The organism is Bacillus cereus group sp. Bce041 (assembly GCF_052646455.1).
On record NZ_JBQXON010000020.1, the window covers coordinates 1 to 54,796 of the forward strand.

Below are 54,796 nucleotides of genomic sequence, written 5' to 3' on the forward strand. Positions count from 1 at the left end.
ACTATAATAATGAACGGATTCAGAGGAAATTAGATAATATGTCACCTATAGCTTATAGGAAACATGTTATCTAGGTGTTTTTTCTTTGTCTCACCAAATGGGGCCAGACCACTGTATATTTCTACAAAAAGGATAGCGTTTTTTGATTATATGATTACATATTATCCATTATTAGCTGAAGCCTCTCCTGTATTCCCATCATTACTTGGTGACGGTGGCGTTCCATGGTCATCCTCATTGTTTGGTGGTATTGTATTCCCTTGGTCACTACCACTTTTTGGTGGCGCTGTATTTCCTTGGCCATTACCATTGTTTGGTGGTGTTGTATTCCCTTGGTCACTGCCACTTTTTGGCGGTGTTGTATTTCCTTGGCCATTACCATTGTTTGATGGTGTTGTATTCCCTTGGTCACTGCCACTTTTTGGCGGCGTTTTATTTCCTTGGCCATTACCATTGTTTGGTGGTGTTGTATTTCCTTGGTCACTACCACTTTTTGGTTCACTTTGCTTTTTCTCTTCTAGTTTCTTTAATTCTTCTTGTTTCTTTTGCTTTTCTTTTTGCTTATTTTCACTCGGCTGTTCAGTCGTATTTTCTATTTTCGTATTTGGAGAAGAATCACGCTTCTCACCTTTAATACGTAATTCGCTACCTTCTTGAACTACACTGTTCGGCATTTTAAATTGTGACTTATCTGTAGCAAACTTACTCATCATTTCTTTAAAAATCAATTGAGCTATTTTCGTATTTTTACTACTAATGTAATCATCTTTACTATCCTTTGTATATCCGGTCCATACTGCCATCGTATATTGTGGTGTATAACCAGCAAACCAACTATCACGAGTTGCACTTTCTGGTAGATTATATTGTGCTATTTGTTCTAAAGAATAGTTTGTTGTACCTGTTTTACCCGCTATATCTAAAGAACCTATATTAGCTGTTGTACCTAATCCAGATGAAACAAAAGTACGAAGCATATCAGTAATCATATATGCTGTAGAATCCTTCATAACTCTTTTTGGCTTTTGCTCAAAACTTTTTAATTTACCATCTGAATAAATGACTTTCTTAACAAAATGTGGCCTCGTATACTTACCATTATTACCAAATGCCGCATAAGCACCTGCAATTTCATTCGGTGACGCTTCATTTGTACCAATCGCCGTTGATTCGGTCGGTGCTACATTAAATGTAATACCTAGCTTTTCAGAGAAACCTTTTGATCTATTAATTCCTACTTCTTTTGCAGTTTTTATTGCCGGGATATTTCGGGACGTCTTCAATGCATCACGCATTGTAATTGGTCCTAAATGCTTTCTATCTGCATTTCTAACTTCTTGTCCCGTTGAGTACTTAAATGGAGAGTCATCAATTTGATGGTAAGTAGCCCATTTTAAATATTCAATTGCAGGAGCGTAATCAAAAATTGGTTTCATCGTTGAACCTGCTGAGCGATTTAATTCAATTGCAATATTATGTCCTTTAAAAACAGCTTTATTTTCACCACGTCCACTACCAATTGCACGTACTTCTCCTGTTTTCGTATCCATAAATGTGAAAGCCCCTTGGAATTTCTCATTTGGATAATTAATAATATCTTTATTTAAAAGCTTGTCCGCAAAATCCTGTGCCTTTGGATCTAATGTTGTATAAATTTCTAAACCGTCAGATCCGATATTAACATCTGGCAACTCTTTTTCAACTTCTTTCACAACCGCATCCATAAAAGCTGGATAGGGCATTTCTTTTTGTTCAGTTGCTTTCTTAAGTCCTTCTGTTACTGGAACTTTTGATGCTTCTTCCATTTCTTTTTTTGTAATATAACCATGTCGATTCATTAATTTAAGTACAACATTTCTTCTTTCTGTTGCTTTTTTGATATTTTGTTCTTTCGTTGGATCATAGTTATTAGGAGCTTTCATTAAACCAGCAAGCATTGCAACTTCTGGTAGTGTTAAATCTTTTAATTCCTTACCATAGTAATTTTGGACTGCTGTTGCGATTCCGTATGAACGGTTACCTAAGTAAACTTTATTTAAATACATTTCTAAAATTTCATGTTTTGAATACTGTTGTTCTAGCTTATATGCTAAATATATTTCTTGCGCCTTTCTCTTTGATGTTTTTTCCATCGATAAGAAGTAATTTTTAATAACTTGCTGTGTAATCGTACTTCCACCTTGAGAGCCGTAATCCCCTTTTAGGCTGACTAGGGCTGCACGTGCAGTACCTTTATAGTCTACGCCACTGTGCTCGTAAAAACGAGCATCTTCTGTTGCTAAAAACGCATTTTCTACTAACTTAGGAATCTGATCATACATAATATTCGTTCGTTTTTCTTTTCCATATTCATATATCAATTTCCCATCTTTATCATAAATTTTTGAGGATAACGGATTAACAAGTTTTGCTTTCTCAAGTTTTGGAGCATCTTTGATCATAACGAAAAAGGTAGCAACTCCTGCGATTAACCCCACAATACCAAGTAATAAACAACTAACTAAAAACTTACGAAAAAACGATGTTTTACCTTTTGCTTTTTGTTTCTTAGCAGCAGGCTGTTTTTTCTTTTTAACTTGTCGTCGCTCCTCTCGAGAACGATAATTTTCTGACATGCTACTTTCTCCTGCCTTTCAATTCTCCTGTTGATTTACTTAAAATTATTGAAGCCACTTTAAGAAATATATTCATATTTAAAAAGTGTACTAAATAGACAATTTAAGTAATAAATTTGTTCCACTTTAAGATGAGAAAGAAATTTGAGCTTATCTGATAATGAAACAGAAACGATAATAGTGGCATAACTAAAAAAATGGAATTTCATAGAAAATCAATTTTTAGCTTGATGGGCATTTGGCTGTACCCCTTGTATAAGAGTTTGTTTTTAAACAAACTCTGTCTCAATAGTATCCTGATATTACAAAAAAGAACTAAGATGTTTCATCCTAGCTCTTTTTTAGCAATATCAACTTATTATATACATTCCTCAATCATTATTTTACTTCATTAGCAACAAAGAAATGCTCACATACACTTGAAATACGTTTTAAATCCACATTGCCACCTGAAATAACCGCTACTACTTTTTTACCCTGTACATATTTATCAACTTTTCCTGCAAGAAGAGCGGCTGTGGCTAATGCTCCCGCTCCTTCTACAACAGCCTTTCCGCGTTGCAATAAGTCTTTCATCGCTACTTCTAATTCTTCTTCTGATACAGTTACAATGTCATCTACTAGGTTTTTTACAATTTCAAAGGTTAAATTTCCAGGTATTTTAACTGCACAACCATCCGCTATTGTTGGGGCTTTATAATGTGATACAATTTCTCCAGCATCATAAGAAGCTTTCATACCGTGTACGTTTTCAGCTTGAACCCCAATAATATTAATGGAAGGATTAAATGATTTCAGTGCTACAGCAATCCCTGAAATAATTCCTCCTCCACCAATAGGTACAATAACAGTATCAACATCCCACATATCATCCAGAATATCTAACCCAATTGTCCCTTGGCCAGCCATTACTTCTACATCATCATATGGATGTAGGTATGTTTCGCCTGTTTCTTTTATAATTTCTTCACATTTCGCTTTTGCATCATCAAATGTATCACCGTATAAAATAACTTCAGAACCATATCCTCTCGTCGCATCCACTTTAGCTTGCGGTGCAGAGGTTGGCATCACAATTTTGCTTTTAATTTTAAGTAAATGAGAAGATAATGCAACACCCTGTGCATGATTTCCAGCTGAACAAGCGATTACACCACGTTCTTTTTCTTCATTTGTTAGTTGGGAAATTTTATTAAATGCACCACGAAACTTAAATGAACCCGTTAACTGCATGTTTTCCAACTTTAAATAAATTTCTCCACCGGTTTTACTGGTTAAATAGAAAGATTTAACCAAAGGCGTTTTTCTAGCATTTCCATCTAAAATTTTTTGTGCATTTTTTATATTCCCAATGTTGAGTGGTAAAATTTCATTACTCATATTAACACTTCTTTCAATGGCTTATAATCTAACTCTAGTGTTGCGCCTAAATTCTCATAAGTTATCGTACCCTTGTAAATATTTATCCCCGTTGCTAAAGCCGGTTTATTTTGGATTGCATTCTCTAATCCATTTTTAGCTATTTCTAGTAAATACTCAATATTTCCATTTGCTAAGGCCATAGTAGAAGTACGTGGAGTAGCACCAGGCATATTTGGTACTGCATAATGGATTACATCATGTTTAATAAATACAGGATTATCATGAGTTGTATAATGATCGACTGTCTCTACCGTACCACCTTGATCTATTGCAATATCCACAATGACACTTCCTGGCTTCATAGATTGAACCATATACTCTTTAACAATTTTAGGAGGGCGAGATCCTGGTATTAAAATTGTTGAAATAAATAAATCTGCTTCTTTAATCGTTCGCTCTAGATTTTCAGTATTAGATTCAATTATATTTACTTCTTCTGTTGCGTATTGCTTTCTTAAATATGCAATTCTTTCTTGATTAACCTCTAGGATTGTAACACTACATCCAATTCCAATTGCCATATCACAGGCATTAGTTGCAGCATTTCCTCCACCTAAAATAACTACATTTCCGGCAGGGATTCCCTCAATACCTGATAATAAGATCCCTTCTCCTTGATGTTGTTTTTCTAAATAATATGCTCCCATAAATACAGCACGACGCCCAGCAATTGCACTCATTGGCTTTAATAATGTCAAAACACCATCTTCGCTAATTGTTTCTCCTGCAATTGCAGTAGTACCAGCATTTCTCATTGCTTCTACGCATTCTTTCGACGCAGCCAAATGTAAAAAACCCCAGATTATAAGATCTTTTTTAAAGTAACGATATTCTTCAGGTAATGGTTCTTTTACTTTAACTACCATATCAACTTCCCAAGCTTCTCCTTGTGCTACTAAATTTGCACCTGCGCCTGTATATTCATCATTTGTATATCCTGATCCAATACCTGCATCTTTTTCTACTAAGATTTGATGCCCTTCTTCAACTAACTTCCGAACATTTTCAGGGGTCATTCCTACACGTGCTTCTCCCTTTTTTATCTCTTTAACTACTCCAATTCTCACTTCTAACACATCCTTTTATAAGCAATATAATACCTAGGATTAAAAAATTAATACGTGAATTTACCAAACTTATTATGTCCATTCATGTTATTTTTATCGCCTAACTAGCTTTTAAGGTAGAAAACATTCAATATCAATTATTGTTATAAGGATTTGTAAACATTTTTCGAAATTCCAGGTAATATTCCTCCTACCAAAAGTATGTGGAATTGATTCGGTGACTAAAGAGACGATGCGCCGAAAGTAACTATGTTCCTGGAAAGTTAACAAACGCTACTTAAGAACGCCTAATCAAGCGATTCTATCAAATAAAAGATACTGGTTAATATTAATTATCATATGTTATTGATGAGAGGCGAATCGTTAATAAATAAATTCCGAAAAATACTTCTATTATTACTAAAGCTTTTTAACCATTTAGTGTTATAGAGATACCACTAAGGAATGTATATACTGAAATTGTTGCGATATCAGCATTGCTACTTGTATTAATAACCGAAACTGTATTAGAATTCACATTGGCAAAATAATATATGAACTAATTCAGTCAATGATGACCTCATAAACGTAGATGTAAATTAAGAAACCGCTTTAGAGAAAAAATCCCTGATTAGGGATTTTTACTGTGCTTTTACAGCAAGGCTATTCAAGAATTTACTAATTGAAGAAGCTTGAAAAATACGTAGGTTAAAAGAGCTGATATTATAATACTTTTCAGTAATTATAAGTATTGATGGAAAGAATTTAGATTCTTTTGGCTGCCAAGATTCGTTATGCCATTCCTGACTATGGAAGTATAATTCATACCTATTTATTTTATCTTGCATAACTTTTTTGCTGTAAACTGACCTCTGGACTTCAATGAAGAATGGAGATCTACGCCAAATTGTAAATGCATCAGGTTCCATGAATTCTTTACCGTACTTTGGCTCCACTTTAAACAGTTTAGGTTTTTCATAATAGAGAAGCTGTTTATACACATCTACTATGCCAAGAAAGTGGGGAATCTTTTGACTAGTTTTGCGAAGTGTGCTGGATTGAGGGAAGTAAATGTATGGCTGTTGCGAGATATTGGCATCCACATGACCATCTCTTCTTAATCGCTTCATCACTGTATTACAGCATGTCACCGCGTTCTTTAATCCTTGAAAATGCAAATCAATAATGTCATCACGAGACATGCATCTAAAACGTTTCAAATTGTTTAGTATGGCTTTGTCTCTATTCCTCATAATCTAACACCCCGAATAATTGATTTTCTTCTTGTGGTGGGTTTTGCAACTTTATATTCTCTTTCGGAACACGATAAGGTTCAACTATCTTCTTGGCTTTACTTAATTCTAAAAAAGGAGATTGTACTTTCTTTAATCCATTTAACTTTAATATCATTTGGCCAGATTGCTCCAAGCGTTCTGAACCAGGAGTACCCATAATATTACTGTTAATTGTACTATCACATTTAAAGCCCATTCTAACCGTCATATTGAGCTTTAACTTACCATCCAACACTTTTGCATCAGGGCGTTGCATACTTAGCATTAAAAAAACTCCAAGTGCCCTTCCGACTGCCGATATTTTTTCAACTATAGACATACATTCTTTTTCATCTTGCAACATGACCACTTCGTCGATAGCAAGTAAGATATATGGTTTCTGATTATCAGGATTTAATTTGTTGCATTCGTCAATATGATCTACTTCATACTCTTCCATCAATTTTCTACGTTCGCGTATTTCCTTCCACACTTTCTGCAGCATAATCTTCATTTCGATTTCTTCCATGCAAACCTCTTTTACGTGTTTCACCCTTCGCAAGAAATGAAATTCGGAATTCTTCAAATCGCCCAGGTACAAATGTAATTTATCAGGAGACATATATTGAATGAGTGTAGACAGTACAACGCGTACCATACTACTTTTTCCGCTCCCTGTCTCTCCTGCGATTAGAAGATGCGGCGTGTTTGAAGCAATCATGTCATACGTAATCATATTTCCAAATTGGTCACGCCCTACAATTACGGGAAGATGATGTTGTATAAGTAATGGCTGCCACTTCTTATAACTGTAATTGTATGCTTGTAGCCCAGCATCCGAATGAAACACATTAAGTACAAACCTTTTAATATCACCTTCAATTGCTACATTACGCCCTAATATTTGTTGAAAGCAAAACCACTTCTTTTCAATGGTTTTCGGATCTAATCCGTTTGGAATGGTAAATATGTATCGAACCTTTTCTTTCGAGGAAGAAATGTCATGTATCTTCGGGTAAATGGGTACTTTCCCACCTCGTGTTTGATGATCTACATATAAACCTGCCTTTACAAACACCTCTATAAGTCGATTCTTCAAAGTTTGTTTATGAAGCCAATCCTTTAAAATCCCCATGTAATTTCCTCCTTAAAACATCACCACAATTTGAATGAATACATAACCAATGAAACAAACTCCACCTATCCTTATTCCATGATATATTCCATCGCTTACAAGTTTCGCTGCTGCAACATAATCGTTTTTTACAAGATGCTTTTCTAACAGCGCCCCTCCAATTGTCGTTACTCCTAAAGCTCCTAAAGAGATAAATGTAGTTAACATATAAATTTCCCCTTTATAAACAGAATTTTGAATGTAAATGATACATGGGCTTACAAACTTAGAAGTTTGGTAGAGGTATCTTGATAGCTACTTTGGTAGCAACCTTGATACATCTTATTGTGAATAGCTTGTACAATATGCAAATTTTTCTGTGCAATTGCGTATAGTTTTTTGCATTTTGGACAAGGATGATTAAAAAAGATTATGGAGGAGATTAACGTGTGGGGTAGAGGTATTGGGAGACATAGAACAAAGCTAGCTAAATTTTTAGCTAGCTACAATTACTCAATTCAGGATTTTTCTAAAGCTAGTAAGGTAAACAGAAATACATTAGGCCAACTGTGTAATGACAAGGATTATGTGCCATCACCAAATACAATGCAGAAAATAATGAAGATAGTTAGAAAACATGATTCTCGAAAACAAGTAACTGACTTTTGGCATATATAAAGAGAATAATCTCTTTATATATTATTCTTTATGCAAGCTTGATATCGATTTTTATAGGGATACTGTAGCGATTCCTTATAGGCATTTCCTTACTGCCCTCTCGTTCTCCAATGAATCTTAATTTATTTTTGGTAGTGGAAGATTGTTTTCTTTTATTAAATCATAAATAAATTTTTCTAGTACACTTTCAGCTGCTTCTCGCATTTGATTTGATGTTGAATCATTAAACACCTTTTCTATCTCTCTAAGTAGTTGTTTTAAAGAATGATTGTCCTTGCTATTTTCCAGGAATTCCTCACCTAACCCTTGAACAAATGTACTAATAACAATTACCTTTTCCAATTTAGTTAGTTCCATCTCTATGCCTCCTAATCAGATTATCATTCTCATCTAACATGATATCTCCCCTAATTAATAAAGAATTACCAAAAGTCTTGGTGTTATGACAAGATATGCATAGATATTTTCGAATCTCATGATTTAAGGGTTATATATTTCCTGTGGCCTAATCTTAACGATATGCCCAGGAACTTCACTAAATCGTATAATTTTCATAATAGACAAGTAAAAGTCTCTAAAAGGATTCTTTTAAATTCAAATCACACGTTTGTTAGGATCTATAAATCCACATTTGAGGTAAATAGTGGATGTATAGATCCGTATTTTTGGACAAATTTACCGGCTGAATTAACAGAAACTTTGTGTTACTCTGAACTTGTTGAATATCCCAATACATTCAACAATGCTCAAAATTGCATATTTACTATGCAACCATCCACCCAGATACCTTAGTTAATACTTCTCCCTAATTGTCGTTATTGCTAAGGTATCTTTTTAGATGCCCTGTGTGCAGGGCTTTTTTCTCTCAGTGATAAAGCTATTTACCACTTGATATAATCAATTTTTTTAGTACACTTTCTTAACAAAATTCAGATTTGGTATTTTTACTACCATTTACTTTATATACAGATTTTAAGTTTTGAAGTTTTCCCCTTACAATTTTGAAATCTTCTGCTAAAATCTAAACATATTTTTGCGACCACTAAACTAATATATAAAAATTAAGTACAAGACTTTTATTTCATTTTAAATGGTTGCCATAAAGATAAGGCAAATATCCAAGTAGGATCTCCATTTCCTTGATAGCTTTGAACCGCTTCATAAAATTTCCCTTGATACTCTACTTTATCGCCCTTTGTATATGCCTTCTTTGGATCCCATTTTTCATAAGATACATTTTGATCTTTTGTTTTAATTGGAAGAATATCACTTTGAATCGATGTATTTCCAGCTGCATCTACAGCCCTCACTGCATATTTATATTCCTTATTAGCTGTTAAGTTTTGATCAGTAAACGTCGTTCCTTGTACCGTTTGAATCAATTGTCCATCACGTAACACTTGATATTCTTTTACACCCACATTGTCTGTAGAAGGATTCCATTTTAACTCTACACTGTTTGTTGTAACATCACTTGCATATAATCCTAATGGCTGTGTAGGAGCTTCTGTGTCCGGTTTAGGAATAACAATTTGATTGATTTTCTTCAGACCATCCTTTGTAACTTCATATATTACTTTTTTATCAAAGCTTTCTCGTTTATTATTATCTAAATTTGTTAATATTGCTCTCTCTGCACCTTCTAGGTGTGTAAGTTCAATAAAATTGCCCACTTTTACTGGGACTGTTTTTGATTCAGCATTTTGTTGGGTATTCCCATAAACCTCTTTGTTATATACCACTTTACCTGATGTATCTTGTACTTTAATACTTGCATACGTACTATCAAAATAATTGTGTGGTGTACCTGCTATTAAACTAACTTGCAATTCTTCTGTTGATTTATTTAAATCAAGTTTTGCAAATTCAAAATCTCCTATACCCTTCATCGACCATGCAAACCGATCCCCTTCTAAAATGTTTGGAGATTCATTTTTGATTTTCACCTTTTTTTCCACAGTTTGATCAAATATATCTGTTAATACAATTTTTGCATAAGTATTTGTTGGTAATGATATAGATTGACTGATTCCATTTTGATAAGATTTAATATCATTAATTACGTTAATCGGTTGGCCCGTCATATTTTCATTATTATAAATTTCAATTTTCCCCTTAAATTGAGGTGTACTACTATCTTTTAGTTGCCAAGATATATTTAATTTTTCATTTTCATAATACATAGACTTTACATCATAATCTAATTTTCCTATTTCAGGTTGGCTAGGTTGATTTAACGTAAATGTTTTTCCTGTTCCAATAGTTGATCGAGAGTCTCCCCCAGCCTTAAACCAAAGATATTCTGAAGTAGCTCCCCCATCCCAATTATTATTCAATGGCTCTTGCCCCTCTATCGATTGAGTATTCCAAGATATCCATTTTTTATCTGAGATATTTCTTCCATATCCATTTTTCACACGTGCCTCTCTTACATCTTGTCCATTACCAGCCCAATCTTCTTGAAACAGCGTTTGTCCGTAGTTAAATGTAACGTTAGGAACTGGAAAGTCCATAATCCCAATAAGCTTCCATTGGTTTTTTGAAACATCTTTTAACCACTGTCCAAATTTTGTATGTCCATTCTCTTGCCAAGAACGCATTGTCATGCGATACCAATTATAATTCTTCCAATCATATGTCGTCTGAATTTTAAGACCTGTTCCTTCTCCACCAAAATTACTTGCAACTGATGTAGGGGATACATATTCTGCTTTTATTGCTTCCTTAGAGGAAATAGGATCCCAAACTGCAAAGTGTAAAGTACGCTTTCCATTTTCATCAAAACCGCTTTGTTGTTGGAATCCAGCATACCCACCAGCTTCTCCCCCCTGGTTCCAGTTATGTACAGCCCAATATGTATAAGGAGCTGTTTGAACAGGAGACCAGTCTATACTAATAATGTCTGAAGAAACACTATTTTTAGGTGTAACATAAACTCCTGGAGCAGACGCCGCCTCTATGATAGAAATTGATGAGCCAAACATCGAAAACATCGTACTAGCTGCTGTAATTGCTAGGATTTTTTTGACGCCATTTCTTGTTCTTTGATTGAACATAATTTTCCCTCTCCTTCTTCGTTATTAATAACTATTTAAAATAATATCTCTCTATATACAATTGAACAAATTTCCTATGAATGTAGTACTATCTTAATAAAATGGATATATTTAATTTTACTTTCACTGTTATTTAATAGGAAATTGTAGTATTTTGTTGTAAATTTAAATTACATATCGCCAAATTCATCCTATTAAAAATATAAAAAATTCACAAAAATAAAAACATTCCAGTTATTTTTTAACATTTTTAAAGTACCCTCAGAAACGAAAATCATTTTTATAAAATAATATCGCTATATACTAGTATCAGCTAAAAAACCTCTTGCTTTTGCAAGAGGGTCTCACTTTACATTATTTTATTTCGGTATAAAGATAAATAAAAAACTGTCATTTGAATAAAGAAAACACTAAATACAATGTATAAGGGATATCCTGGAATATATATATTGAAAATAGGAGAAAGCACTAAAAATCCAACTGCGAAGATTAACACATACCAGAGTGAAACAAATGCTGTACGACAAGCTCTTTCAGTAATTAACTTTTCACGTTCGTCTTCTAGGGGAAACAATAGTGGATACATCAGATATGAAAGGGCGTTATATTTCTTCTTCTGTATTTTATAAAAAATTGTTATTACAATACCTATAACTAATAAAAATAAGACTGGTGTAATATTTAATGATACTTCAAAGGTTACTTTCTTAGCGTCAATAATATTGGCAAGTTCTATAATGCCGTAATAAAGTTCAATGAATACCCAACATGCTAATGCCATAATAAGTACATTAATCACATAAGAAATCATCAATCTATTCATCCTCTTCTTCCTCCTTATTTAATACAAACACTTCTTCCATCTTCAAATCAAACACATCACAAATTGACAATGCTAGTAATAATGAAGGGACGTAATCCCCTTTTTCAATTGCTGCGATCGTTTGCCTCGTCACTCCAACTTTTTCAGCTAATACACTTTGTGTGAAATTAAAGCGAGCTCTAATTTCCTTTACTTTGTTAAAAATAGTCAAGTTCACCACCTCTTAGCTTAAATGTATACCATAATTAACAAAATGTAAATCAGACTTAACATTTATTCCACTAAAAATCCAATTTTATAATAAGCGGTACCACCACACATTCATTGATTTAAAAATTGTATAGTGGTCCTAAAACAAAACGCAGATTGCGTGCTCTAAGGCTGAATTATCTGATATAGCAGTAAACTTCAAATACTCCCCACCTTCCAATAGAATCAATTAATAACGTGGAAAAATCGAGTGAACTCTTGCTGTTCGAGTCGTTTAGGTAACCGAAGCTCACAAGAAAAAGAAGGAACCATATTTAAATCTTAGGAAAGAGATAAACATTAGAAAAACTGTCATTAAAAATTCAAGTAAACTCTCTAAAAAGTTTTACAATCAAAGCAGAGAGACTTTGAAGCAGGAGGCACCAATTTATGAATCGAGTTGAACGTGAAGAGAAAACAATTAGCATTATGATTGATATGTATTGTAAAAACGAACATAAACAAAACACTATATGTGAAGAATGTCAAAAATTAAAAGATTATGCTTATTTTCGTTTATCAAAATGTCCATTTCAAGAAAAGAAACCAGCATGTCAAAATTGCAAAATTCATTGTTATAAACCAGATATGAAAGATTTAATTAAGGAAGTTATGAAAAAGAGCGGACCGAAAATGATTTTAAGACATCCATATTTCACGCTCATGCATGCTGTTGACACAATGAAGAAGTTTCCTGACTTACCAAAAAGAAAAAAGTGTAAATTGAGAAAAAAATCAAGAAATTATATTTATATTTTGGTTTTAAGCTATTGTTTCACATCAATTTAATGCAATTGTGTCTAAACGTACAATTTTCTTTTTTTGATATGGTGAATCCATTAAGCGGATTAATTAGGTATAAAATTAAATGTAGACTATTACTTTGGTATTTTTTTGTCTTTATTAAATATTTCGGTATGTGAAATTTTATGTTTCCTTGTTAAAAAAGCCCATATAGATCTTACACCTATGAGAGCTACCTAAGGGTATTTTGACTTTCGACTCCATTCTATTGTAACAGGCTTTCACCATACATGAGAAACATAATGAACCAAAAACAGACCATCATAATAAGAAATTCTTTAAACCCTTGCTGAAAACAAAATACAACCTTCTTCCATTCTACATACCCCTTTTCTCTACAACTTTTTATATGTTAAAACATAGATGAAAGAAACCTGCCCATTTCTTTTCCTGATGATCACTCATGACTTTGCACTTTGTTTTCTTTTGCCAATCAATACCTTTTATTTTACATACTTATGCTTGTTTCCCAGCATCACAAAACATAAACTCTTTAATTCTCTTGACCTTGCTTTATTAAAAATAGAAGATTGTTCATCACTTTATTGATTTTTCGATCCATTCTCTGTTCCCCCTCTTAACAATTTTATAACTAATAATCCATTTTATAAAGGAGCTTGTAAAATAGCCGTTTATAAAAGAACAAGTAAAATATAGTAAGGATTTTCAATATCATTCTTATATTTATACAATTTTATCGTCATTGTATACACCACATACTTTTAATTAAACTAAAAGTAATTAGATATTATTATATATACTATTTCATCTATAAATTTGTTGTAAAACTTTAAAAAATAAACAAGAGTTTTTTCTCTTCAGGGATACCTAGTCTTGTACGTCAAAGTTACAGCATTAAACAGGTATCTAATTCTGCTATCAACTATTGATTTAATAGGCTTTATAGACTTTTTCTTATTGTTAGGCCGGAATACTATTTGATATCTAACAAACCTTTGAATAAAAAACCTTACATAATTAAATGTTAGGACAGAATAGCATTTAATATTGGTTATACACTTAAAACTGAGGTATTCTAAATATACAGCAAATATAACAAAATATGACTGAATTCAATTTTAAGTTTTTATTAATTTTTAATTTCTTAAACATGATTTATTAAATCTAGTATGTTGTCTCTTTTTGTTGATTTTTAGGGAGACTTAGTATAACTACTAGAAGATTCCCTAATTTTTTACTTAATTAGATAAACTGTACTTCTATTTGTTGAATAGATACAATTAAATTTTATTTTTTTATTCCTTGAACCACTGCTACTACATAGTCTATATTTTGCTTCAATATATTATCTATTGCTTTAAGCATTTATTGGAAATCTTTCATGTTAACAATTATTTGATAGGCTAAGATTAAAGGGATGGAAATTCATAGTATTACATTTTTTACTTTTTTGAAGCAGGATTTGTATATTATTGTACCCATAATATATAAACTTTCATTGTCTATCCTTAAGGAAATCCGTCATTCTAACAGTTAATATGCAAAATTGTATAGTTGCATTGTATTGTATTCCTTTAAATCTAACAAAATAATATTAAATTCTTTCTTCCATTTATTTTTTCTTTTAATATATTTTAGTTTAAAGTATGATCGTCACACTAATAAATGCCTAAATCAATTGCCCCTTCCCTCCTATGTACATTTCATATCAAATTATAGATGTATATTATTCAAAAATCTGGCCCATACTAATACACATGAAACCTAAAACTGAGTTTTTAAAGCTATGTCTATTTAATATTTAAACAACACATTTAATCTCCGAATAACCCTCATTATTTCTCACATATAAAAACAACCTCATTTGAGATTCACAACCTAACAAATAATATCAGCACCTTTTAAAAATTCAAATACTACCTATACAAGCTTTTATACAAAAATAAAACGCTACTTTAACGCACAGCGTTCACATATAAATAAAGCTTTTCATTTGCTTTTAAGCATATGTAATATAAAAACCGTACTTAATTACTAATTCTATTAATGAAAGCTTTGATTCTATTGCAAATATCTAGTAAAATTCTTATATCAGCAACAAACTTCTAATATTAATAGTTAGTTTTAAAATAATCTCCTACGCACATTAATGTTGTATAAATACTTGTTCACTTCCAAGAATGAACGCTATTAGAACGAATAGCGTTTATTCTTGAAAAAACATTAACGCTAGATGTATAGACTGACTTAATATATAAGTATGTATACAAACAAACCGATATGAGTACAAATGATTAGATGGCTGCTTATAAAAATTTCTACTCTTAAAGGAAAGATCTTTTCAAGAACGAATCAATATCTAATACACAAATAATGGAGGTGTGAAGTTTGGAATATGGATATTTTGCACAAGAAGTAGCAAAACAACTAGATATAAACACCAATACACTTCGCAGATGGTCAATTGAACTAGAAAAAATGGAATATATATTTGAAAGAAATGAGCGTAATCAACGAATTTACTATGAGAATGATATAGATATCTTAAAGCAAATGAAAGAATACTTAAATCAAAACTGGAAACTAGAAGAAGCTGCAACAAGAAGCATGGAAAACACTGAAGAGAACGCTCAGAAAACGGATAGCGTTCATGAGGAAAATGAAGTTCAAGTAACGCTCAGAAAACGTTCAGAAAGTGATATTTTGATGATTCAAGAAAAATTTTCTCACATGCTTGAGCAACAAGATAAAATTGTACAACAAAACCAAGATATCATTAAATTGTTATTACAGGAACGCTCAGAAAAAGAAGACAAAGATCTACAGATTCAGTTATTACAAGAAAAACTGGATAAAGCAATTGAACTATTAAATGAAGATCGCCAAGAACAGCAAGATAACACCAAAAAAACGTTCATTCAACGTTTATTTAATTTAAATTAAATCAGATATACGTTTTTTATCAAATATATCTAATTGAGCAAAAAAAAAAGCGGTAGCTACCGCTTTTTTTTTTGCTCATCCTTACAACACGAATACGTAGTTTTGTAAAAAAATTCCTATGATATGTTTTTTCTCGTTTAATTTTGAAGAGTGTAGTTTTTTACAACTTGTGTTACTAATCCTAACTAGAATAAACAGCCTGTGATACATGATGCTATTATAAAGATTGATTAATTACATAAACTTTCTACTAAAATCACCAAAAAGCATCATGTCATTGGTAAAGAATACTTATAATTCAGTGGTATGCTCAAAAATAGAAAGCTTGTAAAAACGATTTGTGGCATGTCTTGGTCACAATTTCAAACAATTAGTTGTAATATCTAAAACATTTGCTTCTAGTCAATTATGTTCCAATTGCAACTATAAAAACATAGATGCTAAAAATCTAAACATTCGTGAGTAGGATTATCCTTATTGTGGCCCACATCATAATAGAGATCGTAACACAGCGCTCAATCTTAGAAATGAAGCCAACCGTAGGAACTATCGGGATAGCCTACTGAATTAGAAACCGTTTGGCTTCTGTACTTAGGTATCCATTACCTCAAGGATACTAAGTACTCAGTTGTCAAATATATTTTGCTTAACATATCTTATTGGACCTTTCTTATGGATTACAAAAACTCTCTATATCGCTAATAGAAACATGTTAATCCTTTTTCCTAAAATTAGTTAAGTGTTTACTTTGTCAATTTTTAGAGAAGATTGACAAATCCTCTAATTTCTTAACCACATAATAAACCTGTATAGGAAACTCCATGCTTTTTCTAGTCTTCTTTAATTCATTTTGCCAGACTAAATTTTTTCATATAAATGTCATCAATCACAGCATTCATTATTATTAAATCCTATGCGTTATAAACGCTATTATTAAAGGCCATATCTTTACTTCTAAAGTTACATTATGTCCTTAAAGGAAAACTACTATATTTATGCACTGAATCTCTAATGAACGCATAGCGTTCATTATTTACAAAACGTTAAATTAACGTTTTGTAAGCGCTCATATCATTTTTTTATTGTTTTAAAATACTTGCCATCTAATATCCTTACAGATCGTTTCAAGTTCAAAACACTAAACACAGAAAATTTTCCATTCTTTAATTTGTTAGGCCGCTATCACATAACTCCTAGGCCTTTTAGACGATTCGTATCGCTCTTATAATTTAAAGCTTTGCTAATAAGATATGTACCACAGGAAGAACACACCAATTAATGTCTATATTTCCGTAATCATACTTCGAACATAGTCAACTAACATCAACTATTTTTAATCTAGCAACTACTTTATTTCATACCACTTGCTTAAAATACTTTATGACATATATAGCATAGTCAGGGTCGTTATTATAACGTTCATTAATTAGTACAACATAGAAACATACAGCTTTATTATGGACTATTAATTGATACACCCTATCAGATTATATATTGCTTTAGTATAAATTGTATCCTTTAAACAACTCAGGATATTGATATTAAATAGGTAAACGCCAAAAAACGGGTAGTGTTCACATAAAAAAAACACTCAATAACACTTAAGTTAAAGAAGATTTTAGCATAATCACAACTACTTATCTCTTTGTCCTGCCTTATGGATTCCAAAGATACTTCATATATCTCCAGCCTACTTTAATAAATTTATCAGATTGTATTTGTTATATTAAGCTTAACATTAACTTAGGATAAATCTTAAGATTTGTAATAATAAAAAAGCACCATACCATCGCAGCGTTCATTATTACTAATTTATACGCGTTATCAACACTGTTAAATAAGACATATCTATCCTAAAGCAATATGATACGTTTAGATATAAATATATCTAAACGTATCATATTAATGAACCGGATTCCTTGTGAACGCTATGCGTTCACGTTTTACGAATCGTTAAATTAACGTTTCGTAAGCGTTCATTTTTTTATTCCTACAGTATTAAACATTTTGCGTCTCCAAACAACCTGTAAGGATGTTTGGAGACGCAAGATTACTAAATAAAAAGACACTCCATTTCTTATTTGTTAGGTGGCTATTCTCGTAATTCATATACTTTATAAATAAAATACTTCGTTCTTATGATTTAAACTTGTGTTAATACCTTTATCCATAATGTGTGTTATAAAAATGAAACTCTCATGAACATCTATAACACGGCTAAAATTAGGGGATTTCTTGAAATACGCCCTTGGAAGATTATGCTTTGCTTCTTGCAAGTTGATCCCTGTTTAAAGAATTTAATACGATATATTTTTACTTCATTTAGTTGAAATTGTTTTTATAACATTTAGTACTAGTTATAAAAACAATATATTATAATAATTAAATAATATATAGAATACTAATTTATATATATAAATATATATTATTTTTATCATTCAAATGGAACAAAACATCATATGAATACTTATTTTATTTATTCATACATCTGTTAGTTATAACGCTCTTTAAATAACTCCTAACGTTGTAGTTAAGGGATTAGTCGGTAAAATAACGGATAGCGTTCACGTGAAAATAAACACTAAAATAACACTTTGATAACGTTTAGATTCTCCAAGAATCCCGATACCTTAAAATATTCACTTAACCTTTATAGATTATAGTTAGGATTAATAATTTAAATTTATAACGTCTTCGATTTGGTAACATCATTTAAAAGCATAATTGCTTAAAAGTAGCATTCTCAAAATTATTGCATAAATTTTATCAATCTCTGACAAAGAACTATTTCCTCAAAAATGTGAACGTGGTAGGTGTATGCCAATTGACGTAAGCCCAAAATGCTTGGCTTGTTATCATATAATTGTAGATATTGCTTTTTATGAATTCTTAAGATAGGATGTTGGTTGCAGAAAACTAATTGCAATTGTAAACTATCGTCCTATGCTTGACGAAATTATGAAAAACAGGATAAAACAGTAATCTCATATATTAAATAGATCGCAATATTGTTAAGAGGTCACAGTTTCACATAAATAGTATTCTCATATTAAATACATCCTATACAAAAAAATGTTAGTAGTGTTAAAAATATTTTCTGAGGGTTTCATGACCGTTTTTATAACGTTCATGAAACCCTCAGTGTGTGATAGTAACTTTCTTTACACTCATAAATCCCATTATAAAATTTTTCTATTTTTTTATAATTATATTGTAAAGCTAGAAATGAATTGATTTATTTTTTTAGTTAATCCTTGATTAATATATCTATTATGGAATATGCCATAATAATGAACAATTCATTCGTAAAACCTCTAAAATAAGTGCCTAAAGCATGCGATTAAATACAACTATAACTTTCTCCTCATTACATTTTGCCTTCGACTCCAACGTTATTGAAATTATATCTAAGATACATCAAAAAATTATTGCCTTCTTTAGACTACATATGCCAGTTCAAAGTATCATTCGTTCTTCTGAAAAGAATACGTTTTGTTTTTATTAGCTAGTTTCTACTGTTGGAACAAATTTAGCTTTTTTATAAATAAAAAGACTTCTTTAATTCCTAATCCCACATCATTCTCAACAGAAGTACCAATTTTCATTAATTCTTTTATGTATCATCTAACAGTCGCACTAATTCATAGGCTTTGCAAACAGCGTTCCACTATAGATTATAGATATTTTTGTTTGATCACCTATTATAACCATACTTCCGTTCGTTTGTTTCTTTTGTAGAATTTTATTTTGTTTGGACTAGAGTAATTCATTTCAAAAAACATATGCTTATATCCATCGTACTTCTCTCCGGACTAAGATTTCTATCTTGAATCTCTTTATATAAAAAAGAAGATTCTTTTAAATTACACTCATATTATCTCTTTACCAAAGCTTCTGCTCTATCCATCAAAAACATCCAATTAATTAATATGCAACTAAAAATTGATTCAAGTAGGCCCCATTACAAAATAACAACGCCTAATTAACACTTCTAAAACATTCATATAATAAAACTATTGTATTTAATGTAACTTAAGAAACTTAAATATATAATTTTGGTTAAAAAATTTGATGTCTTACCATAAAAATTTAGAGTTAATTTCAAAAATAAAACAAGAGCAATAAAGGTTATTCATTATCTATTTAAATATCTTACTTTTAAACTTTAAGCCAGCATTCCTGCGATTCTCCGTGAACGCTATGCGTTCACGGAGAATCAATTACTACATTCCTACTATAAACAGTAAAAGTATACCAACCAATCAGTAGCCTAGATATATAACCAACCCTAAATCATATTATATTAGTTGCTTCAGAAAGAAGTTTTATTTTTTAAAGTATGTTACCAATGGATCTCCTAAAAAAACACCTTTTCAACATAGCTTTATATTGCCACTATGATCTAAGTATGTATGTAGAGACTACTTTGATATCTATGTGATTTTTTATATAGAAATACTTCAATTGAAATTCTTTACAGCCTATACAGACTTCTTTTTTTATTATTGAGCTCGAAAAATAAATTTATAGGTTTTATCATTACGTAAACCATTTTCTCTTTAAAACCACCTTTAAATGTTGCTATTACAATGTTTAACGCTTTAAAAACGCCTTGTGTTCATCTGCTAAGTTCGCCAGATAAACACCATAATAACGTTTGTTTAGCAAATATATATGAATCTGTAATTAATCCTGTTCAATTTTTATATTCAAATCAAATTTCATAGATTCTCTATTCTTTTAAAGGAGTGCTGCAGATACAAATAGAAAATATACAACAAAAATACATATTGTAACTTGATATGTAGAGAATTAATTTGCATACTACTTTTTTAGTCTTTTAGTTATAGTTATCATCAAAATACTCAAAAACAAACTTATATAATAGAGATTTCAGTTTAAAACCGTCTTTCAATGCGTTACTACACCAAAAAACATCTAATCTTCCAATCTCATTTCTTTTATCAGCTATTTGTTTATAAAAAACATTGAAATCGTTGATTTAAAGGGGTTTAACGCATTAATAACGCCTAGCGTTCACATAATATCAAACACCGAAATAACACCTTTATAACGTTTATTCGGCTAACCATTTTAACTATTCAAGTATGTATAAGTCATATTCGTAATTAATCTTATTTGCATTCTAATTTTCTTCCTCCTGATTAAAATGTATACCTCATTCCACTAGATATCCCTTGGATTCCCAAAATATATCATCAATAGTCTATCCGTAAACCATAGAAACAACATGATATTTTAAAAGGCATCTTCGACAAACGTATTCCTCCCACCAATAACGATTTTTATATTTCATGGATATTTAAAGGATATCTAATATATATCTAAAAATACAAAGGACCAGAAATATCCTGAAATAACCCAACCCATCTCGATTTATTATCTAGTTTATATTTATTTTATATCTATTTTATATTTTAATTATATTTTTTATTCATAAACCTTATAAAACCCTTGTTGTTAAAGGTTTTATAGATTATAATATATTTATTAGATATAAATTAGAAATAAATTTCATAGAGGTGATGTATAATGGCAAGTTTAAAAGGCAAAACTCTTCATATAGACATAGAAGGTGATATTGGGAACGATTCATTTAAAGGTTACATCAATGGTGAATACATAAAAATGAAAAATGTATATCAAAGTGTTTACTCAATGCCTAATGTTACAGAGACAAACATCCAAAAAAACGTAGTTAATTTAGTAGATAATATGTTCGTGAATATTGCTAGTAAATCAATTCGAAGATCCGGGATGTATTTCATTGGAAATCGTGCGATGTTAACAGGTAAAAACCCTAAAAACATGAACATTAAAGTCGGTCAAAAATACAATGATGATTTACCACTAATTAATATGCTAGGATTAATCGCAAACAAATCAGTTCAACTTGAATGGGAACGAACAGAACAACTGCCACAATCAATCAATGTGACTGTTGACCTTATTTCAGCTATCCCAGCAAGCCAATGGACACCCGTAAACGCTAAACATTTAGAACAACGTTTTACTAATTCAAATCATGTTGTAGTGGTTTATGTAGGAGAAGAGCAGGTAACGGTGAGCTTAACATTTAATAGTGCAAACATTACACAAGAGGGTGTTCCTCCGTTATTTGCAATTCTTGAAGGGGAAGAGGAGATGTTTACTGATTTCACTAAACTATATGCAAAAAAACTTGAAATCAAAAAAATTGACGGCTCCTTCTTTAAAAACAAAAAGATTTTACATTCTGATATTGGGGATGGAACAACTGAGTATATCTATACAGTTGGCGTGAATCCTGTAATTGATGCTTGTAGCGGTGAAAGACGTGGTGTCGGTCATGCTACAGAAGAAGCTGTAAAATTATTAAATCAAGAACGTGGCACAAACATTAAACGCCAACAATTCTCTCAGATTCTTCAAGATATAGATCATAAATACCATGAAGAGGCAACAACCCACTTTAATATTACAAAAGTGGAACAAGCTGAACTAATCCTAGAAGATACAGATGAAAAATATGTAAACAATACAGCCAGTGAAGCTGAAGTTTTATGTGTGTATGGTGGGGGAAGTATTACTTTTAAAGATGAATTATATAATCAATTATTAGAGTATTGTGAGCGAGTTGGAATGTACTTATTGTGGATTCCAGAGAAATACGCTGTAGATATGAATGCTAAGGGGATGCAAATTATCAAGAAAATTCTTTCTCGAAAAAAGGTGAAATAGTATGTCCGACAAAAAAAGAGAATCCTTCTTCTGGAACCTCAAGAAGATTGAGAATGAAGAATTCTTTAAATGGTTCGAGTCACAAAGCAATATAGCCGATTCTTTGTATAAACTTGTTTGCTATTTTATTGATAAACACGGATTACAAGACGTGGCTGATTATAAGATACAGCAACAAATGCAAAAAGAAATTTTACTTCAAGATAAAGACTTTTTAAATGATGTTAAGCGTATACTTTTAAATAATTCAAACCTTACTATTCAAAAAGAAAGCCAAGCAAATGAAGAAGAGGTAGCCGATTCAAATAGAATAATCTCATCTAATGAAAAAAATTCTACTTCTAAAGATACACATATAGAAAATGAATCAACAGCTGAAAAAGCGGTACTTAAAGATGAATATGAAGACCTGGATACAGCCAATTTATTTGGTAACTAACGTTATAAATCCATGATAAAAAAGAGTCCCTATTTTAGGGACTCTTTTTTATCATGGATTTAAGTTTTTCTACATCTTATCAATAATAATTTGTCTTTTATACCACTGATTTAATTTATCTTTAGCCGTGCCTGAAAGGCGTTTTGTTTTCTTATTATAAAACCTAGAAAGGGTAGGTTGTGATATACCTATTTCTTTTGAAAGTTCTCGCATTGTAATATTTTTATTCATATGGAAGAATGATATTTTTTCTCTAATTGAATTTTCATAATCATCCACATCTAAAGTGTTATTTTCTATTTTCACTGGAGACTCTTCTTGTATGATCTCTACTGTTTTTTTCTTCGCTATTTTTTCTATTGAATTCATTAATTCTTTCGGCGGTAAAATTATTATACCTAACTGAGCATAATAGTTCTTAAACCAATTCTTCTTTGTTAACATTTCCTCTTTTAAATCTTCACTGTACTCCCAATGTGATATTACCTTTTCCTTCTCTAAATCAATAAGAACATTTTCTAACTGTTCACGAATACGATTTGGCTTTTGATTTTGATTTATACCCATGACAGCCAGTAATCCCTTATCTCCTCCTATAGAGTAAGGCCTTTTTAAACTAGAGAACATTTGACGAATTCTCCATTGCCAAGTTAAATAACGAATCAATCTCTTATGATATTTATGTCTATAACTATTATATTCTAACGCTTTTTTTGATAATAGTGCCGTTGTACTACTAGAACCATATAAATAACTTGATAAGAAGCTCCCTGGCTTAATCCTGCAAGATTCTATCCCCATATATTCGTTAGTGTTAGTATCTCTCCAGAGTACCACAGAATCTAATACAAAAAGCCTCTTTATAACTTCTCGCTTTACTTCATAATGTTTACCTGCTTCAGCTCGATCATTTAATACAACTACCTCATTATCATCATTTAAATAGATAAAAATACTTGCTAAGGCAGCAATACGTTTGGCAACCTTTATTTTATCTTCTGCTCGATAATATTCTGTGTTATTAGCCTTTGCTTTAGGTATGCTACACATTTCTAATACCTGATTATATGAAAAATCTATGAATTCATCAGGAGACTTTGCCTCTTTTAACCACTGAATAGTAATTGCATCTAAACAGTCAGCAGTTAAATCATCCATATTACTCATTACACCATCAACCAATGTATTCCAACGAGCAGCTTCTTCAATATTTATTAATCTTAAATCTTCATCTTTATGTGAAGATAGTTGTGCAACTCCACTACTATCTTTCGTTTCAATTGGATAAGATTTCAACTTTGTATTTTCATCTTCTTCAAATTGATTCTTTGCTATGCCATCTCTTAATTTATAATAAACCGCAGAATTATTCACTTCATAGTAATTCTCGTGCTCTAAACTTGTATTAGATTCCTTTGGTTCCTGCACGGTTTCATTGTTAGCTCTTGAAAACTCTTGCTCCACAAATAATCCTATCGCCACATCAATTTCAATTTGGTAAGCTTCTATGTTGGTGAATATTTCCAAAGAGGAGATTCCCTTTTTTTGTTGCTGTTCAAGCCACTGTACAAGCATTGAAAATGATGGGGAAAAATAGTCCGAAGTTACGATCCTACTAGTATCTTCTTTAACTTCTAAGTAATAAGCATTCCATTTATACCACAATTGTTCATTATGTTTATAGATAGGTGCTGATATTACTAATGCATCTTTAAACAATTGTAGAACATTATCCATATACATCCTTCTCCTTATTTAATTTACAATTGAGAATGATTTAAACTTAAATCTATATAGCCTTATGATGTTCCTATTCATGAAAATAAAAAAGAATACAGTAAGTTCTATCCAACCATCCTTTAGTGATAATCTAGCACGTATGCTTATAACCACTTCTTTTACTGATTATACAAGACTGTATCCATTTGGAAAAGGTAAGACGTTATAAGAAACCTAATATTTTTCAAGGAATTAGCTGAAACATGAAATTCTTTTGCGATATCATGTCCCTTTTGATTAAACATGAAAAAGCTAGGTTATTCATGTTTAAAAATTGCCCTTGTATATATGGTAATACTCATTAAAGTTTGCATACAAATTGAAAATTTATAGCGGTATCATGTCCCTTTTGACTAAAACATGAAAAAATCCAGTCTTAAATGTTTCATGAAATTAAACTATATATTTTTTTCATAATCTTTTTTACCCTTGATACAAAAGGGTTTCTTCTATATTCAAGGTATGAAACAAGAAAATTTATAGCGGTATCATGTCCCTTTCTTGTTTCATAAATCCTCCTAAACCCCTTATATACCATACATTTATACAACATCTTCTCAAATTTCAGGGAATTATAAAACATGAAAATTTATAGCGGTATCATGTCCCTTTCTATCTAAAGAGATGAATCACTCCTAGCGGTATCACGTTCCTTTTATAAATACCAAATTTCATATAAATCCCTTTAATATCAATGTTTATTGATGATTTTCATATGAATTATAATAAATAGAAATATGAAAATCCACAGCCCTATGATGTCCCTTATATTTTTTGAAAATAAGCTTCCAACCCCATTAGAACAACGTTTATTAGGATTTTACAACTCATTTTCTTATTTATTCGGAACATGAAAATCCATAGTGATATCATGTCCATAAAAAAAATAGGACAAAACCCGAAACCCCTTGATATGAAAGGGATTAACGTATATTTCATTTTTTCATGTTGGCTCTTAAAGGGGCCCATTTCATCAAATTTTGATTTGCTATAATTAAAATCGGTATATTTTATATTGTGCGGATATGTATATTTTAATTTGTATAGGAGGTGAAAAAGATGAGCAAATCATTTGTTATTCGTAATCAACGTAGTCTAGATGGACAATCTACTAATGCGGTTATAGTTACATTAAAATCTTGGCAAGCACTTGTTGATGCATTGGAAGGAAAATACTATAGCTATAAAGATACATACCTTGAAGATATTATTAATCAAATGTCGTATGAAGAACGTATTGCGGATATCGATGGATTTGTTGCACAAGCAAAGCCATCTTTTTCACGTCATACTATTTCAAAGACAATGGGAAGAAAACATAAATTGTACGGTATTACAAATGCAGATCTTGAAGTATTTCTTTACCTACATAAAAAATGCTATACGAATGGTATTATTCCAAACGTAACAGTACATATGCTTTGGGAAGACTATAAGCAATACAAAGAAGAATTGGCATGTATACAGCATTCTCAATTCTATATTGCATTAAAAAAATTAAGCCTACATAACATTATTACGATTGAAAATGAATTAGATAGTCGATACACCATTAAAATAACTCATTTTATGAATGAAGAAACAGAAAAAGCAAATCCTTATGTTTACATTAGTCCTGTAGTCTTTACAAAAGCTTTCTTTGAACTTTCAGTAGCATCTAAGAAGCTATTCTTAGATATTGCTATGCAACAGCATAGAGAAACTACATTAAAACGTTCTTTAGACAAACAGGATGAAAGAGGTAATAAGACTCACTTTGGTGGGATGTACCGCTTTCTACATAAGAAGTATCCACATCAAATTCGTGCAGTTATGAAAGAACTAACTACTGTATTCCCTTGTACAGGAACTCCACTATTCAAAATCTGTAAACTACAAAAAGGGATTCAAAACAAGAAAAAATACACGACTTTATTTTTATCTATTCATTCAGACTTCTTATGTGGAAAAGAATCAGGCGAACTACAGTATCGTGATCCTTTTACTCCAAAGGTTACGTATGCCCGTAAAGCCCGATTTATTGAATCTACACTACAAGAAATGCATATTGGGGAATTTACACGAGACATGAATAAATTTATTCATGTACTTAAAAATACCTGTCATCGACAAATTCGTAGTGTAATACATAGTTTGCGTGACATGATTGATCGCACTGAAAAATATCCAAGTAAGTTAGTATATACACTGAAAAAATTACTGAATCAAACATCACAGTATCATATTCTTGATACCGCAGCTAAAGAAGGCATTTATCCTCTTATTACACAGCACGTACCAGCAAAACAAAAAGAGCAAGCTATATTTGATTTCGGATTGCATTTCTCTATGTACTCTCGCCGAAGCATCAAAAAGCTGTTCCGTAAAACATTTGAGTTATTAAAGAACAAATTTGCCGTACCTGTTACAGAGGAATCTTACCATCGTAATTATCTAAGATATCAAGAAGAAACATTATTTAGAAAATACGCTTATGAACAAGGTGCAAATCTAAATGCTTATATGGCTTTAGAAATAGAAATGCGTGAACTTCTAAAAATAAAAGGACATAAAGAACGCTTTATTCCTAGTGATGTACGTGAATTGTTCATTGAAAAGATAGATAAATTACCAAAAGAAAAGCTAAGGGTAATTGAAGTACCTGATAGCATAAATTTAATTACCTTTATACGTGCCTTGGAACAGCTGATACGTGCTGGAATTCAAGTAAAATCAACTGAACAGGTATTAAAAGTAATGGAAGAAATGTAATCATTTTCAGCTCTCTATATTTGAAAAAAATCAAAGTAGAGGGCTATTCGTGTTGGCTCTATCATTCAAAGTCTTTCTATTAGATCCATTTATATACTTTTCTAAAAGATTCTATTGAAAATAGAATCTTTTTTTATGCACTTCTATACAATAAAAGTTATTCATCATTGTTAATTTCCACAATAGTAACTTGAAAAGGCATCCAATACCTATATAAATAGAGATTTTACTCTACATAAAATCATAAGAAAAATTAAATTTTTAGTAGATATGTTTATAAAAAGTATCATTTGTGAATAAAAATATCATACTATTGTTGCTATATAAGGGTTCTATAAGTAAATCTACTAAAATTCATCAAGTTTTATGTGATTAAATATGAATAACTGAATTAAGTGGATTAAATAATGATCATTGTGTATAGATTGTGTACAAATGACTACAAATTGGGGACAAATATCGAGAATGTCTTCTTATTTACGAATGAATAAATATACTCTTTACTGAATTATTTTTCTTCATTTTTTATGTAGGTATAGTGGTATTATTTTATGATTTTATGTAGAAAGGATGATACAACAAAGTCTATTTTCACACTCCCATTACATACCATTTATGATTTTTTACAGTAGGGCATGTTAAAAACATTGTCATAGCAGGCTTTATTCTATATTTTATGAACCTATAATAGTTTTATCTTTATATTTTTAATATATATAAGATATATATTTATATAAGATTTTAAGAAAAGGGGAAATATTTTAGAGAGGATGGGGACAAACAAAATATATTTAAATAAAAAAATAATTTATATTATATATACTAATGTTTTCAAAATTTATTAATAAAAAGTTCTAACTACTATACACATAAAATACTACTAGATAAATTACATATAAGTGTTAAATGTCTTCTTTAGTAGAGTTATCACAACAAAGAGATTTACATACTATAACAAATTAATAGTCCTTTACAAGAAGATGAATTACTGTTGCTTTAGGAAATTAATAGTTATAAACTTATAGGCAAAGTCGAGATCCTCGCTATAAGTTTGTAAAAATAGAGTATAAATTTATTATACTTTATTAAATTTTTTATACATGAATAGGAGTGATATTTATGCAACTAAAAAATGTAACACCTATGGGATTAAATGATGATGTATTCAAAACAATTATTAATAAAACTGAAAATACATTTCCATCATTTTTTTTCATTAATCCGTCAGGTAATGTTGTCATACCAAAATATTTGAACAAGGATATTTGTATGTATGCAGTTTTCGGTGAAACAATGGTTATAATTGATAATGAAATTGAGATATTAAGGCATCAACAAATATTGTATTTTAATGCTGAGGTGTACATTGAATTGAGAAATAATACAACTGAGAATGTAATTGTATATATTGATGGTGTAAATAAGTAATTATTGATTAGAATTATTATAAATATTTGTGAAATACTTCACAAAAAATACACAATAAAAAATAGTCATTTCATGTATAGTAGGAGTAGTTGAAAATTTCATATTATTATTTGTGAAATACTTCACATGTTTTAAACTTTTACTTAATAGGCAAGATGAAAACAATAAGTTCCAACATTTTAAATCTATTTTTATAGTGATCTGGAGGCTTTAATATGACAAACAAGACAGATGAAAAAGAAGTACAAGCAATGGTCAACGTAGTAATTAAAGATGAAAATGATGTACAAGAAGTTGTTAATACTTTAGTTGAAAATGGAAAAGAAGCACTAAAAGCACTGGAATCTTATACGCAAGAGCAAGTAGATCATATTGTTCATGAAATGGCACTATCTGGATTAGATCAACATATGCCATTAGCAAAAATGGCGGTTGAGGAAACTGGTCGAGGTGTGTATGAGGATAAATGTACAAAGAACATATTTGCGACTGAATATATTTGGCATAGCATAAAAAAAGATAAGACTGTAGGAATTATTCATGAAGATCCACATGAAGAAGTCATCGAAATTGCCGAACCAGTAGGTGTAGTTGCTGGTGTGACACCAGTAACGAATCCTACTTCAACAACTATGTTTAAAGCAATTATTGCAATGAAAACACGAAATCCAATTATTTTCGCTTTTCATCCATCTGCTCAGCAATGCTCTGTTGCAGCGGCTAAAATTTTAAGAGATGCTGCAATTAAGGCAGGGGCACCGGAGAATTGCATTCAATGGATCGAAAAACCTTCTGTTGAGGCAACAAAAAGATTAATGAACCATGAGGGGGTTGCACTTGTTCTTGCAACCGGGGGTGCTGGAATGGTGAAATCAGCATATTCTACAGGGAAACCGGCCTTAGGGGTAGGACCTGGGAATGTACCTTGTTATTTAGAGAAATCAGCACATGTAAAACGAGCTGTAAATGATTTAATTTTATCAAAAACATTTGATAATGGTATGATTTGTGCTTCTGAACAAGCAATCATTGTAGATAAAGAAATCTATAATAGTGTAAAAAAAGAAATGCAAGACAACAATTGTTATTTTGTTACCGAAGAAGAGAGAATAAAACTAGAGAAGCTTGTTATTAATGAAAATACATGTGCAGTAAATAGTGATATCGTTGGGAAATCAGCACATTATATTGCATCATTAGTAGGCATTAAGGTACCAGAAGATACAAAAATACTTGTAGCTGAAATTAAGGGAGTGGGTACAGAATATCCACTATCACGTGAAAAATTGAGCCCAGTATTAGCTTGTATCAAAGCAAATTCACAAGAAGAAGGATTTAAATACTGTGAAGAAATGTTAAATTTAGGTGGCTTAGGGCATTCAGCGGTTATTCATTCTACAAATAAAGAAGTACAAAAACAATTTGGTTTAAGAATGAAAGCTTGTCGCCTTATTGTAAATTCACCATCAGCACAAGGTGGGATTGGTGATATATATAACGCATTTATTCCATCTTTAACATTAGGTTGTGGATCATACGGTAAAAATTCTGTTTCTCAAAACGTAACAGCTACACATTTAATAAATGTAAAGCGTTTGGCGAATAGAAAAAATAATATGCAATGGTTCAAATTACCACCTAAGGTTTTTTTTGAAAAACATGCGACACAATATTTAGCTAAGATGCCAAACATTTCACGAGCATTCATTGTAACGGATCCAGGAATGGTAGAACTGGGATATGTGGACACAGTTACACATTACTTACAACAGCATTTAAATGATGTAAAAGTAGGTGTTTTCTCAGAGGTAGAACCAGATCCATCAGATGAAACAGTATTCAAGGGTGCTGAGATGATGAGAAGCTTCAAACCTGATGTAATTATTGCATTGGGCGGAGGTTCAGCAATGGATGCAGCAAAAGGAATGTGGCTATTTTATGAATATCCAGAAACAAAATTCTTTGGAATCAAACAAAAGTTTTTAGATATTAGAAAACGTACATGTAAATTTCCAACACTAGGGCAAAAAGCACAATTTGTTGCGATTCCAACAACATCAGGAACAGGGTCAGAAGTGACACCATTCGCGGTTATTACAGATAAAAAAAACAATATAAAATATCCACTTGCTGATTATGAATTAACACCAGATGTAGCGATTATTGATCCACAGTTTGTAATGACAGTGCCACCTCATGTAACAGCAGACACTGGAATGGATGTGTTAACACATGCAATTGAAGCATACGTGTCTATTATGGCAAATGACTATACAGATGGATTGGCTTTAAAAGCCATTGATCTAGTATTTAAATATTTACCGAGAGCATATAAAAATGGAAATGATGAAGAAGCACGTGAGAAAATGCATAATGCTTCTGCAATTGCAGGTATGGCTTTTGCAAATGCATTTCTTGGTATTAATCATAGTTTGGCGCATAAGCTTGGACCAGAATTTCACATTCCACATGGACGCGCTAACGCAATCTTAATGCCGCATGTAATTCGCTATAATGCTATTAAGCCGAGAAAACATGCATTGTTCCCAAAATATGAGCATTTTGTGGCAGATGAACGTTATGCATATATTGCAAGAACATTGGGGCTGCCAGCAAGTACAGTGGAAGAAGGGGTAGAATCTCTTGTGCAAGCAATTATCAGCCTTGGAAAAAAATTGAATATTAATATGAGTATTGCAGGACAAGGAGTAAAACAAGAAGCATTTGAAAATGTTGTGGATGTCTTATCAGAAAGAGCATTTGAAGATCAATGTACACCAGCAAATCCGAAACTTCCATTGATTTCAGAATTAAAAGAAGTATATAAACAAGCATATAAAGGTGTGTAATAAGTTAAGTAGGTATAACTTTTTAAGTTCATAGATTTTGTATTTGATATTTGTAAATGTATTGTATATGGGTGTTAAGGGGAAATATATATTATAAATAGCTGTGTTTTAAATAGAACATCTAACAAAAATGCTGCCTAGATGACCTGTATGTAGGTGAGACGGGAGTGTACAAAAACTATGTCTAACTATAAGAAATTAAATCAAGTAATTGAAAAAAAGAGGAATTAATATCGCTTGTTAAGCAGTATGGATTCACTCATGAAAAGGTAATTTGTTATAGTAGAGAATTGGATTTATTAATATATGATTTGATGAAATCTAATAGAAACAATAAGTAAATCGAATTTATATAAAAAAGAAATAAAATATAAATATTTAAGATATTTTTAAAATAAAAAGCACTCTCCTATTTATAGGTGAGTGCTTTTTTATCTTAATTTCATCTATTTTGGTGAGGGATTTTTAAATGCTAAAAACTTATGCGTGATAAATCTCACAACATAAATGCACATATAATTTTACAATATAGTATGTAAGTTGATGGGAGGCTTTCTTTTTGATAAATCGTGATTATAATAAAAACCCATTTATTGTAATATGGGAGTTAACAAGAGCATGTGAATTAAAATGTCTACATTGTCGTGCTGAAGCTCAGCATTATCGTGATCCTTTTGAGTTAACATTAGAAGAAGGAAAAAAACTAATTGATGATATATATGAAATGGATAATCCGATGCTGGTTTTTACTGGTGGGGATCCATTAATGCGTTCGGATATATATGATATTGCTGAATACGCGGTGAAGAAAGGTATTCGGGTTTCCATGACACCCAGTGCTACTCCAAAAGTTACTAAAGAAGCGATTAAAAAAGCAAAAGATGTTGGGATTGCTAGATGGGCATTTAGTATAGATGGACCAACAGCTGAAGTACACGATCATTTTAGAGGAACAGAGGGGTCATTTAAATTAACAATGGATGCAATTCATCATTTAAATGAATTAAAAATCCCTATTCAAATTAATACAGTTGTTTCTAATTATAATTTGAGTGTACTTAAAGATATGGCAAATTTAGTAGAAGAATTAGATTGTGTGTTGTGGAGTGTATTTTTCTTAGTCCCAACAGGACGTGGTAAAGAGAAAGATATGATTTCACCAATTCAACATGAAAGAGTGTTCCGCTGGCTATACCAGCTAAGTAGAACTGTTTCTTTTGATATAAAAACCACAGCTGCTCAGCACTATAGACGCGTTGTTCTTCAAGAAAAAATGAAGGGAATTAAAAAGATAGATCAAATTATTCAATATAGAGATGTACTGATGGAAGGGATGACGGAAGGATTTAATGAATTTGGACGCGCTCCAAAAGGAGTAAATGATGGAAATGGAGTTGTATTTATTTCTCATATTGGAGATGTATACCCAAGTGGGCTATTGCCGATTAAAACCGGGAATATTAAATCAACACCGATAGCTGAAATTTATCGAAACTCTCCTGTTTTTCAAAGCCTTCGTAATCCAGACAATTATAAAGGCAAATGCGGTGTTTGTGAGTTTCGATATGTTTGTGGGGGATCTCGTTCTAGGGCATTTGCGATGACGGGGGATTACATGGAAAGCGAACCTTTTTGTGTATATGTTCCAAGAGCATTGCAAAAAAAGTGTAAGAATTGAGCATGTCCCTTTTTATAAATTTTTTTATTGTGTATTTCCAATATTTATGAGTAAATACTTTCTGCTCATAAATATTGGATTAGTGATAACGAATAATCGAAAAAAGCAAGGGAATTATATTTATTTTAGGCGTATAATACGTTGATTTGAGCTTCCGCGAAATGGAAGAGTCAAATCTCTTTTTTCGATTTCAAATCTTCCATCAACTAAAACATCCCCATAATGTAACAGCTCAATCATATCTTTGTTTTGTGAATTCTGTATCTCTTCTAGTGTATAGCCAGTGTAAATCCAAAGATTTTTGTTTAAACTTTTTACAGCTTTTGCAACTTCTTTGACCTCGATAGCTTGAAAAAATGGGTCACCCCCTGAAAATGTTACATCAGTTAGAGGGTTTTTGAAAATTTCTTTTATAATTTCTTTCACACTCATCTCGGTCCCATTATAAAGATTCCATGATTTGGGGTTATGGCAACCTAAACAATGATGCGGACAACCGGCAAAAAACACAACTGTCCGTAACCCTTCACCATCTACTACACTATCATGAATAATATTCATTACCTTCATTTATGTTTCACACGATCTGCTTCTTCACTACGCTTTGCATTGTTCCATTTTGACATGTCCCCCACAAGATATCCAGTAATACGGCGAATTCTTTCAATATGATGGTCTTCTATATTTCCACAGCTGGGGCATTCATTTTCAATAACTCCATTATAGTCACAACATTTACAACGATCCACCGGATGATTAATTGAACCATATCCTACTTCATACTGTGCCATTGCTTGAACAATCTGTTTTAAAGCCATTAGATTATGTGCTGCCGCCCCATCTAGTTCAATATACGTAATATGACCACCGTTGCAAAGAGCATGAAACGGTCCTTCTAAACGTATTTTATTAATTGCTTGAATAGGATAATAAACTGGAATATGAAATGAATTTGTATAGTAATCATGATCGGTTACACCTGTAATAGTTCCAAACTCAGCACGATCCTTTTTGATGAACTTCCCTGATAGTCCCTCGGCAGGAGTTGCAATTAAGGTGAAATTCAAGCAATGCTCTTCTGATGCTTGGTCCATCTTATTTCTCATAAAGGTAACAATTTCTTTTCCAAGTTGCCATGAATCTTTATCTTCCCCATGGTGTTTTCCTGTTAAGGCAACCAAGCATTCCGCGAGTCCAATAAAACCAAGGCTCAATGTTCCTTGCTTTAAAATCTCAGTAACTGAATCTTCTGGTTGTAGTTTTTCTCCATTGCGCCAAATCCCTTGTGAATATAGGAATTGAAAATCTCTTGCTTTTTTTGTGCATTGATAAGAATATCTTTCTAGCAATTGACGAATGCCAAGTTTGATATAATGATTTAAAGATTTGAAAAATCCCTCTTTTGAATCATTTATTAAAGCTAATTTTACTAGATTAATAGATGTAAATGATAAATTTCCTCTGCCAATTGCTGTCTCCTCACCATGAATATTAGACATCACACGAGTACGACACCCCATATAACATACTTCACTTTCTGGGTGCCCATTATAATACGCTGCATTAAATGGCGCATCTAAAAATGAAAAGTTAGGGAACAATCGTTTCGCTGTTGTTTCTAATGCAAGTTCAAATAAATCATAATTTGGATCTTTTTCTTCAAAATTTACGCCTTTTTTTAATTTGAAAATTTGAATGGGGAAAATAGGTGTTTCGCTTTTTCCTAATCCCGCTTGTGTTGCCTGTAGTAATTGTTTAATTAATAGCCTTCCTTCCTTTGATGTGTCCGTTCCGTAATTAATTGAAATAAACGGAACTTGTCCACCACCACGGCTATGCATACTATTGGAATTATGAATAAATGCCTCACATGCTTGATATGTATCGTTTTCTGTTTCTTTCCATGCAAACACTTCGATTTGTTCCTTTGTTAGCGGATAGTCTATTAACTTTTTTTTGTTTTTTTCAAATGTTTTCCTCACATAGGGTGCTAAATCTATATCAAACATGGCAAGAGATTGCCCACCATGCTGCATATTTTGATTAGCTTGAAGAATAATAGACGAGAGTGCTAATGCACTTTTAATATCTTGTGGTTGTCTCATATGGCCATGTCCAGTGTGGAACCCTTTTTTCAGCAATTGTGCTAAAGGGATTTGTGAACACGTGGTTGTTCCTGTTGCATAAAAATCTAAATCGTGTGGGTATAAAATATTTTGATTAATAGCTTTTTTTACTTGTTTAGAAAGCAAATGTTCCCTTACATAAAGTTTTGCGCTCTCTGATGCAAATGTTCCCATCATTCCCATTGGAGATCGACCATCAACATTTGCATTTTCTTGCATTAAGTCTTGATCGTTACTGTTTATAATTTTATCAAAAGTTGTCCATAAAGTATTTTTTTGCTGTTTTACATTGTCTGAGTTGTTCATCAAATTCACTCCTGCTCAATATATAGTATCTAACATCGATAAATGATACTATATACAGTGCGTTTCTGCAATGGTACTAATAAATGAAGTATGTAATCTTTTCTTTTTAGAAGAGACTAAATCTAGAAGTTTATCGTATTACCTTGCTCATAAAAAATGAAAAGATATAGAATGATTCAATTATTTATAGATAAAAATTCTTTTGTTTTAGGTTCAAAGAGTGAGGATATCAATAGAGAGTAAAAACACACTGAACAATGTTTTATTTTATAAAATAAAAGGTATAAAAATAGAATGCAGTGATTTCACTCACAGTATTTTTTAAAAACATAGTTTATCTTATAAGAGAAGAGTGAGTATGAGAAATTCATTATATTTTACTATTTGGGATGCGTATTCCCTAAATTGGTGGAGTATGATTACCAGTGGGGGGATTCTCTCACTGGTAAAGTTTTTTATCTATAAATTTAATGATATATATGCTACTTATTATCATTCTTACGTAACATTTTGATAAAAAATTAAATGTGAGGTGTGGAAGAATGAAGTTAATTATTCCAAAGCAGCATGGAGCTTGGGGAATGCTGCTTATTCCATTTGTTTTAGGTATTTTAACTGGTAAATGGACATGGTATCATATACCTCTTTTTTTAGCGTGGTTTTTTATGTATTTAGCTACATATCCCTTATTAATGTATGTAAAACAGCCGCGAAAGAAGTATTATTTATATTATTTTTTTCTTTACTTTGGTGAGGCTTGTATATGTACAGCTATTGCTCTTAGTTATGAATGGCGTATAGTTTACTTTTCTATTATTATGCTCCCGTTTTTTTGTATAAACATTTATTTTTCTAGCAAAAAAAATGAACGAGCCTTATTAAATGATGTATGTGCAATTCTTTTGTTTTGTATAGGGGGCATTATAAGTTATTACTTCACAATGAAAACAGTCGATAAAAATATATTGATAATAGCGACTATAACATTTTTATATTTTATCATTTTAGCCAAGAAGACTCCTTCCTCAAGGAACGCGAAGTGAGTAGGTGGGAGATGAATTGGCTTCGAACAAGGGATGGCAGAAGGCCATCTTAATTGTTCGACATACATAAAGTGTTACTTCACTATCTATCGAATGTACGTTCGGTATATGATGGTCATATACCGAAATGGAGGTGAATCAAATGATAATTAATAAAGCCTATAAGTTTCGTATCTATCCAAATCAAGCACAAACAATTCTAATTAACAAAACAATAGGTTGTTCTCGCTTTGTATTCAATCATTTCCTATCCCTATGGAATTACGCATACAAAGAGACTGGAAAAGGTTTAACATATGGTACATGCTCTGCCAAACTACCTGCCATGAAGAAAGAGCTTGTTTGGCTAAAAGAAGTGGATAGTATTGCGATTCAGTCGTCTATTCGCAACCTTGCGGATGCTTATACACGCTTTTTCAAAAAACAAAACAGCGCACCGCGCTTTAAATCTAAGAAGAACAACGTACAATCTTATACCACAAAACAAACAAATGAAAACATTGCCGTTGTAGGGAACAAAATAAAGTTGCCGAAACTAGGCCTTGTTCGATTTGCCAAAAGTCGCGAAGTAGAGGGGCGTATTGTAAATGCTACAGTTAGACAGAACCCTTCTGGTAGATATTTTGTGTCACTATTAGTTGAAACAGAAGTACAAGAACTTCCGAAAACACATTCTTATATTGGAATAGATGTAGGACTAAAAGATTTCGCTATTTTGTCAGATGGGACACACTATGAAAATCCGAAGTTTTTCCGATCATTAGAAGATAAGTTGGCGAAAGCACAGCGTGTTCTTTCTAGAAGAATGAAAGGATCTTCTCGCTGGAATAAACAACGAGTAAAGGTAGCTATAATTCATGAATACATATCAAATACTAGAAAAGATTACTTGGACAAAATTTCAACTGAAATCATCAAAAACCACGATGTTATCGGTATAGAGGATTTGCAAGTATCGAATATGTTAAAGAATCATAAGTTAGCAAAAGCAATTAGTGAGGTATCTTGGTCACAATTTCGATCAATGTTGGAATACAAAGCAAAATGGTATGGCAAACAAGTCATTGTCGTATCCAAAACATTTGCTTCCAGCCAATTATGTTCTTGTTGTGGATATCAAAATAAAGACATTAAAAATTTAAACCTACGTGAATGGGACTGTCCTTCTTGCCGTACACACCATGATAGGGATATTAACGCAAGTATCAATCTAAAGAATGAAGCGATAAGGCTTCTAACCGCAAGGACTGCGGGGTTAGCCTAATCAACTAGAAGTTCGATAGAACTCTTTACTTAGGAATCCCTCACTTCTAAACGAAGTGAAAGTGGGGGTAGTTCAATACAACAATAATAGTATTTAAATATTTTATCTTATATTTTTGATTTATGTGAGGGACACACCTTACGTACTACTCCAATGGTAAAGGTGTGTCCTTTAAAATATATAATTGAGCGGTATTGATTCTCGTATAAACTAGGTATTATTATATAATAATTATATAATGATAAATTAGTAATTTACAGTTTATCTCTACTTACAGCTTGTGTTTTTTAAGGAATGATAGTTAGGGCTTGTCTGCCTAATTGAACCCATGCTTCTTCAAAATCCTTCTTATCAATTGTTTTATTTTTTTCCGTATCTAATGGATCATTAATGTATACATATTGATCGGTGTATCCAGTTAATAAAACACTATGTTGACGGTATGTGACCTGTCTCTCACCCATATTTGTTTTCCAATTACGAAATTCATAATCAGGTAGTTTGCGAAAGCTTGCGTTTGTTAAAATCCAAACAGGGTGTTCTTTGTCAATTGCTTTATATAAATCCTCGGGATTACTTCCGGTTAAATCTATAATACAATTCTCTGATATGTATAATTTGGCTAACTCTAAAATCGGTTTAATATGCACACCTAAACCAGGCATATCTATGTCATACATATCTCCAACAAATCCTTCGTCCATATTCCCCATAAATCCATTGTTTTGAAAAGGTACATATTTAATATTTTCAGCTAACTCTAATTTATCAACGGATAGCCCGTTAAAGTTTAAAAGCATTGCTAAACTTGTAACTTCGCATCCACGTTCTAATTCTGGATTTTGTAGAATCAAAGGGACTTCTAAAGGATTATTCTTTTTAGAATATGATTTTTTTTTATCGAGTTTAACAAGTTTATCTATCTCATATGTTGTATTTTTAGCGCTATTATTTTCACCTTTATGGACTAGAGTTATTATACATAATACCGTGCATAAAATAATTAATAGATAAATATTTTTGTGTCGTTGCATTTTAGTATGTCTCCTTAATTAAATTGATACTTTAATTTAGTACGTAATGGGGTTGCAAATGTGTCAATATTAAAGTGTTCTCTTTAATTCGTTTTCAAAGGATTAAAACTCTTCTTAAACAATTATTAAGAAGAGTTTTTTAGATAAAAGTTATAAAGAATTAGTTTTAATTAACTAAGAAATTATGCAAAAAGAGTATTTGTCTATACATTCGTTATATGCTCGGCTAATACAGTAGCTTGTGCGTGGAGGGGGGCTGGAAATCCTAATGTAATCCCATTGTGTTCAGTGCATTCACCAATTGCATAAATTAATTTATCATTTGTTTGCATATACTTATTAACAACTATGCCACGTTTAACATGTAAGCCAGCTTTTTCTGCTAAATGTGTATTAGGTCGCCTACCAATAGGTATTACAATTAAATCATATTTTTTAATAGTGCCATCTTCGAATTGAATCCCCTCTGCGTATTCTGTACCTAGTATTTTAACCGTGTTTTTTTCCATGAGAAATTGAATTCCTTTTGCTTTTAGCTTGTTACATAGTGATGAACAATCCAAGATATCTTGTTTTGCCATTAAGTGTGAACTGAAATGAACTACGTGGACGTCTATTCCAAAATCAAATAATTTTTGTGCAATTTTTAGACCGAGCATGCCATTGCCAATAATAATAGCTTTCTTTGCATGCTTCTTAATATTTAATAGAAATTGGATTTCTTCAGTTGTTCTAAGTTTATTTACTCCAAATAATTGCAGTCCTTTAACGGGAAAAATAAAAGCAGTAGATCCTGTTGCAATGATGAGTTTATCGTAGAAAACAATACGGCGTTTATCTGTAACAATGACCTCGTCCTCACGATCAATTTCTATTACCTTTTCGTTTGTAAAAAGCTTAATATTATGTTGTTTGTACCAATTATATTGCTTTTGTATTCTATTTTTAATATCTAATTGTAATGGAATAGTGTTTATTTGATTGTAGAGAGGATAGAGTTCATCACTGAAAATAGAAATGCTATACATATTAGGATTTTGTATTAAAATCTGTTCAATACAGCGTAAACTAGATATACTATTACCGATTATTACTAAGCGTTTTCGTTTTCTCATATCAATTTCTCCTTTTTGATTGTGAAGTGTTGAGCAATGATGTTCGTTCATATTATAACAATTTTAAAAAGCAGATTGCTTGATATATAGTTTATTTTAAAATATGTCACAAATTATCTTTATTCGGGTAATGAGATACAAAGATGATCCCATTAAACTCATAGGTTAGAGGCAAATTTTAAAAATGTTACTAAGATATTTCAGATGGAAAATGTTGAATATGTTTGCTGATAGTAGTATTTCTTCAATTTTTAAAGAGTAACGCATATAAACACACTGTACCTAAAATTAAAGTTTTTTGTATAAATATAATTAATTTCCTGATGCGTCACTATACAAGTAAAAATTAAGATGAAGTGCTTTTCCTAAACATGATAAATTAAAACTTTTTATACCAGATTAATTATTCTTTTATTCTATATTGACTAGGTATATTCGTGTATTATGCACCTTCTAGGATTTAGTGAATATAGCAGATTGCACATCATTTGAATCATTTCGTAAAGTGAGTATGTTTATTTTGTGAAATATTGAACAAAATCTTGAAAGTGAATATTGAAACATGTAGTTTATTCTTAGGATTATTTATAATAACCATGAACTAAAGGAGTGTGTAATTTTATGTTAGAACAAGGGATAGCTGATGCTATAAAACTTGCACAAAAGAAGAAACAAATATTAGATATAAACCCAATACAATATTTTGTTCGTGCATTACTAGCTGGCATCTATATTGGATTTATTATAGTATTATGTTTTAAATTAGGGGATTTTTTTCACGTTGTAAATTCACCTGCAACTTATTTAAGTGCTTCTTTATTTTTTGGAATTGCACTTATATTAATAATATATGGTGGAGCGGAATTATTTACTGGGAATACAATGTATTTTACAATTTCGACCTTACAAAAAAAAACAACGGTCTTAGATACTTGTCGTAATTGGGGTGCTTGTTTTTTAGGTAATCTGGTAGGTGCAATATTTTTTGCATTATTATTTTATGGTACTGGTATTTTTGATCAAATTGAATATGAACATTTGATAAGTAATGTTGTTGAAGTAAAAATGAATACTCCGACAATACAGCTATTTTTCAAAGCTATTCTATGTAATTGGCTTGTTTGTCTAGCATGCTTCCTTCCTTCTCAAGTAAAAGGGGATACAGCAAAAATAATTGTTATGATGTTATTGGTTTTTACTTTCTTTTTATCTGGATATGAACATAGTATTGCAAATTTATCGCTATTTGCAATCTCCCTGATATCTCCACATCCTAATACAATTTCTTTTAGTGGGGCTATTTATAATTTAATTCCAGTTACAATTGGAAATATTATTGGTGGATCTGTATTTGTTGGCATGGTATATCATTATATAACCCAAAACAACCCTACCTCTGAAGAGAAGGGCGATTTAGTTGAATCTCAATGTGAGGAAAACATCCCATTACAAACACAAATAAAAATTTGAGCTACTAATATAATCTTTTTCGTATAAAAATAACATAATTATTTTGAAGGTTATTTTTATATCAGTTGGCCTAATTAGCTGGAAATACCGTTTTAATAATCTTTTTAAATATATTTTTTTCTTTTATAAAATATATTATTTGTTTTTGTTAGACATATAAGGGAAGGGAAATATACAAAAAACATTCACAACTTATGTGACTTAAATTTGTTAATATAAAATGCAAGATCACATGTCGAATTTATTACAGAAAACTCTAAAAAATTAGTGGGAGGTTTATTAGAAAATGAATTTTGAAAAAGTTTGTTTGGTATAGAAGTGCTTTTAGGGGGGGATTGCTAAAATAGGTGAGATAACCTTCGATATACAAAATTAAAATTTGCAGTAATTAGATTTGAATGAAGATAATATAAGCATGAATGTTATTATGAGAAGTGATAATTAGTTAATGAATCTTAACAAAAATGTAAGCGTTAACATTTTTGTTTAACTAGATGTATAAACTAGACTTTTCACAGAATATCAATGAATCTTTGGAATGTAGATAAAGAAAAATTATCTTATCTAGTGAAGCTATACATAATATATTTTTGAGTTAAATAAGAAATAATGTTGGAGCAATATTTGCTGGAAATACATATGAAAAGGAATTTAAGTTTAACTATTTGGTATTTAACATAAATGTATTTTGAGTTTATTACTTGCTCATTCAAAATTAATTAAATCTCTTTTTTATTAGAATAACGGAAATGTACAAAAACATAATAAACAAAAATAGTGAGGGATCTATAAATGAACAAAAATATTAATCGTGTGGTTTTAATTGGTACAGGGGCTGTAGGGTGTAGTTATGCATATTGTATGATTAATCAGGGGTTGGCAGAAGAATTCGTTCTTGTAGATGTAAATGAAGCAAGAGCAGAAGGAGAAGCAATGGATTTAAGTCACGCAATTCCTTTTTCACCATCACCAACAAAAGTTTGGAAGGGTAGCTGTGAGGACTGTAAAGATGCGCAAATAGTTGTAATTACAGCTGGATTACCACAGAGACCAGGTGAAACACGTTTAGACTTAGTTGAAAAAAATACTAAGATTTTTAAAGAAATTATACGTAATGTTATGTCAAGCGGATTCGATGGTATTTTCTTAATTGCAACAAATCCAGTGGACATTTTAACATATGTAACTTGGAAAGAATCTGGGTTGCCGAAAGAACGCGTAATTGGTTCAGGTACAACACTTGATTCTGCACGTTTCCGTTACATGTTAGGAGAATATTTTGAGATCGATCCTCATAATGTTCATGCTTATATAATTGGTGAACATGGTGATACGGAGCTTCCGGTTTGGAGTCATGTGTCAGTTGGCGTTCAAAAGCTACAAACCATTTTAGAAAATAAAAGTCAGTATAATCAAAGTGACTTAGACGAAATTTTTGTTCGTTCACGTGATGCGGCCTATCATATAATTGAACGTAAGGGAGCGACCTGTTATGGAATTGGAATGTCTTTATTACGTATAACAAAGGCAATTCTACATCATGAAAATAGTGTATTAACAGTATCTGCATACCTTGAAAATGAATATGGTCATAATGATGTATATATAGGAGTTCCTGCTGTTATTAATCGCGAAGGTATTCGAGAAATTATAGAAATTGAGTTAAATGCGGAAGAAAAGTTTAACTTTAATCATTCTGTACATACATTAAAAGATACCATGTCACCAATACTAGAAGATGAATTTATCGTATAACATTATGTCGAATATATAAATACTTAGCAACAGTTTAAAGGTACCTAATCTAATATACTCTGAAAGCAAATAGTATAGAAAAAATGTTTGTTTAAATAGTAATAAAGTACTTTCATCTTGTAAAGAATCATTTTATAAACATTATTAAGAAATTAAGATTCTGTACGACATTAGTTCATAACATATTAAGATTGAACGTTTTTAGAAGCGACATAATTATTTATAGCTAAATATGTTATGATTTTCACAAAATGTTGATACCTTTTGTGCATAGTTTCCTTTAAGTCACTAAAGACAGATATATTTGATTAAATAAAAAGCACTTTTTTAGAAGTTTAAGGAAGTGCCTTTTTATTTGTTAATAAACATTAGAAATCTATTAAATTACATACATTTATGGAAGAGAATGATTTCTATGTGCATCTGGCTATCGTTTGATTACATTCTTATTGGACGTTTATAAAATAACGAGCATACAGTAGGTAATGTGAAAATTAGGGGGATAATGGAGCATACAAAGTTGATAATAAACCTTAGGGATAGGAGGGAACGAGATGAGAAATTTCTTTGAAGAAAAATATACAAATTTAGAATTTAAAAGAGAACTAATAAATATTATAAGTAAAATCAGTGAATATAAAGGAGCAATATCAGCATATCAAACTCAAAAACCAGAGATATTTAATCTTTTGGAAAAGAGTATATCACTGCAATATATTAAAACTTTTCCTAATATATATGAAAATTTTACATTCTCAAATAAACAGTTAAAAAAATTAGTTGATCATCATGCTAGCCCTCAAACATTGGAAGAGGACGCTTTATTTTGTTATTGCAAAACATTAGAACTTGTGCAAAAAGAAAACCACAAATTACCTATTAAACCGCAAACAATTCAAGAATTGCACTTCCAATTAATGAATTATTCAACTTCTGAAAGTGGTAATTGGAGAAAAAGCGAACTTGTATTATCTTCTATTCCAAAGTTAAAAGATCAATTTAAATTACGTACAGTTGTTTTATATGATATGGTTCCGCAATATTTGTATCATCTATGCGAACAATATAATGCATTAAGGGCTAAAGGGAATTTTCATCCGCTCCTACTAATTCCTCAATTTATCTTAAATTTCCTATGTATTTATCCATTTAATAAAGGGAATGGCAAGTTAGCAAAAATATTAATTCAATGGTTATTAATTGAAAGTGGATTTACATTTGTAAAATATACATGTATAGATAAATATTTCAAAGAATATGAATCAGATTATTATGATGCTCTGTATAAATCTGCAGCTCACTGGTATCAAGGCGATCATAATGTAGTTTTCTGGATGAAAATTTTTTTAGATATTGTTTTAATTGCATATAAAGAATTATATTGTGTAATAAAAAATTGTATTAGCACTCATACTAAAAGAAAAAGAATTGAAAAATACATAGACAAACAAGATAATCCTTTTACTAAAGAAAAAATTCGAAACATGTATCCAGATATAAGTGAAAGTACTATAAATAAAACATTACACGCTTTAAATTCACAGGGATACATTAAATTAGTTTCTAAAGGTAGAAATGCAACATGGATAAAGCGTAAATTAACTTAGGGTAAAGAACTAGAACACTGGCAAATAATAAACAAGGAGAACCCAAAAAGGGTTCTCCTTGTTTATTATTTGTTAGACTAATGTATCTTTTAGAAGGATAAAGAAGTAAAATATACTATTTATTAATTGCAATCTAATCATAAAATTTTGTATCACATCTTTAAGAAAGACTGGTCTACTCGTTATGATTTTCTAAACCAAATTGTCCCTTTTTACGCATAGTGTAATAAATAGGGAGGCCGAGTGCAGTTAGACCTATTCCACATAAAGCTAGCAGAGGTTGAGTGAATAAGGTATTAATAACAATGAACAATCCGCCAATAATAGCAACTAATGGTATAAAAGGATACAATGGAACTTTATAAGGTCGCACAAGTTCGGGTTCCCTTTTTCGTAAGATGAATACAGCAAGGAATGTCATTGTGTAGAATATCCATATTACAAATACCAACATATCAGTAAGAGTATTGAATCCGCCGACGGCCATCATAATAATTGAAATAAATAGCATAAATAGACCAGAATTATAAGGGACACGACTATTTTTAGATAAAGTAGCAAACCATTTACTAAATGGTAATTTGTTCTCAATAGCCATGGCATAAGGAATTCGCATTCCCGTCATAATATAACCATTAATCGTTCCAAATACGGAAATTAAAATACCGATGGTAACTAGTTTTCCTCCCATAGCCCCAAAAAGGATTGTAGCTACTTGAGAGGCTGGTGTATCAGTACCTGCGAGTGATGTTGCAGACATGACCATTAGGAACGCGACATTAATTAATAAATACACAACCATTACTGTTGATAATCCTAATACGATTGCTTTAGGTAAGTCTTTTTTAGGGTTTTTCATTTCTCCAGCAATGTTCCCTACATGAATCCAGCCATCATAGGCGAACATCGTTGCGAGTAAACCAGATCCAAGTGCAGATATCATAGATTTGTTTGGCCCTGCCTCAATTGGAAAAAGCTGAAAAGTAACGTCACTTTTGTGTAGTAAACCAAAAATGATAATTAATGCTAGTGGAAGCAATTTACATATAGTCGAAGCCATTTGGATACCGCCAGCCGCTTTAGCTCCTAAAAAGTTCATAAGAGTTACAAATGTTGCTGTGATAATTGCAATTGCGATAATTAGCATTTTGTGTTCATTAACATTTAGGCCAAATAAACTAACCGTTTGTGTCCCGAAAATAATAGCAAGAGCTGCAATATTTGCAGGGAAGTATATGACAGTTTGTGCCCAGCCAAGCAAGAAAGCAGTTAAGTTTCCATAAGTCCTCTTTAAATATGCCATCATTCCCCCCGTTTCAGGAATAGCGGCAGATAGTTCAGCAGCAGTTAGTCCTGCGCAAACGGTTAAGATACCACCAATTACCCATGCAAGTAATCCTAGGCTAGCTGTTCCTGTTACACCATATAATGCAGTGGGCTTGAAAAATACTCCGGCGCCGATAACGGTACCAATAACTGTGGTTAATGCTGCAAAGAAACCAATATCCTTTTTTAGTTGTTGTTGTGACAAAATAATCACTCCCAATTAGAAAAATATATAAATTCTCTTATGAATTCTTTATCTTGTTTGTTAAATTATTTGATAGTATATCCTGTATCCATACAAATAGCCGCCCCTCATCCTTACCATCTAGAGAATTTGAATAGATTTCAGATACTAAATAAAAAGGAAATTAAACGTACAAGTAAAGAAAGTTTAATTTCGCCTCAAATTATGTGAAAATCTTCACATAATTTGAGGTGAGTAAAATTCCATGAATTATACATTAAAAGAAATTCTTTAATTTAACCCGAAACATGAAGTTAATAACGAGATTTCTGTTATATGAATAATAAGAATAGATGAGGTATTTTAATATTGTGATATAATAAAATAATAAATTGAAATTCAAAAGAGAAGATATATTCTTGTGAAGAATATCACAAAGTATTGAGGGGTTCAATCATATTTTCGATATAAAATATAGAAAATCAACTAAATAAAACGTTTTGTGAAATGTTTCACAAAACTGTTGACCTGTTATTTTTATTAATGGTATCTTGTAGGTGCAATCCAATGTTATAAATTAAATTATATTTGAAAAATATTTTAAGGATGAATATTTTGAATCTTATATTTATCTGACAATAATTAATTTAATTTATAACTCACTCTAAAAAAGGATGTGTAGATATGAAAATTGGCGTAGTGAAAGAGATAAAAAAAGGGGAAGCTCGTGTAGGGATGACTCCAGAAAATGTTCAAAAATTAGTTTCAGCTGGAAATGAAGTTTTAGTACAAAAAGATGCTGGATTAGGTTCTGGTTATACAAATGATGAATATATAAATGCAGGAGCAAGCATAGTAAATCAAGGCAAGGCATGGGATGTTGATATGGTAGTAAAGGTAAAAGAACCACTACCTGCAGAATACCATTACTTTAAAAAGGATCTAATTGTATGGGGCTTTTTACATCTGGCTGCGTCGAAAGAGTGTGTGGAAGCGATGAGAAAAGCTGGAACTACTGCGATTGCTGGTGAAACTATTAGTGAGGATGGAAATTTAGCATTATTAAAACCTATGAGTGCAATTGCTGGAAGACGTGCGGTATTTATGGGAGCTTATTATTTAGAGAAACAACATCAAGGAGAAGGGATTTTATTATCAGGTATTGAGGGAATCCCAGCCGGAAAAGTTGTAATCCTAGGTGGAGGGAATGCTGCAACTAATGCTTGTGATATGGCAATTGGAATTGGATGTAGTGTTACAATCCTAGAGGTTAATCAAGAAAGAATTGCATATTTAAGAAAGCAATACGCAACAGAAGAAGTAAATATAATTGAATCTAATACTGAAAATCTAGAGCGAACGATTAAAGAAGCAGATTTATTTATTTCAACAATTTTAATACCAGGATCTCGCCCTCCTAAAATTGTTAAAGAGTATATGGTTCAATCTATGAAGCCAGGAAGTGTCATTGTGGATATCGCAATAGATCAAGGTGGTACAGTAGAAACTATTGATCATTATACAACTCATGATAATCCTGTATTTATTAAACATGACGTAATTCATTATGCAGTACCAAATATGCCTGGTGCCACCCCACGTACTTCAACTATGGCTTTGGCAAATGGAAATATTGAGTATTTACTAGCAATTTCTAAAGATGGATTAGAAAATGCAATTCAAAATAAATCATCATTAGCATCTGGGGTAAATGTATATAAAGGTAATATTACCTACGAAAATTTAGGTATGACGCTAGGTTTGGACTTTAAACAATTGAAAGAAGTGTTAGTATGATTACCAAAAACGTATTGTTAGATATCACTGACATTAAAAAAGCCAAAGAAATTCTTGATGTAAATGCCCGAAAAACCCCTTTGGTTAAATCTTTCTATTTAACTAGTAAAACCGGTGGAGAAATTTATTTAAAGTTGGAAAACATGCAGTTAACAGGCTCGTTCAAGTTTCGTGGTGCATTTAATAAAATTTCTCAACTTACAAATGAAGAAAAAGAACGTGGTGTAATCGCCTGCTCAGCTGGAAATCATGCACAAGGTGTCGCATTATCTTCTCATTTACTTGGAATCAAAAGTAAAATTGTGATGCCAACCTCTGCACCGCAAGCTAAAGTGGATGCGACGAGAGGATATGGTTCTGAAGTTATTTTATACGGTGATACATTTGATGATGCAAAGGCAAAATGTGAAGAAATTATAAAAGAAACAGGCGAAACATACCTACATCCATATGATGATGTAGAAGTAATGGCTGGCCAAGGGACAATTGGGTTAGATATTCTGGATGATATGTGGGATGTTGATACTGTTATTGTACCTATTGGTGGAGGAGGAATTATTTCAGGGATTGCTGTAGCACTGAAATCATTTAATCCTTCCATTAATATTATTGGGGTTCAAGCAGATAATGTTCATGGAATGAAAGCTTCTTATGACGCGGGGAGAATTTTAGAACATTATGAAGCACCAACAATAGCGGATGGTTGTGCAGTAAAAATACCAGGGAATTTAACCTTTGAAATTGTAAAAGACCTAGTAGATGACATTGTAACTGTATCGGAAGAAGAATTAGAAGTAGCGATGAAAGACTTATTGCAACGAGGAAAGGCTGTTGTAGAAGGTGCGGGAGCATTAGCCACAGCCGCTCTTCTTGCAGGCAAAGTTGATAAATATGTACAGGGTAAAAAAGTAGTAGCGGTTATTTCAGGTGGCAATGTGGATTTAAAACGTATTTCAACTGTATGTGAGCATTTCTTTGTTGCCAATGAGGTAAAATAACGATTCAATAATCTTATAAAATAAAATTATTTTACTTAAGGGGAGCTAGGAGACGATATCTTAGCTCCTTTTTAAATAAAAGGAGGCGTGTGTTATGGCCAACTTATTTAGGAAAAAATCAGTAAGGAAATTGTTAGAAGATAGTAAAAGTAAGACTTTGACAAAAACGTTGGGCGCATTTGACCTTACCATGCTAGGGATAGGTGCAATAATTGGTACAGGAGTACTTGTATTAACTGGATTAGTAGCCGCAAGAGATGCGGGTCCAGCAGTTATTTTTTCATTTATGATTGCCGCAATTGTTTGTGGGTTTGCAGCCCTATGTTATGCGGAAATCGCATCTTCTCTTCCAGTCTCGGGTAGTGTATACACCTATTCATATGCGACGATTGGTGAGTTTGTAGCCCACTTAATGGGATGGACTTTATTGTCTGTATATATAGTGACAACTGCCGCAGTAGCGGGTGGATGGACAGGCTATTTTCACAACTTAGTAAACGGGTTTGGGATTGAGATACCAAAATCACTTTTAACAATTCCAACACAAGGTGGAATTGTTAACTTACCAGCAGTAATCATTACTTTGTTATTAACTTGGTTATTATCAAAAGGCACGAAAGAAAGTAAGCGAGTGAATAACGCAATGGTATTAATAAAAATTGGTATTGTTGTTTTATTCATTTCAGTTGGTATATTTTACGTAAAACCAGAAAACTGGATTCCGTTTGCACCTTATGGTATAAGCGGAATCTTTGCCGGAGGAGCTGCAGTATTTTTTGCCTTTTTAGGATTTGATGCATTAGCAACGTCTGCTGAAGAAGTAAAGAATCCACAACGTGATTTACCGATTGGTATTATTGCTTCGCTAGTTATTTGTACAATTATTTATGTTATAGTTTGTCTTGTTATGACTGGTATGGTTTCTTATAAGGAATTAGATGTACCAGAAGCAATGGCCTACGTATTAGAAGTTGTAGGACAAGATAAAGTAGCGGGTATAATCGCAGTTGGGGCTGTAGTTGGTATTATGGCTGTAATTTTCGCTTACATTTATGCAACAACACGTGTATTCTTTGCGATGAGTCGTGACGGTTTATTACCAAAATCGTTTGCGAAAATTAATAAGAAGACAGAAGCACCAGTATTCTCAACTTGGTTAACAGGTATTGGTAGTGCTTTAATTGCTGGATTTATCGATTTAAAAGAACTATCGAATTTAGCGAATATTGGAGCGTTATTAACATTTGCGATGGTTGGTGTGTCAGTTATTATTCTTCGTAAAACACATCCAAATTTAAAACGTGGTTTCATGGTACCACTGGTACCAATCTTACCGATTATTTCAATAACATGTTGCTTATTCTTAATGGTAAATTTACCTTTAAAAACTTGGGTTTATTTCGGTATTTGGTTATTTATAGGGATAATAGTATATTTTATGTATTCTAAAAGACATAGTCAATTAAACAAACTATAAATGAGATATATCAGAGACAAAGGTTATCACGACCTACATGTTTGGACAAGTAGGATTCTTCTCATTTGGGATGTACCTTTTCTTTTTATAAAAAATTTAATCAAAAGAACTTGAAAGTTTATGTTATACGTAAAAAAACGAATCTATTTTCAAAATAGATTCGTTTTTTAGGGACATTCCATATTTAAAAGATGTTTGGTTAATATCCGCTTATATTTTTTCCTTTGGGATAGTGAAAATTCTTAAATCTATGAGCAAGAAATCTATCTAAACGCTATCAAGGTGATATTTTGAAATAACAAATAGATATAAAGTACAAAGCATGTACACAATAAGAACAAATAACCTTTTGTATACAAATACACATCAGGAAGCAAAAATATATATATTTTCTTGTATAGTTAGTTACTAAAAACGAATGGAGAGTATGTGTTTATGAAAATAAACCAGTCAAATCTTAAAGGGGTATGGAAAAAAAGAATATTAATATTTCTTTTGATTGTTTTCGGATTGATTATTGCAGGAGTTAGTTATTGGAACCTTTCACCTACTCCAAAAGCGTTTCTCATAAAAAAAGCATTTGAAGGTGGAATGTTTGTTCAATCGGATAATTATCAAAATGCTTTAAAAGAAACACAAATTGTTAAGGACATCAATTATAATTCTAAATTTCCCGATGGTATGTTAGACATTATTTATCCGAAAAACCATACTGACAAAACACCTGTTATTTTTTGGGTTCATGGGGGTGGATTTGTAGGTGGGGATAAATCCGATATCACTGGTTATGCAGTAGAATTGGCTGCTAAGGGTTATGCAGTAATAAATATAAATTATGCTCTTGCACCTAAGATGAAATATCCTACACCAGTATTCCAACTTGGTGAGGCTTATGAATATATAAAAGAAAATGCAAAGAAATATAATTTAAAACTTGAACAGGTTTATTTTGCAGGAGATTCTGCTGGAGCACAAATATCTGGACAATTCGTTAATATTCAAACATCTGCCAATTATGCAAGGTTAACTAAAATTGATCCTGTTGTTGAGCCTGCTACAATTAAAGGTACGTTACTATTTTGTGGTCCATATAATATGCCTGCATTAGCTAAAATGGAAACAACTAAAGAAGTACAAGATTTTATGCGTACCACTGGTTGGGCTTACTTTGGGAAAAAGGATTTTGAAACATTACCTGAAATAGAAATTGCTTCTATCATTAAACACGTTACAAAGGATTATCCACCAACATTTATTACAGATGGAAATACTGCATCATTTGAAAATCAAGCCAAAGCATTAGCGTCCGAGTTAGAAAGTAAGAGAGTACCTACAGAAAAACTCTTCTTTGATAGAAATGTTTCTGGTGAGTTGGCTCATGAATTTCAATTTAAAATGAACACACCAGCAGGGCGAGAAACTTTTAATAAAGTTCTTGAATTTTTAAATGAAAATAAATAGTTTGCCTAAAATCGAATACAAAAGTTCAACCATCATTTTAAATTATAAGAACTACTGTAGCTGTGAAATAAAGTTTGATCAAAAATACCTCGCAATCCAAAGTTTTACGATAATTAAAAAGAATCCATTTTGAAAAAGATTAATCAAAATGGATTCTTCCCCAGCAGATTTAAGTTTGGTTTTTATAACAAAGTTTGATCATTTCTACCTATGTTGTTCAACAATCGCGCCCGTTTGTGAAATTGGCAAAGGCAGTCTAATTATCGAATAGCCCTCTTCCTCTCAGATTTGCGGAAACAGGCTCCTTTCCTATTTCACGTGCCCATATAGATAACTGGCCAATATGGTGGATTTCGTGGACAATGACATGACGTATGATCTCTCCGTGTGTACATTCAATGACTCGGCGCCTGATTGGTGCGTCTCTAGAGCTAATCGGTTCTTCATTGAAATCAGTTTCTGAAAGTTTCCGAGAATCCATTTCATTTGTCCAAGATGTTACAAATGGCTTCACTTTCTCATGGTATTGAGCTGAAAGATTTTTCACTTTTTGTAAGCTAGCATAATCCTCAAACAATGGCTCCTCAGGCACTGGTGCACCTCGCAAACCTAAGATCCACATATATTCCACATCTACAATGTGAAATAGGGTATGTAGTATACTGCCGAACCCACCGACCCGTTTCTTTAATAGTTCTTCATCTGGTATGTCTTCGCACAATGTAAACCAATCATCACGAACTTGCCAGTTATATTGAAACAGTTTCAACATCACAACAACCTCTATCTTTTATAGATTTAATATTTAATTTTCACCAAAAGACTTCAAAATCCTTTTTTAAATAATAACTCTAAAAAACCTGTTGAAATCCTCCACAAACTGGCCCTTTAGTTGAGTAACTTTATTGCTACTCAACGGTTCCTTAATCCGCCTTTCAGCTCAGATCTTCTTTTCACTTTTCACTATAAAAACACCCCTTTAGATAAACAGATCCAAAGGGGCAAAACATCGCAACTTTTTTATAAACGTCGCGACTTTATTCAAAACATCGCGTCTTTTTTATAAACAGTTAATCTTTATTTCAAATCAATAACTACGCTATCTTTTCTGTGGAATCTTAGGAAAAGATAGCGTTTTTTTCTCTTAATAACTTACAAAATTAAACTGAAATAGAAAAAGGAATGAATTATTCGGATGATAGTAAATGTCTTAGTGATTTCAATGTATATATAACAAATTAGTTTGTATTTATTTCCTTGATAGGATTTTACATAATATTAATTTTTTGTGAATTATTAATCTGTAAATAATTTGATTTAAAGTATTATTCACACAAAATGAATACCTTTATGTAATTTATTTGATTTATAAGATAGTTAGGAATACCAAATCAAAACATAAAAGCTCATTATTGATTGATATTTTATAAAGTTGTATTAATATGTGTCATAAAATAACATCTAAATATAATTATAAATAGAAGGAGGGGAGAGCTATGTGAAAAGTAATAAATACAAGTTCATGAACTGCTTTTGCACGTAAGCGCATGCTAAAGAAACCAAAACTATTAAATTTATCAATGAAATGAGAGGGAGATACTATGGGGAATAAATCAAAGCATAAAACTAAAAGAATACTTGTAGCTACTGCAACATTAACTATAATTGCTTCTGGAATGGCTTCTTCATCAGATGTCTTTGCAGAGGAAACGCAGCAGCAAAAAAAAATATCAACATCACTGCAAAGTGAAAAGTCAGTCAAATCTGAAAATAGAACATTTACAGTCCCAGGAAAAGGGGATGTTGAGGTACTGAAACAACAGGAGAGAAAAAGTATGGCATTTAGTCCATATGAACCAACGGGTTTATATGCAAAGCCAAATGAACAAATAACGATTAATGTAGAAGGTAATCAAGATATTCAAGCATACATTGGAACGTATTCGTATGATGCTTCTTGGAGAGAAGATTCTAAGATAAAATCATTTACATTAAAACCTGGTGTAAACACAATCCAATCTCCAAATGGGGGGCTGATTTATTTTTATAATAAACAGCAAGGAGGTAGCATCCGAACAACAATTACAACAGGTGGAACGACTACGCCTTTCTTTGAACTAGGAAAGCATACGAAACAAGATTTAATAAACATGCTGGACCAATATCCTAATGCACATGCAGTG

The 54,796-nt window shown here is 31.6% G+C and carries 36 protein-coding genes and 3 pseudogenes; 22 read left to right on the forward strand and 17 right to left on the reverse strand.

All coding sequences use genetic code 11. The features are described from left to right. Positions 1–74, forward strand: a 74-nt coding sequence (locus ACUN13_RS29105; RefSeq protein WP_411511861.1) for an IS3 family transposase, incomplete at its 5' end; no start/stop codon positions are given. A gap of 87 nt (positions 75–161) precedes the next feature. Here the strand turns inward: ACUN13_RS29105 and ACUN13_RS29110 are convergent. The 6 genes from ACUN13_RS29110 to ACUN13_RS29135 all read right to left on the reverse strand — a co-directional run bounded on the left by ACUN13_RS29110 (position 162) and on the right by ACUN13_RS29135 (position 7,699). Then, the gene (locus tag ACUN13_RS29110) at positions 162–2,615 is read right to left on the reverse strand and encodes a PBP1A family penicillin-binding protein (protein ID WP_445424077.1); all 2,454 of its coding nucleotides are present in this window, start codon (positions 2,613–2,615) and stop codon (positions 162–164) included. A gap of 378 nt (positions 2,616–2,993) precedes the next feature. After that, positions 2,994–3,995 carry a bifunctional threonine ammonia-lyase/L-serine ammonia-lyase TdcB gene (gene tdcB / locus ACUN13_RS29115; RefSeq protein ID WP_341723354.1) on the reverse strand — a complete coding sequence of 334 codons (1,002 nt, stop codon included), beginning with the start codon at positions 3,993–3,995 and terminating at the stop codon, positions 2,994–2,996. After that, positions 3,992–5,104 (reverse strand): alanine dehydrogenase, encoded by a 1,113-nt coding sequence (gene ald, locus ACUN13_RS29120; protein ID WP_086422716.1) that lies wholly within the window; start codon positions 5,102–5,104, stop codon positions 3,992–3,994. Before ald (ACUN13_RS29120) ends, tdcB (ACUN13_RS29115) begins: the two co-directional genes overlap by 4 nt. Positions 5,105–5,724: 620 nt before the next feature. After that, positions 5,725–6,336, reverse strand: a complete 612-nt coding sequence (locus ACUN13_RS29125; RefSeq protein ID WP_088346211.1) for a replication-relaxation family protein — start codon at positions 6,334–6,336, stop codon at positions 5,725–5,727. Next, entirely contained in the window at positions 6,326–7,492 is a 1,167-nt protein-coding gene (locus tag ACUN13_RS29130; protein WP_341723352.1) for an FtsK/SpoIIIE domain-containing protein, read from the reverse strand. Before ACUN13_RS29130 ends, ACUN13_RS29125 begins: the two co-directional genes overlap by 11 nt. Positions 7,493–7,504: 12 nt before the next feature. Then, positions 7,505–7,699: a hypothetical protein gene (locus ACUN13_RS29135; protein WP_016513385.1), complete on the reverse strand. Its 195-nt coding sequence runs from the start codon at positions 7,697–7,699 to the stop codon at positions 7,505–7,507. A 204-nt stretch (positions 7,700–7,903) separates the two neighbouring features. Here ACUN13_RS29135 and ACUN13_RS29140 point away from each other — a divergent pair, with 204 nt between their 5' ends. Next, positions 7,904–8,149, forward strand: a complete 246-nt coding sequence (locus ACUN13_RS29140; protein ID WP_043308935.1) for a helix-turn-helix domain-containing protein — start codon at positions 7,904–7,906, stop codon at positions 8,147–8,149. Positions 8,150–8,266: 117 nt separating this feature from the next. Here the strand turns inward: ACUN13_RS29140 and ACUN13_RS29145 are convergent, their stop codons facing one another. The 4 genes from ACUN13_RS29145 to ACUN13_RS29160 form a co-directional block, all read right to left on the reverse strand. Then, positions 8,267–8,506 carry a hypothetical protein gene (locus ACUN13_RS29145; RefSeq protein WP_000424047.1) on the reverse strand — a complete coding sequence of 80 codons (240 nt, stop codon included), beginning with the start codon at positions 8,504–8,506 and terminating at the stop codon, positions 8,267–8,269. Between the two features lie 719 nt (positions 8,507–9,225). Further along, entirely contained in the window at positions 9,226–11,205 is a 1,980-nt protein-coding gene (locus ACUN13_RS29150; RefSeq protein WP_341723350.1) for a DUF3472 domain-containing protein, read from the reverse strand. Positions 11,206–11,554: 349 nt separating this feature from the next. Further along, the gene (locus tag ACUN13_RS29155; RefSeq protein WP_098508748.1) at positions 11,555–12,028 is read right to left on the reverse strand and encodes a DUF2178 domain-containing protein; all 474 of its coding nucleotides are present in this window, start codon (positions 12,026–12,028) and stop codon (positions 11,555–11,557) included. Then, a complete protein-coding gene (locus ACUN13_RS29160) occupies positions 12,021–12,239 on the reverse strand; it encodes a helix-turn-helix transcriptional regulator (RefSeq protein WP_000151822.1) in 219 nt (72 codons plus the stop codon). The genes ACUN13_RS29155 and ACUN13_RS29160 overlap by 8 nt, the downstream gene beginning before the upstream one ends. Before the next feature lie 428 nt (positions 12,240–12,667). Between ACUN13_RS29160 and ACUN13_RS29165 the strand changes: the two genes are divergently transcribed. From ACUN13_RS29165 to ACUN13_RS29185, 5 genes and pseudogenes are all read left to right on the forward strand, one after another. Further along, complete coding sequence (locus ACUN13_RS29165; RefSeq protein WP_088346199.1) at positions 12,668–13,066, forward strand: nitrous oxide-stimulated promoter family protein; 399 nt, start codon at positions 12,668–12,670, stop codon at positions 13,064–13,066. Between the two features lie 2,364 nt (positions 13,067–15,430). Then, entirely contained in the window at positions 15,431–15,985 is a 555-nt protein-coding gene (locus ACUN13_RS29170; RefSeq protein ID WP_088346197.1) for a MerR family transcriptional regulator, read from the forward strand. Positions 15,986–16,219: 234 nt separating this feature from the next. Beyond that, positions 16,220–16,556 (forward strand): annotated as a pseudogene (locus ACUN13_RS29175) (zinc ribbon domain-containing protein); the annotation flags it as partial. 4,982 nt (positions 16,557–21,538) lie between these two features. Further along, positions 21,539–22,726 (forward strand): ParM/StbA family protein, encoded by a 1,188-nt coding sequence (locus tag ACUN13_RS29180; protein WP_000157618.1) that lies wholly within the window; start codon positions 21,539–21,541, stop codon positions 22,724–22,726. A 1-nt stretch (position 22,727) separates the two neighbouring features. Then, on the forward strand, positions 22,728–23,165 hold the full coding sequence (locus tag ACUN13_RS29185; protein ID WP_061660634.1) for a hypothetical protein: 438 nt from the start codon (positions 22,728–22,730) through the stop codon (positions 23,163–23,165). 69 nt (positions 23,166–23,234) lie between these two features. On the opposite strand, the gene ACUN13_RS29190 is transcribed toward ACUN13_RS29185, so the two are convergent. After that, complete coding sequence (locus ACUN13_RS29190) at positions 23,235–24,902, reverse strand: helix-turn-helix domain-containing protein (protein WP_098023422.1); 1,668 nt, start codon at positions 24,900–24,902, stop codon at positions 23,235–23,237. A 1,101-nt stretch (positions 24,903–26,003) separates the two neighbouring features. On the opposite strand from ACUN13_RS29190, the gene ACUN13_RS29195 reads away from it, so the two are divergent. The 5 genes and pseudogenes from ACUN13_RS29195 (at position 26,004) to ACUN13_RS29215 (ending at position 33,650) form a co-directional block, all read left to right on the forward strand. Continuing rightward, positions 26,004–27,695 (forward strand): hypothetical protein, encoded by a 1,692-nt coding sequence (locus tag ACUN13_RS29195; protein ID WP_341723349.1) that lies wholly within the window; start codon positions 26,004–26,006, stop codon positions 27,693–27,695. Positions 27,696–28,814: 1,119 nt separating this feature from the next. Then, on the forward strand, positions 28,815–29,123 hold the full coding sequence (locus tag ACUN13_RS29200) for a hypothetical protein (RefSeq protein ID WP_001176239.1): 309 nt from the start codon (positions 28,815–28,817) through the stop codon (positions 29,121–29,123). Between the two features lie 251 nt (positions 29,124–29,374). Further along, positions 29,375–31,972, forward strand: a complete 2,598-nt coding sequence (gene adhE, locus ACUN13_RS29205; protein WP_341723415.1) for a bifunctional acetaldehyde-CoA/alcohol dehydrogenase — start codon at positions 29,375–29,377, stop codon at positions 31,970–31,972. A 180-nt stretch (positions 31,973–32,152) separates the two neighbouring features. Then, positions 32,153–32,313 (forward strand): annotated as a pseudogene (locus tag ACUN13_RS29210) (Spo0E family sporulation regulatory protein-aspartic acid phosphatase). A gap of 218 nt (positions 32,314–32,531) precedes the next feature. Beyond that, entirely contained in the window at positions 32,532–33,650 is a 1,119-nt protein-coding gene (locus ACUN13_RS29215) for a TIGR04053 family radical SAM/SPASM domain-containing protein (RefSeq protein WP_341723348.1), read from the forward strand. 120 nt (positions 33,651–33,770) lie between these two features. On the opposite strand, the gene nrdG is transcribed toward ACUN13_RS29215, so the two are convergent. Further along, positions 33,771–34,220: an anaerobic ribonucleoside-triphosphate reductase activating protein gene (gene nrdG / locus ACUN13_RS29220; protein ID WP_341723347.1), complete on the reverse strand. Its 450-nt coding sequence runs from the start codon at positions 34,218–34,220 to the stop codon at positions 33,771–33,773. Next, entirely contained in the window at positions 34,217–36,082 is a 1,866-nt protein-coding gene (locus tag ACUN13_RS29225; protein WP_341723346.1) for an anaerobic ribonucleoside triphosphate reductase, read from the reverse strand. Before ACUN13_RS29225 ends, nrdG begins: the two co-directional genes overlap by 4 nt. A 542-nt stretch (positions 36,083–36,624) precedes the next feature. Between ACUN13_RS29225 and ACUN13_RS29230 the strand changes: the two are divergent. Both ACUN13_RS29230 and tnpB read left to right on the forward strand, forming a co-directional pair. Continuing rightward, positions 36,625–37,113: pseudogene (locus ACUN13_RS29230) on the forward strand (YwiC-like family protein); the annotation flags it as partial. A gap of 154 nt (positions 37,114–37,267) precedes the next feature. Then, entirely contained in the window at positions 37,268–38,389 is a 1,122-nt protein-coding gene (gene tnpB, locus ACUN13_RS29235; RefSeq protein ID WP_445424078.1) for an IS200/IS605 family element RNA-guided endonuclease TnpB, read from the forward strand. A gap of 287 nt (positions 38,390–38,676) precedes the next feature. On the opposite strand, the gene ACUN13_RS29240 is transcribed toward tnpB, so the two are convergent. Both ACUN13_RS29240 and ACUN13_RS29245 read right to left on the reverse strand, forming a co-directional pair. Next, positions 38,677–39,423, reverse strand: coding sequence for a C39 family peptidase (locus tag ACUN13_RS29240; protein ID WP_088346179.1), 747 nt, complete (start codon positions 39,421–39,423; stop codon positions 38,677–38,679). Between the two features lie 203 nt (positions 39,424–39,626). After that, positions 39,627–40,538 (reverse strand): FAD-dependent oxidoreductase, encoded by a 912-nt coding sequence (locus ACUN13_RS29245; RefSeq protein WP_445424079.1) that lies wholly within the window; start codon positions 40,536–40,538, stop codon positions 39,627–39,629. A gap of 621 nt (positions 40,539–41,159) precedes the next feature. Here ACUN13_RS29245 and ACUN13_RS29250 point away from each other — a divergent pair. The 3 genes from ACUN13_RS29250 to ACUN13_RS29260 all read left to right on the forward strand — a co-directional run bounded on the left by ACUN13_RS29250 (position 41,160) and on the right by ACUN13_RS29260 (position 45,370). Further along, entirely contained in the window at positions 41,160–42,008 is an 849-nt protein-coding gene (locus ACUN13_RS29250) for a formate/nitrite transporter family protein (protein ID WP_341723343.1), read from the forward strand. A 792-nt stretch (positions 42,009–42,800) separates the two neighbouring features. Then, a complete protein-coding gene (locus tag ACUN13_RS29255; RefSeq protein WP_445424080.1) occupies positions 42,801–43,763 on the forward strand; it encodes an L-lactate dehydrogenase in 963 nt (320 codons plus the stop codon). 554 nt (positions 43,764–44,317) lie between these two features. Next, positions 44,318–45,370 carry a Fic family protein gene (locus tag ACUN13_RS29260; RefSeq protein ID WP_088346171.1) on the forward strand — a complete coding sequence of 351 codons (1,053 nt, stop codon included), beginning with the start codon at positions 44,318–44,320 and terminating at the stop codon, positions 45,368–45,370. 175 nt (positions 45,371–45,545) lie between these two features. On the opposite strand, the gene ACUN13_RS29265 is transcribed toward ACUN13_RS29260, so the two are convergent. Continuing rightward, on the reverse strand, positions 45,546–46,901 hold the full coding sequence (locus ACUN13_RS29265; protein ID WP_087964769.1) for an APC family permease: 1,356 nt from the start codon (positions 46,899–46,901) through the stop codon (positions 45,546–45,548). Between the two features lie 663 nt (positions 46,902–47,564). Here ACUN13_RS29265 and ald (ACUN13_RS29270) point away from each other — a divergent pair. The 4 genes from ald (ACUN13_RS29270) to ACUN13_RS29285 all read left to right on the forward strand — a co-directional run bounded on the left by ald (ACUN13_RS29270) (position 47,565) and on the right by ACUN13_RS29285 (position 52,613). Next, on the forward strand, positions 47,565–48,677 hold the full coding sequence (gene ald / locus ACUN13_RS29270; RefSeq protein WP_341723342.1) for an alanine dehydrogenase: 1,113 nt from the start codon (positions 47,565–47,567) through the stop codon (positions 48,675–48,677). Next, positions 48,674–49,675 (forward strand): bifunctional threonine ammonia-lyase/L-serine ammonia-lyase TdcB, encoded by a 1,002-nt coding sequence (gene tdcB / locus ACUN13_RS29275; protein ID WP_000628980.1) that lies wholly within the window; start codon positions 48,674–48,676, stop codon positions 49,673–49,675. The genes ald (ACUN13_RS29270) and tdcB (ACUN13_RS29275) overlap by 4 nt, the downstream gene beginning before the upstream one ends. A gap of 94 nt (positions 49,676–49,769) precedes the next feature. After that, complete coding sequence (locus ACUN13_RS29280; RefSeq protein ID WP_088345054.1) at positions 49,770–51,152, forward strand: amino acid permease; 1,383 nt, start codon at positions 49,770–49,772, stop codon at positions 51,150–51,152. Between the two features lie 435 nt (positions 51,153–51,587). After that, on the forward strand, positions 51,588–52,613 hold the full coding sequence (locus tag ACUN13_RS29285) for an alpha/beta hydrolase (protein WP_088345056.1): 1,026 nt from the start codon (positions 51,588–51,590) through the stop codon (positions 52,611–52,613). 256 nt (positions 52,614–52,869) lie between these two features. On the opposite strand, the gene ACUN13_RS29290 is transcribed toward ACUN13_RS29285, so the two are convergent. After that, on the reverse strand, positions 52,870–53,385 hold the full coding sequence (locus tag ACUN13_RS29290) for a DinB family protein (RefSeq protein ID WP_000915546.1): 516 nt from the start codon (positions 53,383–53,385) through the stop codon (positions 52,870–52,872). Between the two features lie 829 nt (positions 53,386–54,214). On the opposite strand from ACUN13_RS29290, the gene ACUN13_RS29295 reads away from it, so the two are divergent. Further along, on the forward strand, positions 54,215–54,796 hold a 582-nt coding region (locus tag ACUN13_RS29295; RefSeq protein WP_445424081.1), incomplete at its 3' end, for a M60 family peptidase N-terminal accessory domain-containing protein.

Coding starts and splice junctions, on each gene's coding strand:
- ACUN13_RS29200 (WP_001176239.1), top strand. CDS start 28,815: ATGCAACTAAAAAATGTAACACCTATGGGATTAAATGATGATGTATTC.
- ACUN13_RS29255 (WP_445424080.1), top strand. CDS start 42,801: ATGAACAAAAATATTAATCGTGTGGTTTTAATTGGTACAGGGGCTGTA.
- tdcB (WP_341723354.1), bottom strand. CDS start 3,995: ATGAGTAATGAAATTTTACCACTCAACATTGGGAATATAAAAAATGCA.
- ACUN13_RS29190 (WP_098023422.1), bottom strand. CDS start 24,902: ATGGATAATGTTCTACAATTGTTTAAAGATGCATTAGTAATATCAGCA.
- ACUN13_RS29150 (WP_341723350.1), bottom strand. CDS start 11,205: ATGTTCAATCAAAGAACAAGAAATGGCGTCAAAAAAATCCTAGCAATT.
- ACUN13_RS29130 (WP_341723352.1), bottom strand. CDS start 7,492: ATGGGGATTTTAAAGGATTGGCTTCATAAACAAACTTTGAAGAATCGA.
- ACUN13_RS29195 (WP_341723349.1), top strand. CDS start 26,004: ATGAGCAAATCATTTGTTATTCGTAATCAACGTAGTCTAGATGGACAA.
- adhE (WP_341723415.1), top strand. CDS start 29,375: ATGGTCAACGTAGTAATTAAAGATGAAAATGATGTACAAGAAGTTGTT.
- ACUN13_RS29290 (WP_000915546.1), bottom strand. CDS start 53,385: ATGTTGAAACTGTTTCAATATAACTGGCAAGTTCGTGATGATTGGTTT.
- ACUN13_RS29145 (WP_000424047.1), bottom strand. CDS start 8,506: ATGGAACTAACTAAATTGGAAAAGGTAATTGTTATTAGTACATTTGTT.
- tdcB (WP_000628980.1), top strand. CDS start 48,674: ATGATTACCAAAAACGTATTGTTAGATATCACTGACATTAAAAAAGCC.
- ACUN13_RS29245 (WP_445424079.1), bottom strand. CDS start 40,538: ATGAGAAAACGAAAACGCTTAGTAATAATCGGTAATAGTATATCTAGT.
- ACUN13_RS29225 (WP_341723346.1), bottom strand. CDS start 36,082: ATGAACAACTCAGACAATGTAAAACAGCAAAAAAATACTTTATGGACA.
- ACUN13_RS29110 (WP_445424077.1), bottom strand. CDS start 2,615: ATGTCAGAAAATTATCGTTCTCGAGAGGAGCGACGACAAGTTAAAAAG.
- ACUN13_RS29135 (WP_016513385.1), bottom strand. CDS start 7,699: ATGTTAACTACATTTATCTCTTTAGGAGCTTTAGGAGTAACGACAATT.
- ACUN13_RS29280 (WP_088345054.1), top strand. CDS start 49,770: ATGGCCAACTTATTTAGGAAAAAATCAGTAAGGAAATTGTTAGAAGAT.
- ACUN13_RS29165 (WP_088346199.1), top strand. CDS start 12,668: ATGAATCGAGTTGAACGTGAAGAGAAAACAATTAGCATTATGATTGAT.
- ACUN13_RS29140 (WP_043308935.1), top strand. CDS start 7,904: ATGGAGGAGATTAACGTGTGGGGTAGAGGTATTGGGAGACATAGAACA.
- ACUN13_RS29240 (WP_088346179.1), bottom strand. CDS start 39,423: ATGCAACGACACAAAAATATTTATCTATTAATTATTTTATGCACGGTA.
- ACUN13_RS29260 (WP_088346171.1), top strand. CDS start 44,318: ATGAGAAATTTCTTTGAAGAAAAATATACAAATTTAGAATTTAAAAGA.
- nrdG (WP_341723347.1), bottom strand. CDS start 34,220: ATGAAGGTAATGAATATTATTCATGATAGTGTAGTAGATGGTGAAGGG.
- ACUN13_RS29155 (WP_098508748.1), bottom strand. CDS start 12,028: ATGAATAGATTGATGATTTCTTATGTGATTAATGTACTTATTATGGCA.
- ACUN13_RS29125 (WP_088346211.1), bottom strand. CDS start 6,336: ATGAGGAATAGAGACAAAGCCATACTAAACAATTTGAAACGTTTTAGA.
- ald (WP_341723342.1), top strand. CDS start 47,565: ATGAAAATTGGCGTAGTGAAAGAGATAAAAAAAGGGGAAGCTCGTGTA.
- ACUN13_RS29250 (WP_341723343.1), top strand. CDS start 41,160: ATGTTAGAACAAGGGATAGCTGATGCTATAAAACTTGCACAAAAGAAG.
- ACUN13_RS29185 (WP_061660634.1), top strand. CDS start 22,728: ATGTCCGACAAAAAAAGAGAATCCTTCTTCTGGAACCTCAAGAAGATT.
- tnpB (WP_445424078.1), top strand. CDS start 37,268: ATGATAATTAATAAAGCCTATAAGTTTCGTATCTATCCAAATCAAGCA.
- ACUN13_RS29180 (WP_000157618.1), top strand. CDS start 21,539: ATGGCAAGTTTAAAAGGCAAAACTCTTCATATAGACATAGAAGGTGAT.
- ACUN13_RS29285 (WP_088345056.1), top strand. CDS start 51,588: ATGAAAATAAACCAGTCAAATCTTAAAGGGGTATGGAAAAAAAGAATA.